Source organism: Nonomuraea sp. B19D2 (assembly GCF_040137845.1).
GTDB lineage: Bacteria > Actinomycetota > Actinomycetes > Streptosporangiales > Streptosporangiaceae > Nonomuraea.
Genome location: NZ_JBEFAK010000013.1, coordinates 1 through 57,098, shown reverse-complemented (window position 1 = coordinate 57,098; position 57,098 = coordinate 1). Strand labels below are relative to the sequence as shown.

Annotated in this window: 50 protein-coding genes and 1 pseudogene (1 of these 51 running past the window's edge); 27 read left to right on the top strand and 24 right to left on the bottom strand. The window is 70.0% G+C overall.

Translation table 11 applies throughout. The features are described 5' to 3' along the window. Positions 1–39, bottom strand: the 5' end (the start) of a protein-coding gene (locus ABN273_RS24160) for a FadR/GntR family transcriptional regulator (RefSeq protein WP_349451253.1). It extends 672 nt beyond the left edge of the window; the window shows 39 of its 711 coding nt (coding positions 1–39); its start codon is at positions 37–39; its stop codon lies beyond the left edge, outside the window. A gap of 83 nt (positions 40–122) precedes the next feature. Between ABN273_RS24160 and ABN273_RS24155 the strand changes: the two genes are divergently transcribed. From ABN273_RS24155 to ABN273_RS24115, 8 genes and pseudogenes are all read left to right on the top strand, one after another. Further along, a complete protein-coding gene (locus ABN273_RS24155) occupies positions 123–770 on the top strand; it encodes an aspartate/glutamate racemase family protein (protein ID WP_349451252.1) in 648 nt (215 codons plus the stop codon). Positions 771–775: 5 nt separating this feature from the next. Continuing rightward, positions 776–1,927: pseudogene (locus ABN273_RS59570) on the top strand (RuBisCO large subunit C-terminal-like domain-containing protein); the annotation flags it as partial. A gap of 136 nt (positions 1,928–2,063) precedes the next feature. Next, the gene (locus tag ABN273_RS24140; protein WP_349451249.1) at positions 2,064–3,428 is read left to right on the top strand and encodes a four-carbon acid sugar kinase family protein; all 1,365 of its coding nucleotides are present in this window, start codon (positions 2,064–2,066) and stop codon (positions 3,426–3,428) included. Between the two features lie 157 nt (positions 3,429–3,585). Continuing rightward, positions 3,586–4,338, top strand: a complete 753-nt coding sequence (locus tag ABN273_RS24135) for an SDR family NAD(P)-dependent oxidoreductase (RefSeq protein ID WP_349451247.1) — start codon at positions 3,586–3,588, stop codon at positions 4,336–4,338. A gap of 370 nt (positions 4,339–4,708) precedes the next feature. After that, positions 4,709–5,692: an ABC transporter permease gene (locus tag ABN273_RS24130; protein ID WP_349451245.1), complete on the top strand. Its 984-nt coding sequence runs from the start codon at positions 4,709–4,711 to the stop codon at positions 5,690–5,692. After that, positions 5,693–6,532 carry an ABC transporter permease gene (locus ABN273_RS24125; protein WP_349451244.1) on the top strand — a complete coding sequence of 280 codons (840 nt, stop codon included), beginning with the start codon at positions 5,693–5,695 and terminating at the stop codon, positions 6,530–6,532. Beyond that, complete coding sequence (locus tag ABN273_RS24120; protein WP_349451243.1) at positions 6,529–8,598, top strand: ABC transporter ATP-binding protein; 2,070 nt, start codon at positions 6,529–6,531, stop codon at positions 8,596–8,598. Before ABN273_RS24125 ends, ABN273_RS24120 begins: the two co-directional genes overlap by 4 nt. Continuing rightward, the gene (locus ABN273_RS24115; protein WP_349451242.1) at positions 8,595–10,301 is read left to right on the top strand and encodes an ABC transporter family substrate-binding protein; all 1,707 of its coding nucleotides are present in this window, start codon (positions 8,595–8,597) and stop codon (positions 10,299–10,301) included. Before ABN273_RS24120 ends, ABN273_RS24115 begins: the two co-directional genes overlap by 4 nt. Before the next feature lie 67 nt (positions 10,302–10,368). Here ABN273_RS24115 and ABN273_RS24110 read toward each other — a convergent pair whose 3' ends face one another. Both ABN273_RS24110 and ABN273_RS24105 read right to left on the bottom strand, forming a co-directional pair. Beyond that, complete coding sequence (locus tag ABN273_RS24110) at positions 10,369–10,794, bottom strand: peptidase inhibitor family I36 protein (protein ID WP_349451241.1); 426 nt, start codon at positions 10,792–10,794, stop codon at positions 10,369–10,371. Positions 10,795–10,871: 77 nt separating this feature from the next. Then, positions 10,872–12,977 carry a right-handed parallel beta-helix repeat-containing protein gene (locus tag ABN273_RS24105; protein ID WP_349451240.1) on the bottom strand — a complete coding sequence of 702 codons (2,106 nt, stop codon included), beginning with the start codon at positions 12,975–12,977 and terminating at the stop codon, positions 10,872–10,874. A gap of 342 nt (positions 12,978–13,319) precedes the next feature. Between ABN273_RS24105 and ABN273_RS24100 the strand changes: the two genes are divergently transcribed. Then, a complete protein-coding gene (locus ABN273_RS24100) occupies positions 13,320–14,378 on the top strand; it encodes a PQQ-dependent sugar dehydrogenase (RefSeq protein ID WP_349451239.1) in 1,059 nt (352 codons plus the stop codon). Between the two features lie 113 nt (positions 14,379–14,491). On the opposite strand, the gene ABN273_RS24095 is transcribed toward ABN273_RS24100, so the two are convergent. Next, on the bottom strand, positions 14,492–15,013 hold the full coding sequence (locus tag ABN273_RS24095) for a snapalysin family zinc-dependent metalloprotease (RefSeq protein WP_349451238.1): 522 nt from the start codon (positions 15,011–15,013) through the stop codon (positions 14,492–14,494). Between the two features lie 163 nt (positions 15,014–15,176). Between ABN273_RS24095 and ABN273_RS24090 the strand changes: the two genes are divergently transcribed. Further along, on the top strand, positions 15,177–17,039 hold the full coding sequence (locus tag ABN273_RS24090) for an ABC transporter ATP-binding protein (RefSeq protein WP_349451237.1): 1,863 nt from the start codon (positions 15,177–15,179) through the stop codon (positions 17,037–17,039). 118 nt (positions 17,040–17,157) lie between these two features. Here the strand turns inward: ABN273_RS24090 and ABN273_RS24085 are convergent, their stop codons facing one another. After that, the gene (locus tag ABN273_RS24085) at positions 17,158–18,447 is read right to left on the bottom strand and encodes a hypothetical protein (protein ID WP_349451236.1); all 1,290 of its coding nucleotides are present in this window, start codon (positions 18,445–18,447) and stop codon (positions 17,158–17,160) included. 6 nt (positions 18,448–18,453) lie between these two features. After that, positions 18,454–18,876, bottom strand: a complete 423-nt coding sequence (locus tag ABN273_RS24080) for a hypothetical protein (RefSeq protein WP_349451235.1) — start codon at positions 18,874–18,876, stop codon at positions 18,454–18,456. A gap of 1,112 nt (positions 18,877–19,988) precedes the next feature. On the opposite strand from ABN273_RS24080, the gene ABN273_RS24075 reads away from it, so the two are divergent. From ABN273_RS24075 to ABN273_RS24065, 3 genes are all read left to right on the top strand, one after another. Further along, on the top strand, positions 19,989–20,642 hold the full coding sequence (locus tag ABN273_RS24075; protein WP_349451234.1) for a hypothetical protein: 654 nt from the start codon (positions 19,989–19,991) through the stop codon (positions 20,640–20,642). Further along, positions 20,639–21,658 (top strand): RAD23 family protein, encoded by a 1,020-nt coding sequence (locus tag ABN273_RS24070; RefSeq protein WP_349451233.1) that lies wholly within the window; start codon positions 20,639–20,641, stop codon positions 21,656–21,658. Before ABN273_RS24075 ends, ABN273_RS24070 begins: the two co-directional genes overlap by 4 nt. 88 nt (positions 21,659–21,746) lie before the next feature. Continuing rightward, positions 21,747–22,295, top strand: a complete 549-nt coding sequence (locus tag ABN273_RS24065) for a hypothetical protein (RefSeq protein WP_349451232.1) — start codon at positions 21,747–21,749, stop codon at positions 22,293–22,295. On the opposite strand, the gene ABN273_RS24060 is transcribed toward ABN273_RS24065, so the two are convergent. The 3 genes from ABN273_RS24060 to ABN273_RS24050 form a co-directional block, all read right to left on the bottom strand. Continuing rightward, positions 22,249–22,962: a TetR/AcrR family transcriptional regulator gene (locus ABN273_RS24060; protein ID WP_349451231.1), complete on the bottom strand. Its 714-nt coding sequence runs from the start codon at positions 22,960–22,962 to the stop codon at positions 22,249–22,251. The two genes, ABN273_RS24065 and ABN273_RS24060, sit on opposite strands and share 47 nt — an antisense overlap. Positions 22,963–22,986: 24 nt before the next feature. Then, on the bottom strand, positions 22,987–23,385 hold the full coding sequence (locus ABN273_RS24055) for an STAS domain-containing protein (protein WP_349451230.1): 399 nt from the start codon (positions 23,383–23,385) through the stop codon (positions 22,987–22,989). A gap of 459 nt (positions 23,386–23,844) precedes the next feature. After that, on the bottom strand, positions 23,845–24,480 hold the full coding sequence (locus ABN273_RS24050; RefSeq protein WP_349451229.1) for a hypothetical protein: 636 nt from the start codon (positions 24,478–24,480) through the stop codon (positions 23,845–23,847). Positions 24,481–24,801: 321 nt separating this feature from the next. On the opposite strand from ABN273_RS24050, the gene ABN273_RS24045 reads away from it, so the two are divergent. Beyond that, a complete protein-coding gene (locus tag ABN273_RS24045; protein WP_349451228.1) occupies positions 24,802–25,464 on the top strand; it encodes a hypothetical protein in 663 nt (220 codons plus the stop codon). A gap of 204 nt (positions 25,465–25,668) precedes the next feature. On the opposite strand, the gene ABN273_RS24040 is transcribed toward ABN273_RS24045, so the two are convergent. Next, complete coding sequence (locus ABN273_RS24040; RefSeq protein ID WP_349451226.1) at positions 25,669–26,001, bottom strand: NIPSNAP family protein; 333 nt, start codon at positions 25,999–26,001, stop codon at positions 25,669–25,671. A 138-nt stretch (positions 26,002–26,139) separates the two neighbouring features. Beyond that, entirely contained in the window at positions 26,140–27,759 is a 1,620-nt protein-coding gene (locus ABN273_RS24035) for an AMP-binding protein (protein WP_349451225.1), read from the bottom strand. Between the two features lie 85 nt (positions 27,760–27,844). Between ABN273_RS24035 and ABN273_RS24030 the strand changes: the two genes are divergently transcribed. Further along, positions 27,845–28,711: a helix-turn-helix transcriptional regulator gene (locus ABN273_RS24030; RefSeq protein WP_349451224.1), complete on the top strand. Its 867-nt coding sequence runs from the start codon at positions 27,845–27,847 to the stop codon at positions 28,709–28,711. Positions 28,712–28,743: 32 nt separating this feature from the next. Here ABN273_RS24030 and ABN273_RS24025 read toward each other — a convergent pair whose 3' ends face one another. Both ABN273_RS24025 and ABN273_RS24020 read right to left on the bottom strand, forming a co-directional pair. Further along, a complete protein-coding gene (locus ABN273_RS24025) occupies positions 28,744–30,006 on the bottom strand; it encodes an ABC transporter substrate-binding protein (protein ID WP_349451223.1) in 1,263 nt (420 codons plus the stop codon). Positions 30,007–30,049: 43 nt separating this feature from the next. Beyond that, complete coding sequence (locus ABN273_RS24020) at positions 30,050–30,910, bottom strand: AraC family transcriptional regulator (RefSeq protein WP_349451222.1); 861 nt, start codon at positions 30,908–30,910, stop codon at positions 30,050–30,052. Between the two features lie 94 nt (positions 30,911–31,004). Here ABN273_RS24020 and ABN273_RS24015 point away from each other — a divergent pair, with 94 nt between their 5' ends. Then, positions 31,005–31,787: a phytanoyl-CoA dioxygenase family protein gene (locus ABN273_RS24015; RefSeq protein ID WP_349451221.1), complete on the top strand. Its 783-nt coding sequence runs from the start codon at positions 31,005–31,007 to the stop codon at positions 31,785–31,787. Between the two features lie 159 nt (positions 31,788–31,946). Next, positions 31,947–32,567 carry a TetR/AcrR family transcriptional regulator gene (locus ABN273_RS24010; RefSeq protein ID WP_349451220.1) on the top strand — a complete coding sequence of 207 codons (621 nt, stop codon included), beginning with the start codon at positions 31,947–31,949 and terminating at the stop codon, positions 32,565–32,567. A gap of 36 nt (positions 32,568–32,603) precedes the next feature. Here the strand turns inward: ABN273_RS24010 and ABN273_RS24005 are convergent, their stop codons facing one another. From ABN273_RS24005 to ABN273_RS23990, 4 genes are read right to left on the bottom strand one after another with little or no spacing between them, the layout of a single operon-like run. Further along, on the bottom strand, positions 32,604–35,168 hold the full coding sequence (locus tag ABN273_RS24005; RefSeq protein WP_349451219.1) for a family 78 glycoside hydrolase catalytic domain: 2,565 nt from the start codon (positions 35,166–35,168) through the stop codon (positions 32,604–32,606). A 7-nt stretch (positions 35,169–35,175) separates the two neighbouring features. Then, positions 35,176–36,003, bottom strand: a complete 828-nt coding sequence (locus tag ABN273_RS24000; protein ID WP_349451218.1) for a carbohydrate ABC transporter permease — start codon at positions 36,001–36,003, stop codon at positions 35,176–35,178. Beyond that, positions 36,000–36,887, bottom strand: a complete 888-nt coding sequence (locus ABN273_RS23995) for a carbohydrate ABC transporter permease (RefSeq protein ID WP_349451217.1) — start codon at positions 36,885–36,887, stop codon at positions 36,000–36,002. Before ABN273_RS23995 ends, ABN273_RS24000 begins: the two co-directional genes overlap by 4 nt. A 26-nt stretch (positions 36,888–36,913) precedes the next feature. Beyond that, positions 36,914–38,215: an ABC transporter substrate-binding protein gene (locus tag ABN273_RS23990; protein WP_349451216.1), complete on the bottom strand. Its 1,302-nt coding sequence runs from the start codon at positions 38,213–38,215 to the stop codon at positions 36,914–36,916. Between the two features lie 183 nt (positions 38,216–38,398). On the opposite strand from ABN273_RS23990, the gene ABN273_RS23985 reads away from it, so the two are divergent. After that, positions 38,399–39,487 (top strand): LacI family DNA-binding transcriptional regulator, encoded by a 1,089-nt coding sequence (locus ABN273_RS23985; protein WP_349451215.1) that lies wholly within the window; start codon positions 38,399–38,401, stop codon positions 39,485–39,487. Here the strand turns inward: ABN273_RS23985 and ABN273_RS23980 are convergent. The 5 genes from ABN273_RS23980 to ABN273_RS23960 all read right to left on the bottom strand — a co-directional run bounded on the left by ABN273_RS23980 (position 39,484) and on the right by ABN273_RS23960 (position 42,564). After that, entirely contained in the window at positions 39,484–39,843 is a 360-nt protein-coding gene (locus ABN273_RS23980) for a hypothetical protein (RefSeq protein ID WP_349451214.1), read from the bottom strand. The two genes, ABN273_RS23985 and ABN273_RS23980, sit on opposite strands and share 4 nt — an antisense overlap. A gap of 9 nt (positions 39,844–39,852) precedes the next feature. Further along, positions 39,853–40,758, bottom strand: a complete 906-nt coding sequence (locus ABN273_RS23975; protein ID WP_349451213.1) for a WXG100-like domain-containing protein — start codon at positions 40,756–40,758, stop codon at positions 39,853–39,855. Next, positions 40,755–41,129, bottom strand: coding sequence for a YbaB/EbfC family nucleoid-associated protein (locus tag ABN273_RS23970; protein WP_349451212.1), 375 nt, complete (start codon positions 41,127–41,129; stop codon positions 40,755–40,757). Before ABN273_RS23970 ends, ABN273_RS23975 begins: the two co-directional genes overlap by 4 nt. 120 nt (positions 41,130–41,249) lie before the next feature. Next, positions 41,250–41,456, bottom strand: a complete 207-nt coding sequence (locus ABN273_RS23965) for a LamG domain-containing protein (RefSeq protein ID WP_349451211.1) — start codon at positions 41,454–41,456, stop codon at positions 41,250–41,252. A 64-nt stretch (positions 41,457–41,520) separates the two neighbouring features. Continuing rightward, positions 41,521–42,564 carry a LacI family DNA-binding transcriptional regulator gene (locus ABN273_RS23960; protein WP_349451210.1) on the bottom strand — a complete coding sequence of 348 codons (1,044 nt, stop codon included), beginning with the start codon at positions 42,562–42,564 and terminating at the stop codon, positions 41,521–41,523. Between the two features lie 205 nt (positions 42,565–42,769). On the opposite strand from ABN273_RS23960, the gene ABN273_RS23955 reads away from it, so the two are divergent. The 5 genes from ABN273_RS23955 to ABN273_RS23935 all read left to right on the top strand — a co-directional run bounded on the left by ABN273_RS23955 (position 42,770) and on the right by ABN273_RS23935 (position 48,621). Further along, positions 42,770–44,050, top strand: coding sequence for an ABC transporter substrate-binding protein (locus tag ABN273_RS23955; protein WP_349451209.1), 1,281 nt, complete (start codon positions 42,770–42,772; stop codon positions 44,048–44,050). Continuing rightward, the gene (locus tag ABN273_RS23950; RefSeq protein ID WP_349451208.1) at positions 44,047–44,988 is read left to right on the top strand and encodes a carbohydrate ABC transporter permease; all 942 of its coding nucleotides are present in this window, start codon (positions 44,047–44,049) and stop codon (positions 44,986–44,988) included. The genes ABN273_RS23955 and ABN273_RS23950 overlap by 4 nt, the downstream gene beginning before the upstream one ends. Then, a complete protein-coding gene (locus tag ABN273_RS23945) occupies positions 44,985–45,806 on the top strand; it encodes a carbohydrate ABC transporter permease (RefSeq protein WP_349451207.1) in 822 nt (273 codons plus the stop codon). Before ABN273_RS23950 ends, ABN273_RS23945 begins: the two co-directional genes overlap by 4 nt. Before the next feature lie 27 nt (positions 45,807–45,833). Beyond that, positions 45,834–47,348 (top strand): glycoside hydrolase family 43 protein, encoded by a 1,515-nt coding sequence (locus ABN273_RS23940; RefSeq protein ID WP_349451434.1) that lies wholly within the window; start codon positions 45,834–45,836, stop codon positions 47,346–47,348. A 79-nt stretch (positions 47,349–47,427) separates the two neighbouring features. Beyond that, the gene (locus ABN273_RS23935; protein ID WP_349451206.1) at positions 47,428–48,621 is read left to right on the top strand and encodes a cytochrome P450; all 1,194 of its coding nucleotides are present in this window, start codon (positions 47,428–47,430) and stop codon (positions 48,619–48,621) included. A gap of 109 nt (positions 48,622–48,730) precedes the next feature. On the opposite strand, the gene ABN273_RS23930 is transcribed toward ABN273_RS23935, so the two are convergent. After that, positions 48,731–52,222: a protein kinase domain-containing protein gene (locus ABN273_RS23930; RefSeq protein ID WP_349451433.1), complete on the bottom strand. Its 3,492-nt coding sequence runs from the start codon at positions 52,220–52,222 to the stop codon at positions 48,731–48,733. Positions 52,223–52,399: 177 nt separating this feature from the next. On the opposite strand from ABN273_RS23930, the gene ABN273_RS23925 reads away from it, so the two are divergent. From ABN273_RS23925 to ABN273_RS23910, 4 genes are read left to right on the top strand one after another with little or no spacing between them, the layout of a single operon-like run. Beyond that, positions 52,400–53,677 carry a CoA transferase gene (locus ABN273_RS23925; RefSeq protein ID WP_349451205.1) on the top strand — a complete coding sequence of 426 codons (1,278 nt, stop codon included), beginning with the start codon at positions 52,400–52,402 and terminating at the stop codon, positions 53,675–53,677. A gap of 6 nt (positions 53,678–53,683) precedes the next feature. Then, positions 53,684–54,424 (top strand): 3-oxoacyl-ACP reductase FabG, encoded by a 741-nt coding sequence (fabG, locus tag ABN273_RS23920; RefSeq protein WP_349451204.1) that lies wholly within the window; start codon positions 53,684–53,686, stop codon positions 54,422–54,424. After that, positions 54,421–55,281, top strand: coding sequence for an HTD2 family dehydratase (locus tag ABN273_RS23915; RefSeq protein WP_349451202.1), 861 nt, complete (start codon positions 54,421–54,423; stop codon positions 55,279–55,281). Before fabG ends, ABN273_RS23915 begins: the two co-directional genes overlap by 4 nt. Next, the gene (locus tag ABN273_RS23910) at positions 55,274–56,845 is read left to right on the top strand and encodes an acyl-CoA dehydrogenase family protein (RefSeq protein WP_349451201.1); all 1,572 of its coding nucleotides are present in this window, start codon (positions 55,274–55,276) and stop codon (positions 56,843–56,845) included. Before ABN273_RS23915 ends, ABN273_RS23910 begins: the two co-directional genes overlap by 8 nt. 15 nt (positions 56,846–56,860) lie before the next feature. Here the strand turns inward: ABN273_RS23910 and ABN273_RS23905 are convergent. Continuing rightward, a partial coding sequence (locus ABN273_RS23905; protein WP_349451200.1) for an ABC transporter permease occupies positions 56,861–57,098 on the bottom strand: 238 nt, incomplete at its 5' end.

Sequence of the window (57,098 nt, the reverse complement as noted above, 5' to 3'; positions counted from 1 at the left end):
GACCTGGGCGTGCCTGTCCCGCTTGGGATCGATTGCCACGCTCTGGACGCTACCGCCGGCGCCGGATTTTGCATAGCATTTCATCCGATGAAGATGAGATTTCATCGGATGAAGTGAGGCCCATGACGAAGAGGCTAGGACTGATCCACACCTCCGCGACCCTGGTTGACGTGTTCGCCAAGCTGTGCACCGAGCACCTGCCGGGAGTCGAGACCTTCAACATCGTCGACGACAGCCTGATCAAGAACACCATCGCCGCCGGCCACCTCACCCCGCAGACCGCCCGGCGCGTCGCCGGCCACATCGCCTCCGCCGAGGCGGCCGGCGCCGACCACATCCTGGTGACCTGCTCCTCCATCGGCGCCGCCGTCGAGGCCGCCGAGCCGCTGACCGGCGTGCCGGTGACGCGGGTGGACCGCCCCATGGCGGACCGCGCCGTCGCGCTCGGCCCCAGGATCGGCGTGCTCGCCACCCTGTCCACCACCCTCGACCCCACCGCCGACCTGGTACGTCGTCGCGCGGCCGCCTTGAACAGGGACGTCGTGCTGACGGCCAGGTTGTGCGAGGGCGCATTCGAGGCCCTCATGGGCGGGGACGCCGCCACGCACGACGCGCGGGTGGCCGAGGCGCTGGCCGCGCTGGGCGGCGAGGTGGACGTGATCGTGCTGGCCCAGGCGTCGATGGCCCGCGTGGCCGGCACGGTCGAGGCCCCGGTCCCGATCCTGGCCAGCCCGCCGCTCGCCATGGAGCACCTGGCGGCGGTGCTGTGAGCGAAATGATCGTGGCGACGTACCGCGTGCTCACGCGCCTGCCGCTGGAGCAGGCCGTGAGCGCGATCGCGGGGGAGCAGAGCACCGGCACCTTCGTCAGCGTGCGCGGCGAGACCGACGAGCTGCGCGCCCGCCACAGTGCCGTGGTGCAGTCCATCACGGAGATCCCGCTCCCCGTCTCCGAGCCTCTGCCCGGGGCGATCGGCGACGGGCCCTTGACGGCGGGCCTGGTCAAGATCGGCTTCCCGCTGGAGAACACGGGACCCTCGCTCACGAACCTGCTGCCCGTGGTCGCGGGCAACCTCTACGAGCTGCGCGAGCTGGCCGGGCTCAAGCTGGTCGACCTGGAGCTGCCCGCGGCCTTCGGCGCGTCGTACCTGCCTGCGCGGTTCGCCGTCTCGGGCACCCGGCGGCTGGTGGGACGCCCCTCCGGGGTGCTGATCGGGACCATCGTCAAGCCCAACGTCGGGCTGCGCCCCGCCGACTACGTGGACCTGGTACGCGAGCTGGGCCTGGCCGGGGTCGACTTCATCAAGGACGACGAGGTGAACGCCGACTGCCCGCCCGCCCCGCTCCCCCAGCGGATACGCGCGGTCACGGCCGCCCTCGACGAGGTGGAGCGGCGGACCGGGCGGCGGCCGATGTACGCGTTCAACATCAGCGATGAGCCCGACCGCATGCTGCGCAACCACGACATGGTGGTGGCGGCCGGCGGGACCTGCGTGATGGTCAACCTGAACGTCGTCGGCTTCCCGGCCGTCGCGATGCTGCGCAGGCACGCCAGGCTGCCGATCCACGCGCACGTCACCGGCGTCGGGGCGCTGGCCCGGCATCCGGGGCTCGGGATCGGGCACGTCGCGTACCAGAAGCTGGCCCGCCTGACCGGCATCGACCACCTGCACTGCGGCGGCTTCCACAGCAAGTTCTACGTCACGGACGACGAAGTGGCGGCCACGGTCGCGGCGGTCCGCGAGCCGCTGCTCGGCGGCTTCCCCTGCCTCCCCGTCCTGTCGTCCGCCCAGTGGGCCGGCACCGCGCCCGTCACCCTGGAACGCGCCGGGACCACCGACCTGCTGGTGCTGGCCGGGGGCGGGGTGCTCGGCCACCCGGACGGGCCGGCGGCGGGGATCGCCAGCATCCGGCAGGCGTGGGCGGCCGCCGAGGCGGGCGTCCCGCTGGACGAGGTGGACGAGCCGGAGCTGCGGGCGGCGCTGAAGCATTTCGGCGGGGTGATCCGGAAATGGCGCCGGGCGGGGCTCACGCGCGGCTGCTCCGGCGCGGGGCGGTGCGGCTGTGACGCTGTTCGCCTTCGTCGCGGACGACTTCACGGGGGCGACCGACGCGTTGTGGCAGTTCAGGCGGTTCGGGTTGACCGGCTCGCTGGTCACCGACGTGGCGCACCTGCACGACGCGGACGACGTCATCGGCCTCGCCACCACCGCCCGGGCGTCCGCGGACCCGGTTTCGGTGGTGTTGCCCGCGCTCAAGGCCATGGCGGCGCTGGAGCCGCTGGTCATCCAGTACAAGGTCTGCTCGACGTTCGACTCCTCGCCCGCGCACGGGAGCATCGGCGCGGTCATCGCGGCCCTCCACCGCGAGGGGCTGGCCCGGGGCCCGGTGCCGGTGCTCGCCGCGCAGCCCGAGCTGGGGCGCTACACGTGGTTCTGCAACCACTTCGTACGGACGAGCGACGAGGTCCACCGGCTCGACCGCTACCCGCCGATGCGCGACCACCCGGTCACGCCCGCGTCGGAGGCCGACCTCCGGTTACGCCTGGCCGAGCAGGGCGCGGGACGCGTCGGCTGGCTGCCCGCGCCCGCGCCGCCCTTCCCATCGCCGCCACCCCCCTCGCCATCACCGCCCTCGCCCTCACCTCCCTCGCCATCACCGCCGTCGCCGTCGGAGGAGGCGTGCCGGGCGCTTGGCGAGGAGTCGGCCTTCGTCGCGGACGCGCTCACCGAGGACCACGTCCGAGCGCTCGGCCGCCTCCTGCTCGCAGACGCCGGCGGCCGCGCCCCGCTGTACTGCGTCGGGTCCGGCGGCCTGAGCTACGCCCTCGCCTCAGCCAGGAGCACCACGAACCCGGGACTGGCCGGCGCCCTGGGACCGGCCGCGCCGGTGCTGGTCGTATCGGGCAGCCGCTCCCCGATCACCGCCCGCCAGATCGACGCGGCCGAGCGGGCGGGGTGGCGGGTGCTCGACGCATCAGGCGGCCTTCGACGCACAACCCGCGGCGGGGTCGTGAATGCGATCTCCGACGGGCCGCCGAGCGCGACCACGGGCTCGTTCGCGGACCTCTTCGCCCAGGTGGCGGAGAGCCTGGGCGAGGGCCGGCACACGATCGTCCAGTCGACACGCGGCCCGGCTCGTGACCCCGCGGCCGTCGGAGACCTCCTCGGCCGGATCGCCTCGGCAACCGTCCGGGCGGGGCTGGTCCGGCGCCTGGTTGTCGCGGGCGGCGACACCTCGGGCCAGGTCGTGGCCGCCCTCGGCGCGCGCTCGCTGGACGTGGTCGCCTCCCTCGCGGTGGGCGGCCCGGTGTGCGTGCTGTCCGCCGACGACCCCGCGTGCGACGGGCTCGAAGTGGCACTGAAGGGCGGGCAGGTGGGCGGAGAGGACTACTTCCTCCGCGCCGCCGCGGGAACGTCGTCGTGCTGACTGCTCCCGGCGTACGACTTCCGGAGTACGGTCGGCGACCCCGGCGCACTCCGGCGGACGCAATCAGAAACACCCCTCGCGCCTGACGCCCTGGACCCCTCGCTCAGGGCAACGTGGACTCCACGGGACGGCCGCGATTCGAGAGGGAGTGGAAGTCATGATGTATCCGGACCTGCAGGGCAAGGTAGCGCTGGTCACCGGCGGCTCCGGGGGGATCGGGCGAGAGACCGCCCGGGTGCTGGCCCAGCAGGGGATGCGGGTCGTGGTCAACGGGCGCGACCCCGTGGCCATCGAGGCGGCCGTGAAGGAGATCGGCGGCGCGGCGATCGGCGTGGCCGCCGACACCACCGACTTCGCCGCCGTCGAGGCGATGCGCGAGGAGGTCGAGCGGCGGCTCGGGCCCGTGGAGGTGCTGGCGATCTTCGCAGGCGGCGGGACCGGGATGCCCCGGCCCATCGACCAGACGAGCGAGGAGGACTGGCACGCCACCGTGAACGCCAACCTCACCTCGACGTTCCTCGCCGTCAAGAGCTTCCTGCCCCGCATGAGAGAGCGGCGGAGCGGGTCGGTCATCACGATGTCCTCGCTGGCGGCCCGTACGCCGACTCCCGCGTCGGTGGCGTACACGGCGGCCAAGGCCGGAGTCATCGCGCTGACCCGGCAGTTGGCGCACGAGCTCGGGCCCGTCGGCATCAGGGTCAACGCGGTCGCCCCTTCGACGATCATGACGGAGCGGCTGGAGGAGCGGATGCCGTGGGAGTTCAAGGAGCGGCTGCTGGCCGAGCACCCGCTCGGGCGGCTCGGCACCCCGCTCGACGTGGCGAACGTGACCGCGTTCCTCGCCTCCGACGTGTCGTCCTGGCTTACCGGGCTTACGATCGACGTCGCGGGCGGCAAGTGGATGCCCTAGCGGTCCGTGCTGTCCGAACTCACTTGACGATCAGACGGACGTGAAGTGGATCACTTTCCGCGACCGTCAATAAATGTCCGGATTCTGTGACACTGGCCCTCTGGCATGCGCCGTAAAAGATGTCGAAATAGGGGGCGTTTCTGCAGGTCAGGGTGGTTCTGGTAAGGCGGCCGACCGACCCTCGCCGGCTATTGTGAGTGACCTGACCGTTATGTCCAGCGGTTTCTGCCTGTTACATTTTTGCTTATATTCTGCGCGTTGATCGCCATCTCGAGGTGCTTGTGGTTTTTGCAGCACGAGATGGGTTTTCGTTGCGGGGACACCTCTCCGGATGGAAGCACGTGTCCCCGGTCAGCGCGAACGGAGAGTAATGGGCAAGTACCTGCTCCGCAGGTTGGCTATAAATGTGATCTTGGTCGCCATAGCGGCAAGTCTCACGTACATGCTTGCCGCGACCACCATGAGCCCGCGTGCCGCGTACCAGGGCCGCCAACCTCCGGTCCCCGAGGCCGTCATCGACGCCACGCTCGACGCCTACAACCTGAACGACAAGACCCCTGTGCTGGTCCGTTACGGCACCTGGGCGAAGGGCGTGCTCACCGGGGACCTCGGCAAGACGTGGAACGGCGGCTCGGTGAACGATGAGATGGGCCGGCGCATCTTCGTCAGCCTTCGGCTGCTGATCATCGGTACGATCGTCGGCTTCGCCGTCGGTGTGTTACTGGGCGCGGTCTCCGCGGTGAAGCAATACAGCTTCACCGACCGGGCGATCGGTGTCAGCTCCTTCGTGATCCTGGCGATCCCGGTGTTCCTGCTGGCCACGTTGCTCGCCATAGCCGCGATCAGCCTCAACAGAGGACTGGGGTTCACCCTGATCGAGTACACCGGTGAGTACAACCCCCAGCTGTCGGGCTGGGACCAGTTCGTCAACCGGCTGAACCACCTGATCCTGCCGACCATCTCGCTCAGCCTCGGCGTGTCGGGAGCGGCCTTCTACAGCCGCATCCAGCGCAACATGATGCTCGACGTGCTCGGCCAGGACTTCGTCCGCACCGCGATCGCCAAGGGCCTGCGACGCAGGACCGCGCTCTACAAGCACGCGTTGCGCACCGCGTTGATCCCGGCGTCCACCTACTTCGCCTTCAACTTCGGCACGCTGCTCACCGGGGCCATCTTCACCGAGAAGATCTTCTCCTGGCATGGCATGGGCGCCTGGCTGATCGACGCGATCAACCAGAACGACGTCAACTCCGTCGCCGCGGTGACCTTGTTCTCCGCCGTTTGCGTGCTGTTCGCGGCTTTCCTGTCGGACGTGATGGTGGCGATCCTCGATCCACGGGTGCGGGTGAGCTAAGTGCGTTCCAAAGTTGTCCTGCGGCGCCTGCTCCGCAACAAGCAGTTCCGCTATGGCGGCATCACCCTGATCCTGCTGGTGCTGCTGGCCTACGTCGGCCCCTTCATCGGCCCGTACGACTGGACCGAGAAGGACTTCATGGCCTTCATGTCGCCGCCCGGCGGCGACCACTGGTGGGGCACCACCTCCATCGGCGCGGACATGTACGCGGTCACGCTCCGCGGCATGCAGAAGTCCCTCGTCATCGGATTGCTGGTCGCACTCATCGCCACCGGCCTCGCCGCCGTGGTGGGGGCGTTCGCCGGATATTTCGGCGGCTGGCTGGACAGGGTCCTCATGTGGGGTGTCGATCTCCTCCTCGTGCTCCCCAGCTTCCTGATCCTCGCGATCGTCTCGCCGCGGCTGAAAGGCGCCAGCTGGATCTGGTTCGTGGCGCTGCTCGCCGCGTTCGCCTGGATGATCACCTCCAGGGTGGTGCGGAGCATGACGGTCTCGCTGCGCGAGCGGGAGTACGTCCTGGCGGCCGTCTACATGGGCATCCCGCGCTGGAAGATCATCGTCCGCCACATCGTGCCGAACCTGGCCTCCCTGCTGATCATCGACGCGACGATCAACGTCAGCGGCGCGGTCATCGGCGAGGCGGCGCTGTCCTTCTTCGGCTTCGGCATCCAACCGCCGGACGTCTCCCTCGGCACGCTGATCGCCGAGGGCTCCCGCAACGCCACCGGCTACCCGTGGCTGTTCGCCTTCCCCGCCGGGTTGCTGCTGCTCCTGGTGCTGAGCATCAACCTGCTCGGCGACGGCCTGCGTGACGCACTCGACCCGGGGAGCAACTCGTGAGCATCTTGGAGGTCAGCGACCTCACCGTCACCTTCCCCGGCGGCGTCCAGGCCGTGCGCGGGGTGTCGTACGAGGTCGAGCGCGGCGAGGTGCTCGGCATCGTCGGCGAGTCCGGTTCCGGCAAGTCCGTCACCTCGCTGGCCATCATGGGCCTGCTGCCGAAGGGCGCCCAGGTCAGCGGCTCGGTCAAGCTGTACGGCCGCGAGTTGCTCGGCATGGACGAGGACGAGCTGGTCAAGGTACGCGGCAAGGCCATCAGCATGATCTTCCAGGATCCGCTGTCGGCGTTCACGCCCGTCTACACCATCGGCGACCAGATCGCCGAGGCCGTGCGCGTCCACCAGAAGATGGGCAAGGACAAGGCCGCCAAGCGGGCCGTGGAACTGCTCGACCTGGTCGGCATCCCGAACCCGGGCCTGCGGGCCAAGGCGTTCCCGCACGAGTTCTCCGGCGGGATGCGCCAGCGCGCGATGATCGCCATGGCCGTCGCCAACGATCCCGACCTGCTGATCTGCGACGAGCCGACCACCGCGCTCGACGTGACCATCCAGGCGCAGGTGCTGGAGGTGCTCAAGACCGCGCAGCGGGAGACCGGCGCCGGGATCGTGATGATCACCCATGATCTGGGCGTCATCGCGGGCATGGCCGACCGGGTGCTGGTGATGTACGCGGGCCGTCCGGTGGAGCAGGGCTCGGTGGACGACATCTACTACCGCCCGCGGATGCCGTACACCATGGGGCTGCTCGCCTCGATCCCCAGGATCGACGGCGAGGAGGGGCCGCTGGTGCCGATCGAGGGCAACCCGCCCTCGCCGTCGGCGCTGCCGCCCGGGTGCCCGTTCGCGCCGCGCTGCCCGATGAAGGTGGACATGTGCGACGACGAGGAGCCGCCGCTGACGCCGTTCGGCGACGGCCGCCACGTGGCGTGCATCCGCTCGCACGAGATCGAGCACAAGGGTCTGACCGGCACTGATGTGTTCCCTGTGCCGGTCATCCCGCCGAGCGACGTGCTGCGCGTGCCGCGCGCCGAGCGCGCCACCGTGCTCGAGCTCGACGACCTGATCAAGCACTACCCGCTGATGAAGGGCGCGGTCTTCAAGCGCCGCGTCGGCACCGTGTACGCGGTCGACGGCATCAGCTTCGACGTCGCCGAGGGCGAGACGCTGGCCCTGGTGGGCGAGTCCGGCTGTGGCAAGACCACCACGCTGCAGCAGATCATGCAGCTGGTGCCGCCGCAGGGCGGGCGGGTCGTCGTGCTCGGCAAGGACAGCGCCAAGCTGGACAAGGCCATGCGCCGGTCGCTCCGCCGCGACCTGCAGATCGTCTTCCAGGACCCCATGGCCGCGCTCGACCCGCGCATGCCGATCGGCGACATCATCGCCGAGCCGCTGCGCGCGCACGGCAAGAAGGACGTGCGGGCCAGGGTGGCCGAGCTGCTGGAGCTGGTGGGGCTCTCGCCCGAGCACGCCGAGCGCTACCCGCAGCAGTTCTCCGGCGGGCAGCGCCAGCGCATCGGCATCGCCCGCGCGCTCGCACTGGAGCCGAAACTGCTCGTGCTGGACGAGCCGGTCTCGGCGCTGGACGTCTCCATCCAGGCAGGCGTGATCAACCTGCTGGAGGAGCTGAAGAACAGCCTCGGGCTGTCGTACCTGTTCGTGGCCCACGACCTGGCCGTGGTCAGGCACCTGGCCGACCGGGTGGCCGTGATGTACCTCGGCAAGATCGCCGAGATCGGCACGGTCGAGAACGTCTACGACCATCCAGCCCACCCCTACACGCAGGCGCTGTTGTCGGCGATCCCGCTGCCGGACCCCGAAATGGAGCGAACCCGGAAGCGGATCCTGCTCGAAGGCGACCTGCCCAGCCCGGCCGACCCGCCATCGGGTTGCCGGTTCCGTACGCGCTGCCCCAAGTTCGCCCGGCTCAGCGAGGCGGAGCGGCGGCGGTGTGTGGACGAAGAGCCCCGGGTGACGCGGCTCGCGAACGCCGTGGACCACGGCGCGGCCTGCCACTACGCGGAGGAGATCGAGGTCATCACGGCCTCGGACGATCAGGAGGAAATGTGAAGGTTCGTTACCGGGCAGCCGCGGGACTCGCGGTCCTGGCCATGGCCGTCGCGGCCTGCGGCGGTGGCGGCGGGAGCAAGCAGCCCAGCGCCGAGCAGTCCCAGCAGGCGCAGCAGCAGATGGCGGCGACCCCGGCCATCAGCATCAACCCGGTCGAATACGACAAGGTCAAGGACGGCGGCACCCTGACGCTGGCGATCGGCCAGTGGCCGAGCCAGTGGAACGGCAACCACGTGGACGGCAACCAGGCCGACACGGCGGACATGCTCGACCCGATCCTGCCGCAGTTGATGGTGTCCGACGAGAAGGCCAACCTCGTCCCGAACCCGGACTTCGTGACCGACGTCAAGAACGAGATGTCGTCGGGCAAGCAGGTCGTGACCTTCACGCTCAACGACAAGGCCCAGTGGTCGGACGGCACGCCGATCACCTGGAAGGACATCGAGGCCGCGTGGAAGATCAACAACGGTAAGGACAAGAAGTACAAGCCGCCGTCCTCGGACGGCTATGACAAGATCGAGTCGGTTGCCAAGGGCGACTCGGACAAGGTCGCCGTCGTCACCTTCAGCAAGCCGTACGGGGAGTGGCTGGACTTGTTCTCCCGATCCCCGCACCTCTACCCCGCCGAGCACATGGTGGACCCGGAGAAGTACGAGAAGGACTACCTGCAGAAGATCCCCGTCACCGCGGGTCCCTTCAAGGTGGAGTCGATCAACGAGGGCACCAAGACGCTCACCCTCGTGCGTGACGACAAGTGGTGGGGCAAGAAGGCCAAGCTCGACAAGCTCATCTTCCGTACGATCGAGTCGCCCGCCGCGGAGCTGAACGCGTTCGCCAACGGCGAGCTCGACGCCGCGAGCATCCTGGCGGGCAACCCGGCCGACCTCAAGCGGGCCAAGGAAGTCCCCAACGCGGACATCCGCAAGTCGCTCAGCCCGAACTGGCGGCACATCACCGTCAACAACCAGAGCGCGTTCCTGAAGGACAAGTCGGTCCGGCAGGCCATCGCCTACGGGATCAACCGTGAGGCGATCACGCAGGCCGACCTGAAGGACATGGACTGGCCGATCCAGACGCTCGGCAACCACGTCTTCATGAACAACCACAAGGCCTACGTCGACAACTCCGGCGACATCGGCAAGTACAACCCCGAGAAGGCCAAGCAGCTCCTCGACGCGGCCGGCTGGAAGCAGGAGGGCGAGGTCCGCAAGAAGGACGGCAAGGAGCTCGCGCTGAACTTCGTCATCCCGACGGACACGCCCACCGCGAAGACGGAGGGTGAGCTCACCCAGGCCATGCTCAAGGAGGTCGGGGTCAAGGTCACGATCCGCCCGGTCCCCCTGGAGAAGTTCTTCACCGACTACATCATCAAGGGCGACTTCGACCTGGTGCCGTTCACGTGGATCGGCGAGCCGCTGCCGGTCGGCAGCCTGGCGCAGATCTACAAGACCGGCTCGGAGAGCAACTTCCCCAAGAGCAACGACCCCGCCCTCGACCAGGCCATCCAGGCCGCGGTGGACGAGGCGGACCAGGCCAAGTCCTTCGAGAAGGCCAACGCCGCGGACAAGCTGATCTGGGATCTGGTGCACACCATCCCGCTGTACCAGCGGCCCGAGATCTGGGCGACGAAGAAGACGCTCGCCAACTTCGGCGCGCGCGGCTACAAGTTCTACGACTGGGCGTCGGTCGGCTTCACCGGCTGATCCTCGTCTGAACAGGAACCCCCGGCCGGGACTGACTCCGGCCGGGGGTTCCCCTTGTCCAAGGTGATCAGCCGTGCGAGTCGGCCTGGGCCTTGACGGTCACCCCATCCTCAGGAGGGAAGCACGACGGGCCGTTCGGGCCGTCGAAGCGGACGGAGTTGAAGAAGTCGCGGAACGGCGTGTAGAAGTTGCCCTTCCCGCCGGGGGTGGTCAGGGCCGAGCAGCCGCCGTAGTTGGCTTCCGAGTAGAGGTGGATGTACGAGCTCGTCCGGTTCCAGTCGGACTTGGCGCGGTCGGCCATGTTCAGGGCGGCGAGATCCGCGGTGTCGCTCTGGATCTGGACGATGTCGCCCGTGCCGTCGAGGCCGGAGAACAGGCAGTAGTAGCCGGCGGGGCAGCGGTCATAGCCGTCGGCCGCCTGGGCGGGCAGTGCCGTCAGCGCGAGAGCGGCGGCGGCGACCGGTAAAGCCAGCAGGTGAAGCTTCTTGCCCAAGACTCCTCCATTGGTGAAACTTTCCTTCTGGCAAGATACAGTGCGGGATCTTGTCAGGAAAGAGGGAGTTCATCGGGTCAGAGGCGGGCACCCACGTCGGCGCCGTTCTTCGGGCGGAGGAAGGTGGAGGAGGGAATGCCGCCGTCCGGGCGGCGGGGGCCGGTGAGAGTCGACGGGTCGGTGCTGACCAGCGCGCCGTCGTCCCAGGTCCCGCCGAGGTCCCAGGAGTTGCCGCTGCCGGAGGAGGACGAGCCCAGGTCGGCCGGCTTGGCGTTGGCGGCGGCGAGGTTGCGGGTCAGGGTGGCGTCGGCGTCGGCGAAGTCGAACCCGGTGCCGCCGTTGCGCCAGGCCGTGTTGCGGCCGAGCGACAGGGCGCCGGGGTTGGCGTTGTCGATGAACCCGCCCACCGCGTTGCGGAAGGCCATGCTGTTGGTGACGACGTGCGCGGCCGGCCGGTCCTCGTCCCCGCCGCCCAGCTTGAAGCCGTTGCCGTCGCCGGTGTAGTCGGGCAGGTTCCAGCGGTTGAAGCCGTTGCCGTACGCGACGCTGCCCTCGATGCGGATTGGTGACAGGAACTCCCACGCGTCGAACCCGTCGTCGGAGTTGTTCCACAGGCGGGCGCCGCGCACGACGTTGCCGGTGCCGCTGCCTTCCTTGATGGCCAGGCCGTCGGCGCTCTCGCCGTTCTTGCGCGGGTCGCGGTTGCCGTAGCTGTCCAGGTTGAGTATGAGGTTGTTGCTGGAGGCGGCCTGGATGTGCAGGCCGGTCTCGTAGTTGTCCCGGGTGACGAGCCGGTCGAAGACGTTGTTGCCGCAGTCCCTGCAGAAGATCCCGTACGGGCCGTTGGCGATCTCCAGCCCGGCGATCCGCCAGTAGGAGGCCTCCACGTGGATGACGCCGCGCTGCGCGTTGGGGATGCTGCCGCCCACCGGGGCCGGCGTGTTGGGCAGGGCCTCGCCGTCGAGCAGCACCCGCTCCCTGTTGTACGCGGCGAGCGTGATGGGGGCGGCGGCGGTGCCGCTCTTGGTGATCTGCAGGTTCGACGTGAGCGCGTACGTGCCGCCGCGGACCGAGATCACCGTGCCGGGCTGTGCGAGGTCGATGGCCCGCTGGATGGTGGCGAGCGGGCGGTCGAGGGTGCCGGGGTTCGCGTCGTTCCCGCCGGGGGCGACGAAGAGCTGGGTGGCCGCGGCCGTCGCCGCCATTGGGGTGATCTTGCCGTGGCCCGCGCCCGCCCGGACCGCCGACGGGACGCCCTGCGGCAGGTCGACCGTGTAGCTGTAGTAGGTCCTCGGCTCGACGACCGTTCCGGCGGTCTCCGGGGTGCCGGAGTTCACGAAGACGTTGTTGCGCTGCACGGCCCGGCCGGGGCCGCTGTCGCCGTACCCGCTTGCCGAGTAGAGCGGGTGTGGCACGTTCTCGAAGTAGTTGCCCTCGACCACGGCCCCCGCGTTCTGCGTGGAGGCCACCCCGTACAGCTCGTTGCCCAGGAAGTAGTTGTTGTAGACGTGCACCGGCTCCCCGAAGCGGATGCGCGGGTGGCGCTGGCGGCTGTGGTCGAAGAAGTTGTGGTGGATGCTCACCTTGAGGTGCCCGACGTCCGTGCCCGAGGCGCCGTCGGAGTGGCTGATCAGCATGGATTTGTCGGAGTGGTCGAAGTGGTTCCACGAGACGGTGACGTAGTCGGCGCCCCTGACGATGTCCACCGAGCCGTCCACCGCGCCGGAGAACGTGTTGTGGTCGATCCAGATGTGGTGGGAGTTCTGCCCGATGTTGACGGCGTCGTCTTCGGCGTTCGTGAAGCGGAGGTTGCGCACGATCACGTTGTACGACCGGTAGAAGTCCAGGCCCCCGCCGGTGATGTGCCCCGTGGCGCCGACGCCGACGATGGTCTTGTTGGGGCGCACCCCCTGCTTGCTGGTGATCGGGATCGTGCCCGAGACCTGGATGACCAGGGGCTCGAGGCTGTCGATGTACTCGAGGAACTGCTCGGCGTTCGTCGCGGTGACGGTCCTGCCGCCGGCGCCGCCGGTGGTGCCGTTCTGGCCGAGGGCGTTGACGGCCGCGAACCCGACCGGTCCGTCAGCGGCCTGCGCGGGCGCGGCGCCGGTTGACGGTACGGCCAACGCGGCCGCCACGAGGACGGCCGCCCAGCCCGGGGCGCGTAATGAGGTGAAGGGCATGATGCTCTCCGTCTGCCAGGTGCCTCCATGGGATAGTCGGAAAGCGCTTTCCTCAGCGTATTATCGGCACTGCCGCGCAGGCGGTAAAGCCGCGATGAAAGTTTCACGCCGCCCCCGTTCTGCCCGCGGGCGCGCCTGAAACTTTCACCCGGTTTCGCCCGGCGCAGGACACGCCTCCGGGTGCGGGGGAGTGCGCCGCCACCTTGGAGCCTGTCCGGGGCGAGCGCGTCGGCGGACCGTTTCCGGGGGCCTCGTGGCGCCCTTGCCCGCGAAGACCGGCTGGCTACACCTGAGGATGACGGGTACGTACAGAGATCTCGACAATCCGTCAAGGAGCTAGCCATGCGCGTACGTGCCGCATTATGTTCCCTTTTAGCCGCCGCGGGGCTCGTCCTGGTCGCGCCCTCCCCGGCCACCGCCATCGGCGGCTTCGACTACTCCCGGGCGCAGGTGGCCGTGACGAACCTGCAGGTGCCGTGGGGGCTGGCGTTCCTGCCGGACGGCAGCGCGCTGGTCTCGGAGCGCAACACCGCCCGGATCCTGCAGGTGCGCCCAGGCCAGTCGCCCACGCAGGTGGCCACCGTCAACGGGGTGTCCGCCTCGGGGGAGGGCGGGCTGCTCGGCATCGCCGTCTCGCCGACGTACGCCCAGGACCAGTGGGTGTACGCGTACTTCAGCAGCAGCTCCGACAACCGGCTCGTGCGCCTGCGGCTGAGCGCCCCGCAGACCCAGACCGTCCTGCTCTCCGGCGTGCCCCGGTCCTCCATCCACAACGGCGGGCGCATCGCGTTCGGTCCCGACGGCCTGCTGTACGTGGCCACCGGGGACGCGGCCAACACCGCCAACGCCCAGAACCTCAACACCCCTGCCGGGAAGATCCTGCGCATCAGGCCAGACGGCAGCATCCCGCCGGGTAACCCGTTCGGCAACTCGCGGGTCTACAGCTACGGGCACCGCAACGTGCAGGGACTGGCCTGGGACGCGCAGGGCAGGCTCTTCGCCGCCGAGTTGGGGCAGAACGCCAGGGACGAGGTCAACCTGATCGTGGCGGGCGGCAACTACGGCTGGCCCACCTGCGAGGGCGTCTGCGGCAATCCGTCGTTCCGCGATCCCGTCGTCACCTGGTCGACGGCCGAGGCGTCGCCGAGCGGGCTGGCGTACGCGAACAACACGCTCTTCGTCGCCGCGCTACGCGGGACGCGGCTGTGGACGGTGCCCGTGACGAGCAGTGGCGGGGCGGGGACGCCGGTCGCCGAGCTGCGGGGCACGTACGGGCGGCTGCGCGCGGCGGCGGTCGGGCCCGACGGCTGGCTCTGGGTGACGACCAGCAACCGGGACGGCCGCGGCAGCCCGGTGGCCACGGACGACCGCATCGTCCGCATCCCGCCCACCGGCTCCTGACGGTTCGCCGAAGGCGGCGGCGTCCGGGCGGGCCGGACGCCGCCGCCCGGCCGGGTCGGCGGTCCGCGAGGAGCCGGTGCTCACCGGATCGGCGGTCCGCGGTGCTTACCGGGTCAGCGGTCCACGAGGAGCTGGCCGAACTCCACCTGCGGCGTGCCTCCGGCGAAGTTGCGGTCCACCTCGGCCCGCTCGGCGGCGTTCGGGTTCGCGTTGGCGCAGCTCACCGGCGCGCTCGAGCCCGACATCAGGTCGGAGCAGAGCCCGGTGCGCCGGTCCGGGAGGCCCAGGATGTGGCCGATCTCGTGGGTGGCGATGCGGAGCCGGTTGTAGCCCTGGGCGGTGGCCTGCCTGCCCATCCAGATCGTGCCGCGGCCCAGGCTGGTGGGCAGTGCCCGCGGCCAGCCGTTGTCGGCGTAGACCACGAGGTCGGCGGGCGTCCCCTGGACGAGCCGGACATTGGTGACACTCGAGTTCCAGATCTGGGCCGCCTGGTTCACCACGGTCACGAACTCCGCCGCCCTGCTGGGGTCGTACCTAACCACCCTGACCAGGGACGCGGCCTGTGCGGGCGCGGTGACCAGCAGGAACGTGAGGTTGAGTAAGAGGGAGAGCGTGAGACGAAGGGGTCTTGGCACGGGGGCCTCCTCGGGGGAGTAGGGGGTGCCGTCACGGTATTCGCACCCTTCGCCCCGGGAGAGCTATCAGATTGCCCCTATCGCGGTGATATGACCCTCCGCGCTGGGCAGCCCCGTTTAATCGAGATGACAAACTGTCAGTTCCCGGCCGCATACTCAGAGCATGCCGGATGAGCCACTCGAACTCGGCGAGATCGCCACCCCCAAATGGAACGCTCACAACGACAAGATGGCGGAGGTCGGCTTCCTGACCATCGCCAGGCGGCTCCCCTCACTCGTGGACCAGGCGCTGCGCATGGCGTGGGGCGCGAGCCCGCGCGACACGCTCGCCACGATCAGTCTCAACCTCCTCGGCGGCGTCTTCACGGCCTTCGGCCTGCTGGCGACGACCGGCGTGCTCACCGCCCTCTTCAGCGAGGGCCCCACCCCCGACCGGGTGATGGCCGCGCTGCCCAGCCTCGTCCTCGTCGGCGGCGCGGCCGTGCTGCGCACGACCGTTCAGGCGGGCGCCGGCTGGGCGGAGTCGCGCCTCACCCCGCAGATCACCCGGTTGACCGAGGAGCGGCTGTACGGCCTGACCAGCCGGGTGGAGCTGGTGGCCTACGACGACCCGGAGTTCCACGACGCCCTGGAACGCGCCAGAGGCCGGGGCGTGGCCGTGGCCGACTGGGTGGTGTCCTCGGCCGTCGACGTGGTCACGGCGGCGGTCGGCATCGTGGCCGCGGCCGGGGTGCTCGGCGTGCTCCACCCGGTGCTGCTGCCGCTGCTGCTGCTCGCCGTCCTGCCCGACGCGTGGGCGGCGGTCCGCAGCGCGCGCATGCGTTACTCCACCATGTACGGCCTGATCCCGGCCCGCCGCCGCAAGTGGATCATCGCGGAGCTGCTGGCGGAGCGGGAGTCCGCGGCCGAGGTGCGCTCGTTCACCATGCGCGGGTTCCTGCTGCGCATGTACGACGCGGTGGCCAAGGCCGAGCAGGAGGTCATGCTCCGCCTGGCCCGCCGCCAGACCTTCGCCCGGCTGATCGGCGAGGCGCTGGGCGGCCTCGGCACCGCGCTGGTCTACGTCGCCCTGGGCGTGCTGCTGGCCCTGGCCGCCATCCCGCTGGCGGTGGCGGGCACGGCGGTCCTGGCCATCCGATCGGGCCAGAGCTCGCTCAGCAGCTTCCTGTACGCCACCAACCGTCTCTACGAGCAGGGCCTGTACTTCACCGACTTCCTGGAGTTCTGCGCCGACGCCGAACGCCGCCTGACCACCCCCCGCCCGGCCCCGGTCCCCGAGGGCTTCGACCGCATCGTCGCCTCCGACGTGACCTTCACCTACCCGGGAGCCGACGAACCCGCCCTGCGAAACGTCTCCATCGAGATCAAACGCGGAGAGGTCATCGCCTTCGTCGGCGAGAACGGCTCCGGCAAGACCACCCTCTCCAAGATCCTCGCCGGTCTGTACGAACCGGACTCCGGCACGGTCTGCTGGGACTCCACCGACCTGAGCCAGGTCGACCCCGAAGAGCTCCGCCTGCGCACCGCCGTCATCGCCCAGGATCACACCCGCTGGCCGCTGACCGCCCGCTACAACATCACCATGGGCACCGACAAAGGCCCGGACGCCCTGGACGCGGCCGCCGCCGTGGCCGGCGCCGACGAGGTCATCGCCGGCCTCCCGCACCGCTACCGCACCCTGCTGGACCGCCGTTTCAAGGACGGCCACGAGCTGTCCGGCGGCCAATGGCAGCGCATCGCCGTGGCCCGCGGCTTCCACCGCGACGCCGACCTGCTCATCTGCGACGAACCCACCGCCGCTCTCGATGCCCGCGCCGAACACGCCCTCTTCGAACGCATCCGCCACCACTCCGACGGCCGCACCGTCCTGCTCATCACCCACCGCCTGGCCAGCGTCCGCTACGCCGACCGCATCTACGTCCTCGACCACGGCAAGGTCACCGAGCAGGGCGACCATGCCACCCTGATGTCCCTCGACGGCCTCTACGCCGAGCTCTACACCCTCCAAGCCACCGCCTACCGCTGACCCGCCACCCCTTGGGCTCCGGCCCGGCTCTCGCACACAGGGGCGCCGGGCTTCGGCCTGCCTGACCGGCCAGAGAGGAGTCCAACAGCCAAGCTGCAGTTCCTCCTCCTAAAGGCAATCAGCCGATTCTGTCGTTGACCACACCGTCCCTATCGCCGCCCCAGACGTCGTCGTCCTCGTGGAGCCAGGTGCCGGATTCGCGCTCTTGCTCCTCCTGGCCGCTCGCACCGCCCATCCCGCTCATTGGCATGGCGGGTGTGCCCATCCCGTTCGTGGTGGTGGCCCGAATACCGTTGATCGTCGCCGGGGCTCCCGATCCGATGCCAATGCTGGTACCGGGACTGCTCGGGTCAGTGGCCAGGGAGTGGTTCGGGCTCTTGGGGGTGGAGTGGATCGGGGTGCTGTCCGAGTCGATCGAGCGCTGGAAGTCTGCCAGCTTGGTATGCAGGTTAGCGGGCCGGTCCAAGGCACTTGTGGGGTCGTAAGGGCTGCGGGTGGGGTCGCTAGGCGATGGGTCGTTGCCGTTCGCGTTCGTGATGCCCGGGGCGGCGTCGGACGATGGGATGTCCGACTCTTGGCCGATGTCCGCCCTGTTCCGGTCCTCGGGATCACTTGGAAAATGGGGGCGCTCGCCATGCGGTGCGGAAGAGTCCGCGCCAGCAGGAAGTACAGGGCTGCCGCCCGAGGGGTCGGCGTAGGTGGGGTTTATATAGGAGGAGGATCGGTCGGCGGTTCGGGCGGACGGCCTCTCGTCGAACCTGTAGTCGACCGTTTCGGGCTTCTGATGCGGTGCTACCGGATAGATGATGGCGGGCAGTTCCATCTCCACCTTCATGGGAAGGGTGCGGTAGATCGCCTCGAGGTCCCTGCTGAACGCTTCCAGTTGCAGTCCTCCCAGCTTGTCGAAGAGAGCGGGGGCGGTAAAATCCACGCTACGCGTGCCCGGCTGCAGGACTCCGTTGAAGATGGCGTGGCCGTGACCATCGCCCTCGAGGCCTAAACTCGAGGTTTCGCGCTTCGCCTCCCAAAGTTCGCCGTCGAGGCACTCCTGGTATTGGCGTACCACTCCGGCTAGGGTTTCGAGCGGGCGGCCCATCGCCAGCAGCTTGTCAGAGAGTTCGCCGAGCGCTACGTAAAGACTTCTCAGGGCCCGCTGTGCCGTTACGGAGGCCTTGCCCTCCCAGACCTTGGCGAGAACCTCGGCTTCCTGCCCGAGCGCCCATTGGGCGTTGGCGACGACCGAACACGCGTCCACGTAAGAGGCTCCGGCATCCTGAATCTCCTTGACGCTGATGCCCTTGATGAAGTCCTTGACCTCCGCCATGCTGCGGTCGTCGTTATCGATTGTCCAATCTCCACCGCGGGAGGGCTTGAGCCAGTGTGTCTTCTTGTTGGTCTTCTCGGTCATGGGTAGCTACGCTCCGCCCGTGTTCGCGTCGCTGACGTTCTTGTATTTGCCCACGCCGGCGTCAAGCAGCGCAATCGCGGTATCGAAGGTCTTCTGGACCTCCTGGTAGGTCGTGGTGAACTCCTGGTGGCAGGTCTCCAGCATCTTGGCGAAGGTGCGACCGCCCTCCCACCGGGGAACGCTCTGCAACTGGGTCCTCAGCTCGTCGAGCGCGGTGTACGTGGTCAGATCCTCGATGGAACCCTGGCCGGTGGCCAAGCTGCTCCCCTTGGCACTGCCGCCTTCGCCGATGAAGCGCCCCAGCGCTTCTCTCAGCGCTTTAGCACATTCCTTGATCACCTTTTCGTTGTAGGTGACGCCATCTCGTTCCGCCTCCAGACCAGGCCAATTGTCTTCTAGGGCCTTGCATGGTATCGATTCTGGCGCCATGCCCACACTCCTAAATGGTCCTTGAGTTGTCGATTGCGGATATTGACCCATAACGCAGTAATTAATGGGCACTCGCTAAATATCCACCTCGGTGCCCCTGATGCAATCGCGACCCCAAGGCCTGCACCTCCCCCGTACGGGGGGGTGGGTGCTTCCGCCAGGGGAAGGAGTATGCTGCGGCGGCGCTTCCGAGGCGGACTTCGCGCCTTGTCCGATTAAGTCGCCGAGAGCGTTCGACAAAGTCGAACTAGCAGGTAGCCTGGTGCGGCTAAAAAACCGTTCATCCGCACATTCTGCGCGAGATCATATTCGGAGGAATTCGTACTGAGGCCCCGATCGGCCGCGGCGCTCCGGCGGGGAAGTGTAATAGGCCGCCGCAAGCACTGCCTCGGCGGTAGTCGCCCCCCGTCATCGCGTCTTCCATCGGTACGCGCCGGCTGTCCGCCTGTGATCCTGTGCAGCCGTACGCGCCCGCGTTCGCCGGCGCGGAGTCGACCGCTTGCAAGGCGATGACGGAGGCCGGCGAGAGCAAGACCGACAGAGATTTGCGAACATCAAACTCCTCGCTTTCGGCTTCCTCAAAGATCCGCAGAAGATCGGATCGGGCGAGTATCGGCCTGGCGACAGGCTGCCGCACACCCCACAGCGCCAGACACGACGATACAGCATTATGGAGCGCGTGCTCTGCTATTATGGACATGTCTTGCCCTCGGGTTCGTGATCTCGCCGCTACCAGCTCAACGGAATCGAAGCAGCAGCAGGGTTCAGCGTGATCATTCGAAGTCGCCCCCCTCGGAGAAACAGCCCAAGGGCACCAATTCCTTCGTGAGGCCGACACCTCCTCAGCCTCTTGGATCGCGACTCTCCGTAGCTGCCGCCGAAACCCATTACCTGAGCGATTGCTCACGCAAGACTGACAGGACTCCTGCGCACCGATCCCGGATTCCCGTGTTTCCGCAGCAACCAGTGCTCACCCAGTCGCGGACCCTGCATTGGGCTCCGGCTCGGCCCTCGCACACAGGGGCGCCGGGCCGAGCGGCGGGCGTCGGGGTGTGATTTGAGCAGGGGGATACTCAAGACCCTTGCGGATCGCGCGCCTAGCGTCGTGAAGCATGAAGACCAGGACGCTTGCGGTGGCACTCGCCGCGTGCCTCGCCATCGGGGCGTGCGGGAGCGGAGCCTTCGAGGGGCTGGACGCGGGGGACGGGCCTGACGACACCTCGACCCGGGCGGGGGACCACACCACCCGGCCGAAGCAGGATCCTCCGGCGGGCAAGCAGCGGACAAAGTACGGCTTCACCCTCCCCATCGGGAACACCTCGGTGGATGTCAACGAGGGGCAGGTGTACGACGCGCTGGCGGAGGGGGACTGCCCCGGTGCTCAGACGGCGCTCGACCAGACCAAGGGAAACTTCAGGAGCGCGACCACCGTGCCGCTCTTCCAGGCCGGGGTGTATCTGTGCCGGAAGGATGTGGCCTCGGCCAAGTCCGAGTACGCGGGGCTGGTGTGGGAGGGGTCGGACGTCTGGTTCATCTGTGAGCTGCGTCGGGCGGTGGGGAGCGTCGTCCAGCAGAAGCCGAAGTCGGCCTTCGGCGGCTGCCCGCCGGTCGAGCCGCTGCCTTCGAGCCCGGATGACAGTCCGGATCCCGCCGAATCGCCTGATCCGGGGCAGACTCCGGATCCCGCCGAGACTCCGGAGACGGGCTCCGGTACTGGCACGGCCACGGCCACGGACACGGCCACGGACACGGGATCGGGTTCGTGACGAGCGAGCCCACCGTCGAGATGCGCAGGAAGCCTGCCGAGGCTGAGCCCCCACCCGCCGACCCCGTCGAGGTGGCCGCGCCCTCACCCGCCGACGCCGTCAGGGCGGCCGCGCGCCCGCCCGACCACCCCGTCAGGGTGGCCGAGCCCTCGCCCGACGACCTCATGGAGGCGGCCGAGCCCGACGGGCCCGCCGGTCATCCGGTGCTCCGGTGGGCGCTGGCCACGCTGGCCAACGTCACCGTCATGACCGCGCTGCTGGTGTACTTCGGCTGGCAGCGCAGCCACGTGCAGGCGTTTGAGCTGGGCATCGACGAGAGCATCCTCGACATGTCGACCAAGGACTACGTGCTGCGGAGCGTAGGCCCGGTGCTGTACCTCCTGATGATCATTGGCGTTGCCGGGCTGCTCTGGCTGCAGGCCGACCGCGTGCTCGCTCCGCGCGCGAGGACGGACGGCACCGGTGACCGCCTGGTCAAATACACCCTCCGCGCCCTGTCCCTGGCCTGGCTGGTGCTGCCCCTCGCGATGTGGGCGCTGGGCTTCGTCCTGAGGACGGCCTCGTTCCTGGCCTTCCCGTTCAGCATCGGCGCCGGTGCCCTGCTCACCCTGTACGGAACGCACCTCCGCACACTGCTACCCGGCGCGTCCCCGCGCGACGGCATGTCGCTGCTGTACACGTTCACCTCGATCGTCGTGTGCGTGTCGCTGTTCTACGGCGCCACCAACCTGGCCGTCCACCAGGGTGTCTCCTTGGCGCAGAACCTCATCGTCACCGAGCTCACGAAGGTGACCGTCTACAGCACCGAGCGCCTGTACCTGGGGGCAGGCAAGGAGTCCGCCCTGCCCGCCTCGACCGGCAAGGCCGCCTACAAGTACCGGTACGGCAACCTCCGCCTGCTCGCGCACGCCGGCGGCCGCTACTTCCTGATCGCGGACGACTGGCGGCGCGACAAGGGCGTGGTGGTCATGCTCGCCGAGGCGAGCACGATCCGCCTCGAGTTGGGAGGCCCTTGAACTAAGTTCAAATAATACTTGCACAATGTACGAGTCTTTCCTAGGGTCGTACTTGAACATTGTTCAAGTGACTACCTGAGAGGCTCACATGCCGGCCCCCGTTCTCATCGCATCCACGCTGCAGTACGCGCTCGCCGCGACGTTCCTCGTCATCCCCGTCATCGTCCACACCCACGGAGAGTGGGCGCAGCGCGCGGCCGAGGCGGTCGTGACCCGGCAGGGGCTGCCTGCCGGCGTTCTCGCCCAGCACCGGATCAAGTTCGCCGAGAGCGTCGTGGAGCTGCTGTTCCCGGTCTCCATCGCCGCCGCCCTCGCCGCGCTGGCCTCGCTCGGCCTGGCGGGAAGCGGGGTCGGCCGGATCCTGTCGTGGATCGCGGCGGCACTCATGCTGACCGGCGGCGCGTTCGTCACCGGCAGCCAGGTCTTCGCCGCCCGCTACGTCGAAGCGGCGTTCAAGAGGTCCGGCGACCCGGCGGTGCGGGAGCTCGACGGGGGAGCGATGGTACGGGCGGCGCAGGAGGCGTTCCCCGCCGTGTTGCGCCCGCTGATCGTGGTGCGCTTCGTGCTCGCGACGGCGGGCTCCCTCGCCGTCATCGTCCTGCTGGTGACTCCGGCTGCGAGCGGTCATTTCCATTAGCCAGCCGCGCCTCGAGACCGTCGAGGATGGCCCCCAGCCCGAACTCGAACGTGGCCTCGTCCGGTAGGGAAGGCGCCGCCTCGACCGACGGTGTGCTGCGGGCCCGCAACCGGGGATAGCGCTGGGCGATCTCGCCGATGCGCGCGATGGTCTCGCGCAGCTCCTGCTCCTCGTCGGCCCCCGCCCGGCGAAGGCGCGCCCGCCACGCCAGCTCGGCCGCCTCGCCCTGGGCGGCGCCGATCACGAACATGAGCACGGTCGCGGCCGCCTGGTCCGCGTCCGGCCCGCTGAACCCGGCGGCCTCGTAGACGGCCAGGCACCGGTCGTCGTACCTGGCCTTGTTCGGGCCGTGGATGAGGTGGGTGCTCATGGCCGTGACCATCCAGAAGTGGCGGCCGAGCATGTCGTGCGCCCCGGAAGCCAGCGCCGCCGCGGCCGCCCGCCAGCCGACCTCGTCGAGGTCGGGCAGCTCGATCTCGTCCCAGACGTGGTCGGCCGCCAGCACGACCAGGTCGTCCTTGCTCTTGACGTGCCAGTACATCGCCGTGGCCGCCGCCCCCAGCTGGGCTCCCAGCCGCCGCATGTTAAGCCCGCCCACGCCCTCGGCGTCCAGCACCGCGACGGCGGCCCGGACGATCTGTTTCTGGGTAAGGGTGTCGCGCGGCATGAGCCCCAACTTTATCGCCAGACCTCACACCGCGTCTTCGCCCCGGCCCGCGGGGCTGAGCGATTCGGGGACCGGGCTGCTCAGTGCCGCGAGCACGGCCTGCTCCACCGTGGCGTGCACGTGCAGAACGGTGTGCGCCTGCGCGATCTCCATGATCCTCGCGAGCTTCGGATGGGGCGCGGCCAGACGCAGGCTGCCGCTGTGCTGGCGGGCGAAGGCATGGGTGTTGAGCAGGACCCGAAGGCCCGCGCTACCCATGAACTGAGCCTCGCTGAGATCGATCACCACATGCTCGCCCGGCAGCCGCCGGCTGCGCCGGATGTAGCGATCGAGCTGCCCGGCGGTGGTGGCGTCGACCTCGCCGGCCACCGAGATCACACTCACGCCAGGCAACCTCTGGGTGACGAACGACAGATCCCGCATGCGATGCCCACCGATCGGAATTCGGGAGACGGTGCACAGTTGTGGCTTGCCCGTATCGCACCATATCTGGGCGTCCGCCTTTCGCCTAGATACTGCCGCTTACCGAGTGTCCGCAGAAAGCCTCGGCCTTCAGGACTCCGTTGCCTAATTCAGTTCACGCGGTCAGCTCCGGTGGGGAAGAAGGCGCGCCGAATTGGGCAAAGCATCCTTCAGGCCGGGGATGAATGCGGCCCCCTTTGGAGGGTGGCCCGCCGCAGACGGGCCCGGCATCTGTGAAGCCCGCGCTACGGGGCGACCGTCCTCGTAGCGGCCATCAACGAGTGGCTGTGACCAGCACTTTCCCAAAAGACTCTAGATGTGGACGGTCATCGTCGTGGCAACGCCGCGACCTCCCGGATGTCGACGGACTCCGCGTCCGGCACGGTGACAAAGTAATACGTCACGGCCCACGCCACGCGATCACTCGGCCGGTGAAGACAAGTCACATGAGTACCGCTCCCTGCCGAAGCCGCTGATCTCCACGTGCATCGCCCGAAGCTCGCGTATCGCGGCCGGAAGATCGCAGTCCTCGGGATAGGCGATGGCGTCCTCCCAGTGAAAATAGATCTGGTCCGACCGGGTCCAGGCCAGAAGGTCGACGATCCGCGTGAACGCCGACGGGGCATACGGCGGGACCGGATCCTCATCGTCGCCCTCGAGGTATGCCGTGGCACGCAGCTTCCGCCGTGCCAGCAGTTGCAGCCAGGCCGCCGCCGCGTAGGCTGACTGGGACACGAGGTGCCGCTCCGGGTCCTGGTCCTCGGAATAGCACAGACCCACCTCGGTCAACTGCTCGTACACCGCGTCGACGTCGACCGGCTCTCCTGCGGCAGCCTTGCGTAAGTCACGCACCGCGTCCGGGGTCGACAGGACGGGGTCGTCGCTCAGCTCCTCGTCCTCTCGCTCGACGCGGTTGAGCAAGGGGGCCATCAGGCCATATAGGCAGGCCAACCGTTCCCGAGGGTCAAGCCTTTCGGCGAGCTCGTCGATGATTGCCAGCCATTCGTCGTACGTCGTATCCGTCATGCACGCATGGGTACCACGCGGCACTGACATCCGGCGCACGGCGGGCTTGATGCTCTACAGCAACAACGGCCTCAGCCGTGCCCACTGGTCGCTGGTCAGATCACCACGCACCACACCGCGTGATCATTCACGACGAAGATCGACTTTCGATACACGCCCTTGTACGGCACCGCACGAGGTGGCGCAGGACCGCAGTTCCACCCGCCCAACCGGCCCGCGATCCGCGCGAATAACCTGCGCGTAGCCACGCCGGCCAACCCACTCATCGCTGACCGTCCACATGACGATCCTGGGCCGGAGTACTCTACCGCTGATCTAGCACATAGTGGCGATGCCAGGGCGGGGGCGGCGATGAGCGCCGAAGACCGGATCGAACGGGCCAAGACGCTCTATGAACGTGCGGTGTTCAGCGGCGACGCCAGCGTGCTGACCGACGCCGAACGGGGCCTGGACGCGGTGGAGGCCGATGCCGCGTTGGCCCGTGGGCGGATCCTGCATGCGCGGTTTCTCAACGAGCGCGCTAGCGCCGGCTCGTCACCCGTCGAGGACCCGGCCGAACTGCTGTTGTTTGAGCGCGCGATCGAGCTGTACCGGGCGCTGGGCGACGCCCGCGGCGAGGCCGAGGCGTTGTTCTGGATCGGCTGCTTACATCAGGTCATCCGGCGTGACAACGAGACTGCGGTTCCGGAACTGGAGCAGTCCTGCCAGCTGGCGGCGCAGGTCGGCGACAAGCTGACCCAGTCCGAGGCTCTGCGGCACTTGGGCATCGCGGCACACATGGCCGGTCGGCTGGATGAAGCGCGCGAGCGGCTGGAGGAGTCGTCGCGGCTGCGCCGGGAGGTCGGGGCCATGCCGGGCGTGGCCGCCAACATGGTCGGGCTGGCCTACATCGCCGCCGCCCAGGACCGCCGGGCGGACGCGCTCGCGACACTCGACGAGGCGCACGCCATCGCACAGGCGCATGGTGCCCATGCCATCGTGCGGCAAATCGAGCAGGCGAGAACGGAGATCTAGTGCCTCATCAGGCAACGTCCGCCCTGTTGAGAGTGTGGGCAGACGGTCTGGTACTGGTTCGGTGGGGGCTACTGGCCGAATGGAGGAGGGTACGGAAGGCCACCGACACGCGTCGGCCGCGTGGGGCACGGCCGGTGGTTCCGGGATCGCTCTGGTTCGCCGACGCCCCTGAGTTTCCGGCATTGGGGCTTGGGCGACCTGCATTCAGCGGCGCAGCGCCCGTACCGCCTCCTCGCTCGCTTCGATCACGATGGTGTGGTAGCTGTCGATGCGCGAGACGATCGCCTCCCGTGGCCCCTGCTGCCACTCCGCGCTGGCATAGAACGCTTCCTCCTGCGCCCGGTGGGCCTCCAGCGACGCGAAGGCGCGGATCAGGTACGCCTCCTCGTGGCCGTCCTCATCGACCAAGGACGCACCACAGTCGACCACGTCGATGTCATGCCGCCGCAGTAGCGGCACCGACTGCTCGCGCATAACCCGCACGAACTCCGCCCGGGTCCCAGGCTTGAGGCGGTAGGTGCGGATTTCCAGAACCACTGGGCAACTCCTCAACTGTGTGGACGAAGGCACGCTACCGTCCATCCCTGACATCCTCTGACAGTGATGGACCATCTATGCCGCTCGAAGTGAGTCGAAGTAAGTCGAAGGCGCCGCGGGCCGGACCGCCCGCGTATCTCATGAGCGGCCGAGGATGCCGGCGGCGCGTTCGCGCATCTCCACCTTGCGGATCTTGCCCGTGACGGTCATCGGGAACGCGTCCACCACGTGGACGTACCGGGGGATCTTGTAGTGGGCGAGCCGGCCCGCGCAGAACTCCCTGACCCGCTCGGCCGTCAGCGGCTCGGCGCCCGGCCGCATGACGATCCAGGCCATGAGCTCCTCCCCGTACTTCTCGTCGGGCACCCCGATCACCTGGACGTCGCTGATGTCCGGGTGGCCGTACAGGAACTCCTCGATCTCGCGCGGGTAGAGGTTCTCGCCGCCGCGGATGACCATGTCCTTGATGCGGCCCACGATGTTGACATAGCCGTCGGCGTCCATGGTGGCCAGGTCGCCGGTGCGCATCCAGCGGGCGGCGTCGATCGCCTCGGCGGTGGCGTCCGGCTGGCCCCAGTAGCCGAGCATGACCGAGTAGCCGCGGGTGCACAGCTCGCCCGGCTCGCCGCGGGGGACGGCCAGCCGGGTCTCCGGGTCGACGACCTTGACCTCGATGTGCGGCATGGCCCGGCCGACGGTCTCGGTGCGGCGGGCCAGGCCGTCGTCCCTGCGGGTCATCGTGGACACCGGCGAGGTCTCGGTCATGCCGTAGCAGATGGCGACCTCGGCCATGTTCATCTCGCCGACGACGCGCTTCATGACCTCGACGGGGCACGGGGAGCCCGCCATGATGCCCGTTCTGAGGGTCGAAAGGTTGAAATTTCCGGACTCGGCGGAGAGTGCGGCGAGCTCGGCGATGAACATCGTCGGCACCCCGTACAGAGACGTGCACCGCTCCTCCTGCACGGCGCGCAGCGTCGCCTCCGGGTCGAAGCCCGGCGACGGCAACACGACGCACGAACCGTGCGAGGTCGCGCCGAGGCTGCCCATGACCATCCCGAAGCAGTGATAAAGCGGCACCGGCAGGCACACCCGGTCGGCCTCCGTGTAGCCGAGCAGCTCGCCCACGAAGTAGCCGTTGTTGAGGATGTTGTGGTGGGACAGCGTGGCGCCCTTGGGGAAGCCGGTGGTGCCCGACGTGTACTGGATGTTGATCGGGTCGTCGAACGTCAGCCGCGCCGCCCGTTCCCGCAACGCGGCCGGATCGCCGCGCCTGCCGCTCTCGACCAGTTCGTCCCACCCGGCCGAACCGATGAAGACGGCGTCCTCGAACCCGATCTCGCCGATCATCGCCCGGTAGTCGCTGGTCTTGTGCGCGACCGCGCTGATCAGCAGCCGCATGCCGGACTGCGTCACGACGTAGGCCAGCTCGTGGGCCCGGTACGCGGGATTGACGTTGACCAGGATCGCGCCGATCTTGGCGGTGGCGTACTGGACGAGCACCCACTCCGCGCAGTTCGGCGCCCAGATGCCCACCCGGTCGCCCTTGGCGATGCCGCGGGCCAGCAGGCCGAGCGCCACCTCGTTCACGGCGGCGTCCAGCTCCGCGTAGGTCCAGCGGCGCCCGGCCGCCACGTCCACCAGCGCCTCGCGCTCGCCGAACCGCGCCACGGTGCGCTCGAAGTTCTCCCCGATCGTCTCGCCCAGCAGGGGGACCTCGGACACGCCCGAGGCGTACGAGAGCAGTGCGTCAGCCATGCCCGGAGGATTCCCCGATTTACGGCTCCCCGCCACCCCCGTTCGGGGGTGGCTCTCGGCGGCGGGCCTGGTTCATGCTGGTGCCATGGCCGCACTGCACGCGCCCGCCGACCGTGAACGCGAGACGTTCCAGACCGCCGTGGGCAGGCTGCGGCGGGCCACCGGGCTGCCCGTCGCGTTCGGCGGGGTGGTGGGAGGGCGCTCTCAAGGCGTCACGCTGACGGAGTTCAGCGGCACCTTGACCGGCGCGCTGCGCGGCCTCGTCGTCAGCGCGGGCAACGGGCTCGGCGGCCGGGTGATCACCACGGCCAGGCCCGGCGCCGTCGACGACTACACCGCCGACCCGCGCATCAGCCACGAGTACGACAAACCCGTCAACCTCGAGGGGCTGCGGGCCATCGCGGCCGTGCCGGTCACCGTGGACGGCACGGTGTCGGGCGTCCTGTACGGCGGGATCCGCGAGCCGCTGTCGATCAGCGACCGCGTGATGGACGCCATGACCCAGGTCGCCCAGCGGGTGAGCTTCGAGATGACCGTACGGCGCGAGGTGGAGCGCCGGCTGGCCGAGATGGAGACGGCGGCGATCACCCGCGCCGCCCGCGAGTCGCCGACCGCCGGCGAGTGGGAGGCGGTCCGCCAGGCACACGCCGAGCTCAGGGCCATCACGCAGGATGTCGCCGACGCCGCGATCCGGGCCCGGCTCCAGGACGTCTGCGACCGGCTGGCCGGCTCGAACGGCCGGGCCCCGGACCAGGCGAGCCCGTTGTCGCCGCGCGAACTCGACGTCCTCGCCCTGGTCGCCGTGGGCTGCGGCAACGCGGAGATCGCGGTCCGGCTCGGGATCCGGCCGGAGACGGTCAAGAGCTATCTGCGCAACGCCATGCGCAAGCTGGGCACCCACACCCGCATGGAGACCGTCGTCGCGGCCCGCCGCCGCGGCTTCCTGCCCTGACCGGCCGCTGATCACTCCGGCTGGCGGGCGGCTCAGTTCCCCTGCGGGTGGGTGCTCCAGTACTCGTCGGCGGCGGCCTGGATGTCCGTGAGGACCTTCTGGTACGTGTCCGGCTTGACGACGAAGGCGCCGAACCCGTCGAGCGCGGCGGTGAGCACCGGCGGCGGCGTGGCCTCGAAGTAGCGGTTGACCAGCCGATATTCCCCGCTCCCCGCCGCCTTGCTGACCTCGGCGATGGCCTGGTCGGCGATGGCCACCTTCGGGTTGGCCGAGACGTCGCCCCTGGCAGTGGCCCACTTCTCCTGCGCGGCCGAGCCGACCCACCACTTGAGGTACTTCATGCTGGCGTCGAGGTCGGGCGCCTTGGCCAGCGAGCAGAGCGGGCCGCTCTCGAAGATCATCGAAGTCTTGGGCAGGGCCGGGTTGACGTTCGGGATGACGAAGAAGCCGTAGTCGGTGCCCGCCTTCAGGTCGCGCTGCGTCATGCTCGTGTTGAACCACGTGCCGAACGACACCATCGCCGCCTTGCCGGTCTTGAGCACGTCACCCGGGTCGGTCTTGTCGCCCGGGTTGTTGAAGTAACCGGCGTCGATCATCGACTTCCACCGCTTCATGACCTCGACCACGCCGGGATCGGTGTATTTCGCCTGGCCGGTCGAGAGGCGGTCGTAGAGGTCGGGGTCGGTGCCGGCGAGCAGCTGCTCGAACCAGACGAAGGAGAACAGCACCGACGTGTGGTAGAACGCGGTCACGCCGTTCTTCTTCAGCGTGTCGGCGACCTTGATCAGCTCGTCCCACGTGGCCGGGGGCTGGAGCCGGTACTTGTCGAAGATCGACTTGTTGTAGAACATGCCCCAGTACGCCGCGTTCAGCGGCACGCAGTACTGCTTGCCGCCCACCGTGTAGTACTTGGCCAGGTCCGCCGAGAGGTCGCCGTTCTTGATCGCCTCCTGCCAGATCGGGGTCGTCTCCGCCACCTGCTTCTGGGCGACGATCTCCGCCAGCCGGCCGCCCGTCGTCCAGGTGAACAGGTCGGGCTTCACGTCCGTGCGGAAGGACGCCTTGATGAACGCCTGGTACGTCGGCTCGTCGGTGTAGCCCACCGGCTTCATCGACAGGCCGATCTGCTGCTTGGACAGGCTGCCCATCTCCCCGAAGTACTTGCTCCAGGCGCCCTTGTCGTTGTAGAGCTTCAGCTCTGTCTTGCCGGCGGCCTGCTTCGGCGCGGATCCGCCGGAGGAGCAGGCGGCGAGGGCGAGGCAGACGGCGGCGGCGATACCAAGTGACCGGATCATGCCCGGCCTCCTCTTCGATCTTGGAGGGGGATAGGTCATCTAATCACTTGATATCTTGGGTGTCCATAGGTACGACCGCCCTCCGCGTAACCTCCCGGTAACGTCGGGGCGCCATGCCGTACCTCTCCTGGAAGAGCCTGCCGAAGTACGACTGGCCGGAGAAACCGCAGCGCTGGGCGATCCGGCCGATGCCCTCCGTCGTCGTGGACAGCAGCAGGGCGGCGTGCTCCAGCCGGCGCCCGGCCACGAACGCGATCGGCGTGCACCCGTAGTGCCTGCGCATCGAGCGGGCCAGGTGTCCCGGGCTGACCGCGGCCATCGCCAGCAGTTTCGGCAGGCCCTCGCGCAGGTTCTCCTCCCGGCTCATCGCGGCGCAGGCCGACACCAGCCAGCCGGGCCGCGGGTCCACGGCCGTGCCGTCGGCGCCCTCCAGCAGGGGGACGACCGCCGTCCACAGCCCGACCAGGTCGAGGACGCGGGGCACGCCGGAATAGGCGCCCAGCACGCGGCCGAACTCCGCCGCCACCGGCCCGCCGAGATCGGTCCGCGCCGACAGCGGGAGCTCCCGGCGGTCCCAGTCCGCCGGGCCCGCCAGCCCGGCCAGGTCGGCGAAGGCACGCCAGCGCTCGCTCGGGAAGGCGATGTTGACGAAGCTCATGCCGTCGTTCGAGGCGAACTCGTGGCGGTCATGGGGGCGGACCAGGACCACATCACCCGCGCGCAGCGGCAGCTCCGCCTCGCCGACTCTCTGCGTGCCCGCGCCCGCGGTCACGAAGACGAGCTCGTGGAAGTCGGCGTGACTGTGCGGCTCGGGCCGGTCCCTGCGGCTGCCGGTCACGGGGACCAGGGCCGCGTGGTACGGCAGGCCGGCCGCGAACTCGACCCAGCGCAGGACGGTCGGCATGTCAGGAAATTAATACTTATGGAGCGGCGAATACTAGTAACTCGCGGCCCGAAGACCGAAGAATCCGATCGACGCCCACCCTTTCAAGGAGCACATGGTGATCACGGAAGTCGACCGGACCCTCCAGGACTACGACCGCGACGGCTACACGATCTTCCGCGACGTCCTCGACCGGGACCTGATCGGCGAGGCGAGCGACCACGTCGCCTGGCTCCAGGCCAAGCACCCCGACCGGCTCGGCGAGGACCTGGCCACCGAGCTGGTCGCCGGCGACCCCTTCTGGGTGCGGCTGGTCAGCGACGCCCGGCTGCTCGACATCGCCGAGCTCTTCGTCGGCCCCGACATAGCGCTGTTCGCCTCGCACTACATCAGCAAGCCGCCCTTCTCCGGCAAGCCGGTCCTGTGGCATCAGGACGGCGCGTACTGGCCGCTGGAGCCGATGCGCGTCGTCACGCTCTGGCTGGCCGTGGACGAGGCCACGCCGGAGAACGGCTGCATGCGCGTGATCCCCGGCTCCCACCAGCAGGACCTGCACGAGCTGCGGCAGCGCGACGACATCGACAACGTGCTCGGTTCGGAGAGCGCGGTGAGCGTGGACGAGTCGCAGGCCGTGGACCTCGTCCTCGCGCCCGGCGACGTCGAGGTCCACCACCCCAACATCCTGCACGCCTCCAACGCCAACACCTCGCCGCGCCGCCGCTGCGGCCTGACCATCCGTTACATCCCGACCTCGACCCGGATCACGAGCGAGCAGCAGCCGTTCGTCTCCGCGCTGCTCCTGCGCGGGCAGCCGGGCGTCAACGTGTACCAGCCGTTCCCGGCGTACGTGGAGGGCGAGCACATGCCGTTCGCCGGCTCCGCGAAGTGGGCTCAGTAAGGGCTACTCGACCGGCACGGGCGCGCGGTACGCGATGTACCCGTCCGGCATGGTGAGCCCCGGACACCGGCTCCAGCTCTGGCTGGCCGTCTCCCTCGGCGACCTTGTGCCGCCCGGCCGCTCTTGACGGATGAAATGAACGAACTTTAAATTCCCTCCATGGGCCGCATCGCAGGCGTCACCGCAGCTGAGACACGCGAACGGTTGCTGCAGGCGGCCGCCGAGGTGTTCGCCGAGCGAGGGTATGACGGCACCCGCGTGGCCGACATCGCCGCGGCGGCCGGCGTCAGCAACGGCGCGCTGTACGCGCACTTCAGCTCCAAGGCCGACCTGCTCGTGTCCGCGCTGAAGGCGCACGGGCGGCGGATGCTGGCCGACCTGCTGGCCTCCGACCCTGACCGGTCGGTCACGGAGCTGCTCCTTGTCATGGGCCGCTGGTTGCCGCGCCGCGAAGGGGCTCCCAGTCACCTGATCGTCGAGGCGCTGGTCGCGGCCCGCCGTGACCAGGACGTCGCCCGCCCGATGCGGGACTACCTGGGCGAGCGCGCCGACTGGTTCGCCGACCTGGTGCGCGCGGCCCAGAACGGATGCGAGCTGGACCCCGCGCTCTCCCCGGACGCGCTGGCCCACTTCTGCCTGCTGCTGTCCATGGGCAGCGCGCTCGTCCCGCCGAACCTGCACGCGGTGGACGACGAGGAGTGGTCGGCGCTGCTCACCCGCGTCGTGGCCGCCCTCGCCCCACCGACGACACCGCACACAGAAGCGGAGCATCCGGGGTGAATGCGGCAGGCCCGCCGGCCGGCCCGACGCCGGTGCTCACATCAGGGTGGTGAAGGTGTGGGTGCCGGAGCCCACCTCCCGCGGGGCCGCTCCGGGCAGGTCCACCTCGGCGACCGTGCCCGGCGGCACGGTCGCGGTGACCGTGAGCGTCGTGCGGCTCCTGGACCAGGCGACCGACGCCGGGCCGTACGGGGTGTCGAGCCGGGCCGAGGCGTGGGTCAGGTCCCCGCCCGGCCGGGGCGCGATGCGCAGGCGGCGGTAGCCGGGGGCGGCCGGGGCGAGGCCGGCCACGGTGCGGTGCAGCCAGTCGGCCACCGCTCCCAGCGCGTAGTGGTTGAAGGAGGTCATCTCGCCGGGGTTGACCGAGCCGTCGGGCAGCAGGCTGTCCCAGCGCTCCCAGATGGTGGTGGCGCCCATCGTCACCGGGTACAGCCAGGACGGGCAGTTGCGCTGGAGCAGCAGCGCGTACGCCGTGTCGTACGCGCCGACTGAGCAGAGCGCGTCGCAGATGAGCGGGGTGCCGACGAAACCGGTGCCGATGCGGTGGTCGTCCCACGCGACCAGCTCGGCCAGGCGCCGCCCGGCCCGCTCCCGCTGCGCCGGCCCGTCCAGCAGGTCGAACGTCAGGGCCAGGGCGTAGGCGGTCTGGGTGTCGCAGGCCAGCCGTCCCGACGGCGTGACGAACTCGCGGCGGAACGCCTCGCGCACCGCCCCCGCCAGCACGGCGTAGTGCTCGGCGTCGGAGGAGTGCCCCAGCAGGGCCGCCGCCTCGGCCAGGATCCCGGCGGTCCAGGCGTGGTAGGCGGTGGCGACGAGCGCGTGGTCGGTACGGGCCTTGCCCGGGTTGTCCGGCGGCGCGGCCGGGTCCAGCCAGTCGCCGAACTGGAAGCCCTCGTCCCACAGGTGGTCGTCGCCGGTCAGCCCGGCCACCTGGTCCACCCACGCCTTCATGCTCGGGTACTGCTGCCGGAGCAGGCCGAGGTCGCCGAAGCGCTGGTAGAGCGTCCACGGCACGAGCACCGCGGCATCGCCCCAGGCCGCGGCGGGAGCGGTGCCGAACACCAGCTCCACCCACGGCACGTAGTGCGGCACGGTGCCCTGCTCGGCCTGGTCGGCGGCGAGGTCGGCCAGCCAGGACGACAGCGGGCCCGCGCAGTCGTACAGGAAGGCGGCGGCCGGGGCGAAGACCTGGATGTCGCCGGTCCAGCCGAGCCGCTCGTCGCGCTGGGGGCAGTCGGTGGGCAGGTCGACGTAGTTGCCGCGCATGCTCCACCGGACGTTGTCGTGCAGGCGGTTCAGTGCCGGGTCGGAGCAGCGGAAGTCGCCGGTGGGCCGCATGTCGGTGTGGCAGACCACGGCCTGGACGTCGGCCGGGTCCAGCTCGCCCGGCCAGCCGTCGACCTGGGCGTAGCGGAAGCCGTGCACGGTGAAGCTCGGCTCCCACTCCTCGGGCGCGTCGTCGCCGCGCAGCGTGTACTGGTCGAGCGCGGCCGCAGCGCGCAGCGGCCGCAGGGCGAGCGCGCCGCCCTCCAGGACCTCGGCGTGCCGGAGCGTGACGGTGTGCCCGGCCGGGCCCTGGACGCGGATGCGCAGGCGGCCGGCGATGTTCTGGCCGAAGTCGAGGATCGTCTCCCCGTCCGGCCCGGTCAGCACCTTCACCGGGGCGAGCGTCTCCACCCGGCGGACCGGCGGGCCGGTCGGCGCGACGAGCAGGGCCGGGTCGTGCGGCAGCGCGTCGGCGGGCAGCCAGCCCGCGTCGTCGAAGCCGGGCTCCGACCAGCCGGACGGCAGCAGCCGGGCGTCGTACTTCTCGCCGTCGTACAGGCCGGCCGCGGTGACGGGGCCGCTCGCGCAGCGCCAGCTCCCGTCCGTGACGACCACGTCGGTCGTGCCGTCCTCGTAGGCGATCTCGAGCTGGGCGACGAGCGCGGTGCGGTCGCCGTAGACGGCGTTCTTGCCGCCCGCGAAGCCGACACGTCCCCGGTACCAGCCGTCGGCGAGGGTGGCGCCGATCGTGTTGGCGCCCTCGGCCAGGAGCTCGGTGACGTCGTGCGTACGGTAGCGCAGGCGGTGGCCGTAGCTGGTCCAGCCGGGGGCCAGCACGTCGTCGCCCACGACCCGGCCGTTGATCTCCGTCTCGTGGATGCCGTGGGCGGTGACGTACAGACGGGCCCGCTGGATCGGGCGGCGGACGGTGAAGTCGCGGCGCAGCAGCAGCGCGGGGCCGTCGGGCACGCCCAGCAGCTCCAGCGGCGGCCCGGCCGCGCCCGCCTGCCAGTCGGCCTGGTCCAGCAGGCCGGCCTCCGCCCACGACCAGGGGCTCCAGTCGCTGGCCGAGCCGTCGCGGCCGTGCACGCGTACCCGGGCGGCCCGGCGCTCGCGCGAGCTCAGCTCGCCGCCCGGCCAGGGGACGAGCACCGACTCCGCCGACTCGACCCGGCCGGTGGCCGTGCCGTCGCTGAGCTCGATCTCGTACGCCTGCTGCTCCCAGCCGGGGATGGCGGTGGTGACGGTCCAGGACAGGCGCGGAGCGCTTTCGCCGATGCCGAGGGGGTCGCGGTGGTGTTCGAAGGCGGGCGCTTCGACATGCACGAGGGTCACGGGTCTCCTAGCCCTTGATGGCGCCGGCGGTCATCCCGGCGACGATCTTGCGGTTGAAGAAAATGAACAGCAGCAGCGGTGGGATCGTGATGAGCACGATGTCCATGAACAGCAGGTTCCACTGGGTGTTGTACTGGCTCTGGAAGTTGTAGAGGGTGACCTGCACGGTGGCGTTCTCGTCGCCGGGGGTGAAGTAGAGCGGGTTGACGAAGTCGTTGAAGATGGCCACCGAGCTGGTCAGGATCACGGTGATGGTGACCGGCCGCAGGAGCGGGAAGATCACCCGGAAGAACAGCGAGAGGCCGGTGCAGCCGTCGATCTGGGCGGCCTCGTCCAGTTCGCGCGGGATGGCCGCGATGAACGCGCGGAACAGCAGCACCGCGTACGCCAGGTTGAAGGCCACCTCGATGAGGATCAGCCCGGGGAGGGTCTTGAACAGGCCGAGGGCCTGCAGGAGCCAGATGGTGGGCACGATCGCGGGCGGGATGATCAGCCCGGACAGCACCAGGAAGTTGGCCACCGAGCCGAGCCGGCCCGCGCGGCGCTGCAGCACGAACGCGGCCATCGCGGCGAAGACGACGATCAAGGCGACGGACGCCACGGTCAGGACCGTGCTGTTGACGTAGGCGCGCAGCAGCACGTAGTCGCGGGCCTCGATCACCTCGGTGAGGTTCTGGACGATCGGCCAGCTGGTGGGCCAGGCGAAGTCCAGGTCGGTGGCCTGGGTCTGGTCCTTGACCGCGGTGAGCAGCATGAGGGCGAACGGGACGAGGAAGATCACGGCGGCCACGGCCAGGGCGATGGCCTCGGCGCCGAGCCTGCGCAGGGCGGTCACGCAGCCACCTGCCTTTTGCCGAGGAAGTAGTTGAGCGGGACGACGACGGCGGTGACGACGACGAACAGCAGCACGTTGCCCGCGGTGGACAGGCCGAAGAAGCCGGCCTGGTACTGCTTGTAGATGATCGAGGCGATGGTGTCGCTGGTGAAGCCGGGTCCGCCGCGGGTCATCGTCCAGATCAGGTCGAAGGAGCGCAGGCCGCCGATGAACGACAGGATGATCACCGAGTAGGTGGCGGGCCAGCTCAGCGGGAGCGTGACGTGGCGGAAGCGGTGCCAGGCGCCCCCGCCGTCCACCGCGACGGCCTGGTAGTAGTCGCGGGGGATGGACAGGATGCCGGCGATGTAGATGACGGTGGCTATGCCGACGCCCTTCCAGACGTCGACCAGCGCGACCGAGAGCAGGGCCGTGTTCGCGTCCCCGAGCCAGTCGGGGCCGTCGATGCCGACCAGGGCCAGGGCCTTGTTGACCAGCCCGGTGTCGGGCCGCAGCAGCGCGCTGAAGGTGATGCCGACCGCGACCGTGGAGACCAGGACGGGGAAGAACACCACCGAGCGCAGGAAGCCGCGTAGCCGCAGCTTCGAGGTGAGCAGCACCCCGAGCAGCAGCCCGAGCACGACCTTCAGGCCGCTGGTGACGACGGCGTAGAAGAGGGTGTTGGCGAAGCCGATGCGCAGGTTCTGCTCGGCCAGGAAGTCGCGGAAGTTGTCCAGGCCGACGAACGTGCTGTCGAACAGGGTCCAGCGGGTGAGCGCGAAGTAGCAGGCCATCACCGTCGGCACCAGGAAGATGACGAGGTAGACGACGGCGGCCGGCAGGTACAGCGCGTACGGGTAGGCGGACTTGCGCCTGGCCGGGCGGGTGAGCTCCTGCTCGGGCATGACGTGAGGTCTGGCCGCCTGCTTGGTCACCACCCCGCGAGCCCCAACTGCTTGGCCTGCTTCGCCACGTCCTTGTCGTACTGGGCGGCGCCCTCGGCGGGCGGCGTCAGCCCGGAGCCGACCGCGACGGTGATCTGCTCCAGCGACGGGCCCTTGACGGGGGAGACGAACTCCAGCGCCGGCGCCGTCGCGCTCTTGTCGATGTACGTCTGCAGGTCCTTGGCGGCCTGGATGGCGTTGTCGGGCAGTTCGGCGCCGGTGATCCGGTACGGCCCGGACGGCTGCACGACCTTGCTCACCGCATCGGCCGCCGCCGGCGAGGCGACGAAGGCCAGGAACTTCTTGGCCGCCTCGAGGTTCTTGGTGGTCTTGGGGATGTAGACGCCGCCCGGCTCCCAGAGCGTCGCGCCGTTCTTGCCCGGGTTGGTGCCCGGGATCCCGAAGAAGCCGACGTCAGTGGCGGCCTGCGGCATCGAGGCCACCAGCGGCGGCAACTGGGCGCTGAGCATCGGATAGTGTGCGCCCTTGCCCTCCACCAGCATTTTCATGCCCTGATCGGCGGTGGCCGAGCCGAAGCCCTCGTTGAGGTAGCCGCCGGCCTTCACATCGGCCAGGTGCTGGAACCCGGCCGCCGCGGCCGGGGTGGTGGCGAACTTGGCCTTGCCCGCGGTGTAGTCGGCGGCGAAGTTTGGCACGGCGGCCTGGACGTTGTAGAAGTCGCCCAGCACGAACAGCTGCGAGGTCCAGGTGTCCTTGAACGTCGAGATCACCGGCGCGATCCCCGCCGCCTTGATCTTCGCGTTGTTGGCCATGAACTCGTCCCAGGTCTTGGGCACCTGCAGACCGAGCTTCTCGTAGACCTTGCGGTTGTAGAGGATGCCGCCGCCCATGGCGGTGCCGAAGGGCACACCGAACGCATGGCCGCCCTGGGTCACCACTGGCAGGAAGTCCTTCTGAACGTTCTCCAGCACCGGGTCGCCGGTGAGGTCGACCAGGGTCTGGGACGGGTTGAGCGCCTGGAGCAGCGACCCGGAGTTGTACAGGAACACATCCGACATGTCGCCTGTCGAGAGCTTGGTCTTGACGATGTTGTCGCCCTCGCTGCCCGCCGGTCGCGTCTCGGTCTCGATCTTGATCTTGGGGTTGGCCTGCATGAACGCGTCCGTCATCGCCTTGGCCGAGTCGACGGCTCCCTGTCCGTTGTCGATGAGGAACTTCAGGGTGACCGTGCCGTCGGCGGCCGGCGCGGAGCCCGAGCCGCAGGAGGTCAGGGCAGTCATCGTGAGAACGGCCAGGGCCGCTCCCAGCATGCGCTGAGAGGTCTTCACAACGCCCCTCCGGGTCCGTTGAATCGTTTTAACGTCCCCCGTTGCGAGTTAACGTAAGCGTTACTTGCCAGGGCGTCAAGGCTTGATTTGAGGAACGGTCCCCAATCGTGATCCACGTGGAGCCCCACGCTGGCGATCGTCGGATGTTAATGATGGGTATCGTTACCCATCGCGGTCGCGGGCTTGAGCTCGTACAATCAGGTCCGCGTCTATTCGAACGAGGTGCGGCGGATGGTCACGCGCGACGGGCGGCGGCGGGTGACGATCAGTGATGTGGCCAGCCACGCCCAGGTCTCCACGACCGCGGTGTCGAAGGTTCTGCGCAACGCCTACGGCGTCAGCGAGGCGATGCGCGCCAAGGTGCAGGCGGCCATCGACGAGCTCGGCTACCGCCCGCACGCCGCGGCCCGGGCGATGCGGGGGCGCACGTTCACCATCGGCGTGGTCCTGCCGCACATCAGAAACCCGTTCTTCGCCGACATTCTCGACGGTCTCAACGAGCAGATCGCGGGCGCCGGCTACCAGGCCATCATCGTCCAGGGCGGCAGCATGGACCCCGACTCCGAGGGCCGCGCGATCAACGCCCTGGTGGACCGGCAGGTGGACGGCATCCTCATCGTCGCCCCGGTCCTCGCCAGGTCCCGGCTCGAGGAGATGGCCAGGAGCACGCCCACCGTCGTGCTCGGCCGCCACGACCGCTCGGCGGTCTACGACTCCGTGCTCGACGACGACGAGGTGGGCGCCGAGCTCGCCGTCGAGCACCTGATCTCGCTCGGCCACCGCCGCATCGCGCACATCTCGCAGAAGGACAGCGGCCCCGCCCGGTCCGTCGTGTGGCTGCACACCATCAGGGCCAGGACGTACGAACGGGTGATGGCCGAGCACGGCCTGGCCGAGCACATCGCCGTCGTCGCCACCTCCTACACCGAGGAGGGCGGCTACCAGGCAGCGCGCGAGCTGCTGGCCCGCGAGCCCCGACCCACCGCCGTCTTCGCCGGATCCGACCAGGCCGCCTTCGGCGCGCTCGCGGCCATCCACGAGGCCGGGCTGGCCGTGCCCGGCGACGTCTCAGTGGCCGGCTACGACAACGCCCGCGTGACCGCGCTCGCGCACATCTCGCTGACGAGCGTGGACCAGGACGGGGCCATCATGGGCAGGACAGCCGGGCGGCTGCTGCTCGAGCGCATCAGCGAGGGGCGCACGTCCGCGGTCCGCTTCTCCGTCACCCCCACCCTGGTCACCCGCCGCTCCACCGCCCCGCCGCGCGGTTAGTCCGCTCCCCAGATCGGCCGGTCGGGATCGGGAGGGGGAAGCTTCGACAGCATGACGGACACCAGGTTCCAGTCGGTGACGCTGACGTTGCCCTCCATGAGGAGCAGGCGTATGGCGATGACCTGGTGGGCGTGGAGGAGCACGTCCATGCCCTCCATGATCTGGCCGGTGACCGCCTCGTACCCAGAGCCGCCGCCCTCGCCCTTGTAGAAGGCCACCCCCTCCTTGGTGCCGCCCCAGAAGTCCCCGATGGCCTCCAGTTCCTTGCCGGCCTCCTCGATGAACCTGCCGAGCTCGCTCTTCTCGATTTCGAACGATTCCGCCGCCGAGTGGAACACCGGCTTATGAATCTCCATGTCGTCCTCTCAGCCCGCGGGTTTGTGCGCCATGGTCAAATACAGCAGCACTCTGCCGAGGGTCTGCTTCCAGGTGGGAACGAGGTCCCAGCCCGTCTCTCCGTTCATGGCGTCGTACGAGGGGCCGTAGCCGATCGACCCGCCGGCCATCCGGCCGATGAAGTACTGGACGTCCTTGTTGCTGCTGACCGCCCTGGCCACCGGCATGGCGGCGTCGAACGCGCCGTAGAAGGCCACCGAGGCGGCGAACTCCTTCACCGCCTGTATCGCGTTCTCCTTGAGCGAGCCCGGGTCCTCGCCCCGCCCCGCCTTGACGGCGGCCACCACCGACACGTCTCCGACAGCGAAGAAGAGGCTGCCGATCGAGTACTCCGTCAGCTTGCTCAGCACGATCTTGGCGATGGCGTGCTCCAGCAGCTTCGACAGCAGGCCCGCCTGGGCCCGCCGCATGAGGAACTCGGTGATCTTGTACGCCGCCGCGGCCTGCCACGGGAAGGTGGTGATGAAGATGAAGCTGGCGAAGTTCGCCCAGGCGAGCGTCCAGTACGCGTGCCGCGCCGTGTCGATCACGTCGGCGAACTCCGCGCAGGCCACGCTGTTCTGGCGGCAGCGCCGGGCCAGCTTGGCGGCGTACCCGTCGTCCGGATCCTGGGGGTAGAGCCCGGCGGTGACGGCCGACTTGTACTCTTCCACCCCGCCGCCGTGGTTTTTCCGCCAGACCGACGCGGCGGCCGGGAACGTCCTGTCCGGGCTCTGCTCGATGCGCTCCGCCAAGCGGGCCCAGACCACGCTGGCCTGGCGCGCCTTGGCCGGGTCGCCCTCCGGGTAGTCGACGGCGAGCATCTTGAACACGAAGCCCGCGATGCCGAGGGCGCCGAAGCCGTAGATGCTGGCGCGGCCGGGATTGATCCTCAACGCCCGCGAGCCTCCCGTGCGCGGTCGTCGTCCCCGTCGTCGAAGAGCGTGCCGGCGATGAACGGGCCCAGCACGTCGCCCGCCCCCCGCTCGGCGTCGCGGGCCGCCGCGGCGGCGGCCTCGAGGATCGCCGCGGCCAGCTCGGTGGAGCCGAGCCGCATGGCGCGCGGATCGATGGTGAGCCCGGCGAGCGCTCCGGCCTGCGTCACCTCGGCCACCACACGGCCCTCGGCGGCCTCGCCCCGGCCTCTGACCGCTCCGATCTCCTCGCTCAGCCGCTCGAGCGCCGCCATATCCTGCCGATAGCCTTCAAGCAGGCGGCTGAGCTCCGGGTCGCCGGCGGCGTTGAAAGGATCGCCCGGTGGTGTCATTCCGCTCTCCTGACTAATCGGATGATTTTAGAATACCGATTAACAGGCGGGAAATACCGGATATTCCTGGCATGTTGGGCCTCGAGGGAGGCGGTCCCCGGGGACCCGCCTCCCTTGGGGTCAGCGTTCGGTGAGGCGGATGAAGGTGACGGAGTGGCCCTCCCTGGAGACGACCTGGTAGAGCGGCTCCACGGTGGCGTTGCCGACGAAGTCGTTGAGCTTCTGTCCGTCCTGCCAGGTGGTGATCCTGCGCCCGGTCACCTGGATCTTGATCTGGTAGTCGCGGCCGGTCTCGACCGTGGTGGCCGAGGAGGCGATCTGCGTCACGTTAGGCAGCCGCCCTGCGACTGTCAACCTCCGATACGTACGGCAATAATCCAGAAAGTTTCGGTCAGTGCGCAGGAGGGGCGGTGCTGCCCCGGATGATCAGCTCGGTGCCCAGCTCGACCCGGCTCTGCGACAGCGGCTCGCCCTGCGCGAGCTTCATGAGCATGCCGGTGGCCGCGGCGGCCATCTCGGTGAGCGGCTGGCGGACCGTGGTCAGCGGCGGGTTCATCCACTCCATCGGGGGCAGGTCGTCGAAGCCGACGACGCTGAGATCGTGAGGGATGCGCAGGCCCAGCTCGTGGGCGGCGCGGTAGACGCCGGTGGCCTGCCCGTCGTTGCAGGCGAAGATCGCGGTCGGCGGGTCGGGCAGGCGCAGCAGCCGGTGGGCCTGGGCCCGGCCGCCCTCGATGAGGAAGTCGCCCGAGCCGATGAGCTCGGGGTCGGCGGACACCCCGGCCAGGTCGAGCGCGGTGCGGTAGCCGTCCAGCCGGGCCCGGCTGGGCAGGGCCCAGTCGGGGCCGGTGATGACGGCGATGCGGCGGTGGCCGAGGTCGAGCAGGTGGCGCGTGGCCGACAGGCCGCCGCTCCAGTTCCCCGCGCCGACCGAGGGGAACCGCGGCCCCGGGTCGCCGGACGGGTCGAGCAGGACGATGGGGATGTCGCGGGTGACGAGCTGCTCGCGCTGGTCGTCGGTCAGCCCGAAGAACACCCCGATCACCCCCGTCGGGCGGCGGCTCAGCACGCCGTCGATCCAGCCGTGACCCGCCGGTTCGCGGTCCGGCCTGTCGGAGATCACCACGGCCAGGTTGTGCCGGCGCGCGACCTGGTCGACACCCTTGACGATCTCGATCGGGTAGTCGCCGTCCAGCGCGTGGAACACCACCTCCACCAGGGGTGCCGGGCTGACGCGCCGCCGCTGCCTGCGGTAGCCGTGCCGGCGGATGAGGCCCTCGACGAGGGCGCGGGTCTCGGGGGCGACCTCGGAGCGGCCGTTGACCACCTTGGAGACGGTCGCGGTGGACACGCCGGCCAGCTCGGCCAGCTGGGTGATGGTCAGCGGCCGGCCGGGCACGGCGTCGGCGTCGAACGGCTCCTCGGTCGCGGTCATGGGGCGCAGTCTAACCCGATTGATTTCGGTGATCTTACGGCCGTGTTCTTGACGGGTTTCGTAATGCGTGCTTAGAGTCCCCGATTAACAATCGGGCCTGAAACCGAAAGTTTCAGGCAAACCTGCTGTGGACACCCCCTCGAAGGAGACTCGTCGGCGCCCGCCACCGCGCTCCGCTCCTCACCCCCACCGGAAGAGAACAACCGTGAAGTTCCGTATCGCAACCCCTGCCGCGCTCCTCGCGGCCATCGCCCTGACCGCCACCGCCTGCGGAGGCGGCTCCGGCAGCACCCCGTCGCAGCCGTCGGGCGACGGCAAGTCGTTCGAGTTCTGGTCGTTCTCCGGGATCAACCAGAAGGCCTCGGTCGACGAGTACCAGAAGGCCAACCCGGGCGTGCAGGTGAAGCTCACCGAGGTGGGCGGCTCGACCGAGACGGCGCAGGCGCTGACGACGGCGCTGGCCGGTGGCAAGGTGCCCGACCTGGTGCTCATCCAGGGCGACGACCTGCCGAAGTTCGTGCAGCAGCCGCAGAACTTCTACGATCTGCGGCAGCTCGGCGCGGACAAGATGAAGGGCGACTACCTCGACTGGGTCATGAGCCAGAGCACCGCCAAGGACGGCACGATCATCGGCATCCCGACCGACGTGGGCGGCATGGCCGTCGCGTACCGGACGGACCTGTTCAAGGAGGCCGGGCTGCCGACCGACCGGGAGGAGGTCGGCAAGCTCTGGCCCACGTGGGACGCGTTCATCGAGACCGGCAAGAAGTACGTCGCCAAGACCGGCAAGGCGTTCATCGACAACGCCGAGACCAGCGTGTTCTACCAGGCGGTCAACCAGGGTCCGCAGAAGTACTACGACCCCTCGGGCAACGTCGTCTACAGCACCAGCCCGCAGGTCAAGACGGCCTTCGACCTGTCGCTCAAGGCCGTGCAGGCCGGGATCACCGCCAAGCAGACCTCGTTCACCGAGGGCTGGAGCGCGGGCATGGGCAAGGGGCAGTTCGCGGTGATCTCCGCGCCGTCGTGGCTGCTGGGCCAGATCCGCAGGAACGCCCCCGACACCAAGGGCAAGTGGGACATCGCCAAGATCCCCGGCGGAGCCGGCAACTGGGGCGGCAGCTACCTGGCCATCCCCAAGGGCGCCAAGAACGCCAAGGCCGCCTGGGACTACATCAGCAAGATGCAGTCGCCGCAGGGCCAGCTCGCGCACTTCGTGGACTCCGGCTCACTGCCCACGACCCCGTCGGTCTACCAGGACCCCAAGCTCACCGGGAAGAAGGACGAGTTCTTCTCCGACGCGCCGATCGGGAAGATCTACACCGAGTCGCTGCTCGGCCTCAAGCCGTTCTACATCGGCCCGGACAGCGCGGCCATCGGCCAGGAGTTCCTGAACGCCATCACCAGCGTCGAGCAGGGCAAGGGTGACCCCGCCAAGGCCTGGGACACGGCGCTGGCCAACATCAAGACGGCGATCGGCAAGTGACCGCGACACTCGAAAGGGTCGCGGGGACGCCCGCCCTCGCGACCCGGGTGCGGCAGAGCATGGGGGAGCGCATCGCCCCCTACGCCTACATCGCGCCGTTCTTCCTGATCTTCGCGGTGTTCGGGCTCGTCCCCCTGCTGTTCACGTTCTACGTGGCGCTGTTCGACTGGAACCCCATCGGCGAGCACGTCTTCGTCGGTTTCGACAACTTCACCCGCCTGTTCGGGGATGCCCGGTTCTCGAACGCCCTGTGGAACACCATCAGCATCTGGCTGCTGTCCACCGTGCCGCAGCTGGTGCTCGCGCTGGGCGTGGCGCACCTGCTCAACCACGCCCGGCTGCGGCTGGCGGTGTTCTTCCGGATGTCGATGCTGGTGCCGTACATCACCTCGGTGGCGGCCACCGCGATCGTCTTCGCCCAGATGTTCGACCGTGACTACGGCCTGCTCAACTGGCTGCTGGGCTTCGCAGGCATCGGGCCGATCGACTTCAAGCAGACGGTGTGGGGCAGCCACCTGCTGATCGCCGTCATGGTGACGTGGCGCTGGTTCGGCTACACGACGCTGCTCTACCTGGCCTCGTTGCAGGCGATCCCGCGGGCGATCTACGAGGCGGCGGCGGTGGACGGCGCGGGCGGGTGGAAGCAGTTCCGCCACATCTCCCTGCCGTCGCTGCGCCCGGTCATCGTCTTCACGATCGTGACCTCGACGATCGGCGGCCTGCAGATCTTCACCGAGCCGCTGCTGATGTCCCGCTCCGCGACCTGCGGGGCGGTCCGGCAGTGCCAGACGCTCACGATGTTCCTGTACGAGCAGGCTTTCGGCCAGTTCCAGTTCGGCTACGGCGCCGCCATCGGCGTGGCGCTGTTCGTCCTGATCATCGCGGTCGGCGCGCTCAACTACGTCCTGTCCACTCGCATCCGCCCGGGGAAGTCATGAACGATCGGATCCGCTGGTGGACCTACCTGCTGATCGGCCTGGCCACGCTCGCCTGCATCTTCCCGCTGTACTGGATGTTCGTGGTGGCCACCACCGACTCGGCGACCGCCACCCAGCTGCCGCCCGAGATCGTGCCAGGCGGCAACTTCTTCGAGCTGGCGGGGCTGGTGTTCTCGACCGTGCCGTTCGTGCGCTCGATCATCAACAGCCTGATCGTGGCCGGGACGATCGGCGTCGGGCACGCGATCCTCTGCTCGCTGGCCGGCTTCGCCTTCGCCAAGCTGCGCTTCCCGGGCCGGAACGTGCTGTTCCTGATCGTGGTGCTGACCATGACCGTGCCGACGCAGCTCGCGGTCATCCCGCAGTACATGATCATCTCCTCGCTGAACTGGGTGGACACGCTCCAGGCACTCATCGTCCCGGGTCTGGCCAGCGCGTTCGGCATCTTCTGGATGCGCCAGCACCTGTCCTCGACGATCAGCGACGAGATCCTGCAGGCCGCCCGCATCGACGGGGCGAACACCTGGCAGATCTACTGGCGCATCGCGTTCCCGCTGGTGCGGCCGGCCGCCTTCGTGCTCGGATTGCTCGGCTTCGTCAGCTCGTGGAACGACTTCCTGTGGCCGTTCATCGTGCTGAAGTCGCCCGAGATGTACACCGCGCAGATCGCCATCAAGGCGCTGCAGAACAGCTTGGACGTCGACCTCGGCCTGGCCATGTCCGGCTCGTTCCTGGCCACGCTGCCGCTGCTGGTGCTGTTCGTCTTCGTCGGCCGCCGCATGGTGGCCGGCATCATGGACGGCGCCTTCAAGGGCTGAACTCTCCGGAAAGGCCGCAACGTGCAGATGTACGACAACCCGGTCGTGCCCGGGTTCCACCCGGACCCCAGCGTGTGCCGGGTCGGCGAGGACTACTACCTCGTCTGCTCCAGCTTCGAGTACGTCCCCGGCGTCCCGATCTTCCACAGCCGGGACCTCGTGCACTGGCGCCAGATAGGCAATGTGCTCGACCGGCCCTCGCAGCTGAACCTGTCGGCGGACGTGCCCGCCTCGGGTGGCGTCTTCGCGCCGACGATCCGCCACCACGACGGCCGCTTCCACCTGATCACCACCAATGTGGGAGCGGGCGGCCACTTCGTCGTCACCGCCGAACGCCCCGAAGGCCCCTGGTCCGACCCCGTCTGGATCGACCTGCCCGGCGTCGACCCCGACCTGGCCTGGGACGAGGACGGCTCGTGCTGGTGCACCACCTCGGGCAACCAGGTGGCGCGCATCGACCCGGCCACCGGCAAGGTGCTGGAGGGGCCGTACCCGATCTGGTCGGGCACCGGCGGGAAATATCCGGAGGCGCCGCACCTCTACCAGGTGGACGGCTGGTGGTACCTGCTCATGTCCGAGGGCGGCACCGAGCGCTGCCACGCCGTGTCGATCGCCCGCGCCCGCTCGCCGCGCGGACCCTTCGAGCCCGGGCCGGTCAATCCCATCCTGACGCACCGCGGCACCGACCGGCCGATCCAGAGCACCGGCCACGCCGACCTCGTGCAGGCCGCCGACGGCACCTGGTGGATGGTCCTGCTCGGCACCCGCCCGCGCGGCTACACGCCGGAGTACCAGGTCCTCGGGCGGGAGACCTTCCTCGTCCCCGTGCGGTGGGAGGACGGCTGGCCCGTCGTGGGTCCGGTCGAGGAACGCCACCCCGCGCCCGCCGCCTGGCATCCCCTGCCGGCGGAGCCGTACCGCGACGACTTCGACGCCGGCGCGCTCGCGCCGTACTGGATCTCGCCGCGCAGCCGCCCCGACGGGTCCTGGTCGCTGGGCGAGCGGCCCGGCTGGCTGACCCTGCACGCCACCGGCCCGACCCTCGACCGCCCCGGCCACACCTTCGTGGGGCGCCGCCAGCAGCACCACGACTGCCGCGTCGCCGCCCGCCTCGATCCCGGAGCCGGCCCCGGAACTGGCACGGCCGGGCTGTCCGTGCGCCTGGACGAGGCCCACCACTACGACCTGGAGGTGAGCGAGGGCCGGGCGCGGGTGATCGCGCGCATCGGCCCGGTGCGCCAGTGCGTGGCCGAGCAGCCGGTCCCGCCTGGACCGCTCACCCTCACCCTCGACATCCGCACCCGCGACGTCCTGCCGCCCTCCGTCATCGAGCCGGCGGGCGAACAGACGGGCGAGCCGACGGGCGTCGGCGGCAGGGGGCCGGACACCATCGCCTTCTCCGCCGGCGGCGTCGTGCTGGCCTCGCTGGACGGCCGGTACCTGTCCACGGAGGTGGCGACCGGCTTCACGGGGCGGGTGATCGGCATGTACGTCACGGAGGGGAGTGCGGCCTTCGACTGGTTCGACTACCAGGGGAATTAAGGAGCTTGCCTTATTTGGGTGATCTTCTTAGGGTTGGCGGTGACTCGTCAACGACATTGGGGGCGCCATGTCTGAAACCATGCCCGATTACCCCTTCCCCCGGGCGACCGCTCTGGAGCCGCCGCAGGAGTGGGCCGAGTTGCAGGAGCGCTGTCCCGTGGCCCACGTACGGCTGCCCAGCGGCGACTCCGCCCAGCTGATGACCCGCTACGACGACGTCCGCTCAGTGCTCGCGGACACGCGTTTCCAGCGCGGCGGCGAGGGCGCCGCGCGGGTGTCCACGACGGAGGACGGCGGGATCTTCTCCCGTAACAGCACCACGAGATTGAGGGAGGGCGAGGACCACCTGCGCTGGCGGCGGCTGCTCAGCAAGTCCTTCACCATCCGCAAGATGGAGGCGTGGCGGCCCCGGGTGCAGCGGATGGCCGATGAGCTCGTGGACGACATGGTCAAGTCCGGCTCGCCGGCCAACCTGTCGGTCCAGCTGGGCCTGCCGCTGCCGGTGCGGGTCATCTGCGCCCTGGTCGGCGCCCCCAGCCAGGACCAGGACAAGTTCGCGCACTGGTCGCAGGTCATGCTGACGCTGACGCGCTACACGCAGGAGGAGGTGCTGAAGACGTACGAGGAGTTCGGCGCGTACGTCTCCGCCCTGGTTGAGGAGAAGCGGGCGGACCCCGGCGACGACCTGCTCAGCGAGCTGACCCAGATCTCCGACAGCGAGGACGGCAGGCTCAGCCACGAGGAGCTGATCACCACGGTGATGGCGCTGCTGCTGGCCGGGCACGAGACCACGTCCAACATGATCGCGATCATGGCGGCGATGCTGCTGTCGGAGCCGGAGCGCTACCAGGCGGTCATCGACGACCCCGGGCTCATCCCGGGCACCGTCGAGGAGGTCCTGCGGCTGGACACCACGCTCAGCGTGATCGGCTTCCCCCGCGTCGCCACCGAGGACAGCGAGTTCAGCGGCACCGTCGTGCCCGCGGGCGGCACCGTGATCCCGTGCCGGCCCGCGGCCAACCGGGACCCGCGCAAGTTCGACGACCCGGAACGGTTCGACCCGCGCCGCGAGAACGCCGGCCAGCACCTGGGCTTCGGCGCCGGCCCGCACTACTGCCTCGGCCAGCCGCTGGCCCGCCTGGAGCTGCAGGTGGTGCTCGGCACGCTCACCCGCCGGCTGCCCACCCTGCGCCTGCGCGACAGCGCCGGCGAACTGCGCCTGCGCACCGGGCTGCTGTCGGGCGGGCTCCAGGACGTCTGGGTCGCCTGGTGAGCTCGTGATGCCGGTGCAGGCCTCCGCCCGGCCAGAGCGGTACGGCTGGCCCTCGACCACGTCGGCCACGCGATCTTCGGCGTGTGACCCTTCGCCGTCGCCTCATGTCTCAGGGGCAGACCCTCCGGTATGGCACTCCCGTGATGTAATGCCCCCATTCGGCCGTGGTGAGCGGGCTCCCGGCCCGTGCGCACACGGCTGCCGCCACCTTGTCAGGTGCTACAGGTTGCTCGCGTACCGCACCCGTGCCGTCGAGGATCAGCACGCTCGACCCGTCGGCTGAGAACGTCAGCCCCGTGAGCCCCTCCAGGTTCCCGTCCCGCAACATGCCCAGGCTCGTCCCGGCCGTGAGGTCGAAGAGCTGCACCCGCCCGCCCTGCGTGCCGATCGCGATCACGTCCTCGCGCGGCGATCTGGCGGCCACGTCGCCGCCGTTGAGCTCGCCCCGCGCGACCGGCCCGACCGGGCGCCGGGTGGCGGCGTCGTACACGGTCACCCGGCCGCGCGTGTCGGCGATCGCCACCGACCTGCTGTCGCGGGTGAACACGACGTCCGTCACGGTCGTGCCCCGCCCGGTCCCTCCGAACGGGGATCCGAGACTCTTGCCGGACGCGGAGTCGAAGAGCCGTTGAGCGTCGGCCGCCACCGCCAGCGTCCGGCCGTCGGGGGAGAACTCCACGTCGCGCACCCCCTCCACGCCCGCCTTCCACACCAGACGGCGGCTCCTCCAGTCCCACACCGTCACCGCACCCCGCTCGGACGCGGCGGCGAGCCTCGTGCCGTCGGGGTTGAAGGCCAGGAACTGTGGGGCGGCGGGCTGCGCGTACTTCCACGTCGCCACCGCCCGCCGCGTGGCCACGTCGAGCACGGTGATGCTCTCGCTCCCGCCCACGGCGGCCAGCCGACCGTCGCCGCTGAAGGCCGCGCCCTCGATCCCGTCGCTGTCCGGCCTCTTCAGCACGGCCCCGCCGAGCGCGCGCCGCGGATCGCCCAGCAGCACTGTGGTGAGGTCCTCGCCCGCCAGGAGCTGCCGCGCGCCGGGGCCGAGCCTGGCCCACGCCCACGACACCGCCGTCTTCGGCGCGCGGGTCGCCAGGTCGCTGAGGTCCACCGTGAAGACGCGGTCCTCGTTCAGGTAACGCAGCGTCCCGCCGTCGAAGGCGGCCTGCGGGAACGGCGCGGTGTCGAACTCGGAGCCGCTGGTCAGGGGCAGCGTCGTGAGGTGCTCGCCGTCGCCGCGCCACACCTGGATGCCCGTCCAGGTCATGGAGGCGAGCAGGTGCCCGTCATGGCTGAAGATCACCTCGCCGCGGTTCCAGACATTGGGACCGTCCTGTCCGAGCGCGCCGCTGCGGCCGTCGGCCAGCGAGGTCTCCTGCAGGCCTCTGCGCAGCGGCTCCAGCAGCGAACGCCCGTCAGGAGAGACCGCGACCGGCCGCCCACACGTGGCACAGCGGTCCGCGTACGGGCGCATGCCTGTCACGGCGAGCCCGGGTAGGCTGAGCCGTTCGACCCGCCCCCCGCTTTCGGCGTAGACGGCATCACCGGACGGCGTCATGGGGCCGAGCCCCTTCGCGGTCCTGATCCGGCGTCCGGTCTTCAGGTCCCACAGATGGTAGACGCCGTCGATGAGGAACACCGGGTACCTGTCGACTGTCCCGTACCGCACGTTGACCGGCACGTCCTGGCCGGCCCGGTGTGCCCAGGAGCCGATCACCTGGCCGGTGCGCAGGTTCCACACGCGAGCCTGCCGCTCGGTGGCCACCAGCACCTCGCGGCCGCTGGGCGAGAGCGCGGCGGCCAGCACCCCCTCGCCTGCCAGGCCCAGCTTGGCGATCCCGCCCGCCCGCCTGCCGGTGCGCACGTCCCAGAGCCGCACGGCGTCGTCGCTCACGCTCGCCAGCGTCCGCCCGTCCCGGCCCAGCACCCGCACGACGTCGCCGGAGGCGGCGGGGTCCTTGAACATCGCCACCTCGCGCTGCGCCAGCGCGGCCGTCAGCGCCGCGCGCGTCTGCGGCGTCCCGTGCAGGCGCCAGGCCGCCACGCTGAGCAGCATCGCCGCGCGCGGGTCGCTCTGCCGCAAGGTGTCCGCGAGCTGCGCCAGCCGCGCCGCCTCGGCCTGGTCGCGCTGCGCCGCGATCCGGCCGGCCCGCTCGTCGGCCAGCCTGCCCTGCTGCACGGCCAGGCCGGCGGCGACCAGCGCGATCACCAGCAGGCCGGCCAGACTGACCGCGAGCAGGCGGTTGCGCCTGGCCCGGCGCCTGGTCAGCGCCGCGCTGGCCGCCAGGAAGTCCCGCTCGGCCGGTGACAGCGTGATGTTCCGGCGCGCGGTGGCCGCCCACTGCAACGCGTTCTCCAGACTGATGCCCTGGAGCAGGGCGCCGTCCCTGCGCCCGGCCCGCTCCCACCGCCTCGCCCCGGCGAGGATCTCCTTGTGCACGGGCAGGCCGTCCCTGTTGGCCTCCACCCACCGCCGGAACCTGGGCCAGGCGTGCGGCAGCGCGGGACGCAGCAGCCAGACCGCCTCCTCCTCGCGGCCCAGCAGGTACCCGAACACCTGCAGGATCCGGGTGATCGACGCCACGTCGGGCAGTGCCCTGCCCTCCACCAGCTCGGACACGGAGGCCCGGCGGACCGACAGGCGGCCCTGCTCGTCCACGGTGACCAGCCGCAGGAAGACCTCCGCCGCCAGCTCCTGCTCCTCGGTGCTGAGCAGCCCGTACGCGTCCTCGGCCAGCGTCCCCAGCGCCGGGTCGTCGGCGGCCACGCCGATGTGCGCGGCCTCCCTGCCGCCCTGGGCGAGCAGCTGCTCGGTCTCGGCCCGCGCGTCGCCGCTGACGAGGGAGAGCAGGAGCTGCCGGGCGGTCGGCCGCTCCAGCGGCTCCTTGGCCAGGGCGGCGGCCACCAGCACGCGCAGCGAGGCCGGCAGGACGCTCAGATCTGGATTGTCGGACAGCACCCGGTGCATCACCCCGCCGAGGCTCTCGGCGTGGAACGGGTCCTCGCCGGTGGCCGCGTACAGCACGATCCCGCCCCACGCGAACACGTCGGCCGGCATCCCGGCCCGGTGCCCGCCGAACACCTCGGGCGCCATGTACGTGGGCGTGCCCGTGACCAGGCCGGTCGCGGTCAGTGACATCTCCGCGGTCCTGGCGACGCCGAAGTCGATCACGCGCGGGCCGTCGGGGCCGAGCAGGACATTGTCCGGTTTCATGTCGCGGTGGATCACTTCGGCGTCGTGGATCGCGGTCAGCGCCGTCGCCACGGCCGTCGCGAGCCGGTGCAGGTCCCCGCCGGTGAAGCGCCGCCCGCCGGCGACGGCCCGGCGCAGGCTGGGGCCTTCGACGTACTCGCTGACGATGTACGGCCTGGGCCCGTCCAGACGCGCCTCGATCACCGGCGCCGTGCAGAACTCCGCGACCCGCTGCGCCGCGGCCGCCTCTCTGGCCAGCTGGGACGCCTGGTCCCCGTGCAGCACCTTGACGGCCACGCGCCTGCCGTCCTCGGCGTACGCCTCGTACACCACGCCCTGACCGCCCGCCCCCAGCCGCCCGGCCAGCCAGTAGCCGCCGAGCCGCTGGGGGTCCCCGTCGATCAACATGTCCACGGCCTATTGGATGCAGGCTGCTCCCCGAAGGTTCTGGCACTCATGGCGGACGGCCTGGCCTGAGTCCCGGGTACGGGTGGATCATGGCGTTCATCCGACCACGCCAGGAGACCCGAAAGTGGAAGCGTTCAGTGAAGGGCTCGCCGCCGTCGGCGGCGAGGGTGCGGGCCGATGACGGACAGCCCCGCTCCGCCCCGCTCGCGGCCGCTGCGCGGCATGCGCGTCATCGAGATCTCGACGTACGTGGCCACCCCGTTGAGCGGGATGACGCTGGCGCAGCTGGGCGCCGACGTGATCCGGATCGAGCCGATCGGCGGCGCCCCCGACCGCACCCGCCGGCCACTGGCCGAGAGCGGGACGAGCCTGTACTGGTCGGGGCTCAACAAGGGCAAACGCGCCATCGAGGTGGACCTGTCGTCCGGGCAGGGCCGCCGGCTCGTCGCCGACCTGGTCGTCAGCGGCGGGCGGCGCGGCGGGATCGTGGTCAGCAACTCGGAGCGGCACCCGGAGCTGTCCTTCGGGGCGTTGCGCGAGCGCCGCCCCGACGTGATCCACGTGCTGCTCACCGGCCGCAGGAACGGCGAGACCGCGGTGGACTACACCGTCCAGGCGGCCACCGGCTTCCCCCAGCTGACCGGCCCGGAGGAGGCGGCGCAGCCGGTGAACAACGTGGTGCCCGCCTGGGACCTGGCCGCCGGACTCTACCTGGCGGTCGGGCTGCTGGCCGCGGAGCGGCACCGCCTGCTGACGGGCGAGGGGCAGCAGGTGCGGGTGGCGCTGGAGGACGTCGCCCTGGCGACCGCCGGAAACCTCGGCTACCTCGCCGAGGCGCAGCTGAGCGGCATTCCGCGCGAGCGCTGCGGCAACTACGTCTACGGCACGTTCGGCCGCGACTTCACCACTGCCGACGGCGGGCGGCTGATGGTCGTGGCGCTCACCGCCCGGCACTGGCGGGACCTCCTCGCCGCGACCGGCCTCACCGATGTGGTCTCCGCGTTGGCCGCCGCGCTCGGGGTGGACTTCGGCGATGAGGCGGAGCGCTACCGGCACCGCAAGCTGCTCGGCGACCTGCTCGCGGGCTGGTTCGGGACGCGTACCCGCGCCGAGGCCGAGTCGGCCCTGCGCGCCACCCGCGTGCTGTGGTCGGCGTACCGGAGCTTCACCGAGCTGGCCGCCCTGCTGCCCGGGAACCCGCTGATGGGCAAGGTCACGCAGCCCGGGGTCGGCGAGCACTGGGCGCCCGGATCGCCCGTGGTGATGGACGGCGAGCAGGCGCTGCCCGAGGCGTCGCCGCTGGTCGGCGAGCACACCGGCGAGGTGCTCCGGGCCGAGCTGGGGCTGTCCGCCGCGCAGCTCGCGACGCTGAGCGAGGACGGCGTCATCCGGGACGCGGGCGGGCATCAACCCGATCGCGCGGAACACCGTGCAGAGACGAACGAGAGAAGCTGATCATTCATGACGCTACTGGCCGGCAAGACCGCGGTCGTCACCGGCGGCGCCCAGGGCATCGGCCTGGCCATCGCGGAGGTCTTCGTCAAGGAAGGCGCGAAGGTCGTACTCGGCGACCTGAACCTGGACGCCGCGGAGGCGGCGGCCAAGGAGCTCGGTGGCCCCGCGACGGCCCGGGCGGTGCGCTGCGACGTCACGAGTGCCTCCGACGTGGACGCCCTGATCGCGACCGCTCTGGAGGCCTTCGGCTCGCTGGACGTCATGGTCAACAACGCCGGGATCACCCGCGACGCGACGATGCGGACGATGACCGAGGAGCAGTTCGACCAGGTCGTCGACGTACACCTCAAGGGCACCTGGAACGGCACGCGCAAGGCGGCCGCGATCATGCGTGAGCAGAAGAGCGGCGCGGTCGTGAACATCTCCTCGCTGTCGGGGAAGGTCGGCATGGTGGGCCAGACCAACTACTCCGCCGCCAAGGCCGGGATCGTCGGACTGTCCAAGGCCGCCGCCAAGGAGCTGGCGCACCACGGCGTGCGGGTCAACGTCATCCAGCCGGGCCTGATCCGTACGGCCATGACCGAGGCGATGCCCCAGAAGGCGTGGGACGAGAAGATGGCGGAGATCCCGATGCGGCGCGCAGGCGAGGCGCACGAGGTCGCCAGCGTCGCGCTGTTCCTGGCCTCCGGCCTGTCCTCCTACATGACGGGCACGGTGCTGGAAGTGACCGGCGGACGGTTCATGTGAGCTGGGAACCGCACACCGTCACCACGACGGAGACGCTCGCCCCCCATCCCGTCGCGGCGCTGTCGGCCCTGTTCGACGACGGCGCGCCCGCGGCCGGCCCTGGAGACGCCCTGCCGCCGCTGTGGCACTGGCTCGCGCTGGCCCGCTGGCCGCTCTCGTCCGCGCTCGGCGTGGACGGCCATCCGGCGCGCGGGTCGTTCCTGCCTCCGGTGGAGCTGCCGCGGCGGATGTTCGCGGGCGGCGAGGTCATCTTCCACGCCCCGCTCACGGTGGGGAGCACGGTACGCCGCGAATCGTACGTCGAGTCGGTCGCGGAGAAGCGGGGGCGGTCCGGCAAGCTGGTCGTCGTGGTCGTCGCCACCACCCTGTACGACGAGAGCGGCCGGCTCGCGATCGAGGAGCGGCAGGACCTCCTCTACCGCGACTCCGGAGCCGTCTCGCCCGCGGCGGAGCCGGCCGTCCTTGACCCGGCCGGCGCACCCCTGACCCGGGCCGGGGAGTGGGCCTGGAATCTCGCCACTGACCCGACGCTGTTGATGCGGTTCAGCGCGGCGACGTGCAACCCGCACCGCATCCACTACGACTGGCCGTACGCCACCCGCGTCGAGGGCTATCCCGGCCTGGTGGTGCACGGGCCGCTGATGACGCTCGCCCTGGCGGAGGTGCTGCGCCTGGAGGGGCATGCCGGCCGGGTCCGGCGCATGCGCCACAGGAACCGCCGGCCCCTGTTCTGCGGCCGGCCCGCGCTGCTGCGGCGCATCGAGGACGCCGGGCGGCTCACCCTGGGCGTGTTCGGCCCGGATCCCGAGCCCCACAGCACCTTGAGGATCGAGCACGAAGGGACCGGCCATGGGTGACGCGGCCTCCCGGGCGCGGGCCGTCGTCGACGTGCTGCGCTCCGTCGTCGCCGGGGCGGCGGCGCGCATCGCGCCGGCCGGCCGGGACATTGATCGGGACCTTGACCGGGACCAGGCCGTCGCGTACGACGTGGCGTCGATCTCGTCGGCGGTCGCCGCGGCCGGCGAGCTCATCGAGCACGACGCGGACCTGGCGCTGCTGTACGCCGCCGACGTCGCCGCGGACCTGGCCGGCCGGATGACCGGCAGGGAGTCCCAGTGGGGCGTGGCCAGGACGGCACTCGACGGCATCGAGGCGGACCTCGCCGCCGGACGCGACCCGGCCTTCCTGGAACGCGTGGCCGAGCGGGTCATGGCCACCCGCGAGGCGGGGCCGTGTCACCTGTCCGACGAGCTGCGGCTGGTCCGCTCCGCCTTCCGCGAGTTCGCCGAGGACCGGGTGGCCCCGGTCGCGGACCGGATCCACCGCGACGACGAGGACATCCCGGCCGGCATCATCGACGGGCTCGCGGACATGGGCTGCTTCGGGCTGTCCATCCCGGCCGCGTACGGCGGCGGCGCCGAAGGCGGCGAGCTGCTCAGCATGGTCGTGGTCACCGAGGAGCTGTCCCGCGCCTCGCTCGGCGCCGCCGGCTCGCTCATCACCCGCCCCGAGATCATCGCCACTGCGATCGCCCGGGGCGGCACCGAGGAGCAGAAGCGGCGCTGGTTGCCGTTGATCGCCTCGGGGGAGCGGCTCTGCGCGGTCGCGGTGACCGAGCCCGACCACGGCTCCGACGTCGCCGAGATCACCACCAGCGCGGTCAGGGACGGCGGCGAATGGGTGCTGGACGGCGTCAAGACCTGGTGCACCTTCGCCGGTCGCGCGCACTACCTCCTGGTCCTGGCCCGCACCGATCCGTCCGGTCACCGGGGCCTGTCGCTCTTCGTGGTCGAGAAGCCGTCCTTCACCGGTCACGAATGGCGACTCACCCAGGAGGGCGGCGGAGCCGTCGAGGGGCGGGCGATCCGTACGCTCGGCTACCGGGGCATGCACTCGTTCGAGGTCCGCTTCGACCGCTGGCGCGTCCCGGCGGCCGGCCTGATCGGCCTGGACGAGGGCCTCGGCCGCGGGTTCTACCTGCAGATGCGGGCGTTCGCCAACGCGCGGCTGCAGACCGCCGCCCGGGCCGTCGGGGTCATGCAGGCGGCGTTCGAGCTCGCCGTCGACTACGCGCGGCAGCGGCCGGTCTTCGGCCGCCCGCTCGCCGGCTACCAGCTGACCCGCGCCAAGATCGCCAGGATGGCCGCGTGGATCGCCGCGTGCCGTGCCTTCGCGTACGCGGCGGCCCGCGCCGTGGCGGCCGGCGACGGCCAGCTGGAGGCCGCGCAGGTGAAGCAGCTCGCCTGCCGGGCGGCCGAATGGGTCACCAGGGAGGCGCAGCAGCTGCACGGCGGCTACGGGTACGCGGAGGAGTACAGCATCTCGCGGCTGTTCGTCGACGCCCGGGTGCTGTCCATCTTCGAGGGCGCCGACGAGGTGCTCGCCCTGCGCGTCATCGCCCGCCGGCTGGCGAAGCCCTGAACCGCCGCCGCGCCGTCAGGTGCTCAGCGCCACGGTCGGGGGGACGCGGGCCGCGCGGAGCGCCGGATAGATGCCGGCCAGCGCGCCGATCACCACCGTGATGCCCAACCCGCCGCCCAGCGCCCACAGCGGGACCACCGTCGGCAGCCCGTTGAGCTGGGCATAGACGAACGTGGCCAGCGCCCCGAGCAGCACCCCCGCCCCGCCGCCGAAGGCCGACAGCAGCAGCGCCTCGACCAGGAACTGGTTGCGC

What these genes read in the sequence shown, in the direction of transcription:
- ABN273_RS23980 (WP_349451214.1), bottom strand. Translation starts at nt 39,843, where the DNA reads ATGGAGATTCATAAGCCGGTGTTCCACTCGGCGGCGGAATCGTTCGAA.
- ABN273_RS24065 (WP_349451232.1), top strand. Translation starts at nt 21,747, where the DNA reads ATGCCGGCCCCCGTTCTCATCGCATCCACGCTGCAGTACGCGCTCGCC.
- ABN273_RS24080 (WP_349451235.1), bottom strand. Translation starts at nt 18,876, where the DNA reads ATGGCGCCAGAATCGATACCATGCAAGGCCCTAGAAGACAATTGGCCT.
- ABN273_RS23995 (WP_349451217.1), bottom strand. Translation starts at nt 36,887, where the DNA reads ATGCCCGAGCAGGAGCTCACCCGCCCGGCCAGGCGCAAGTCCGCCTAC.
- ABN273_RS24060 (WP_349451231.1), bottom strand. Translation starts at nt 22,962, where the DNA reads ATGCCGCGCGACACCCTTACCCAGAAACAGATCGTCCGGGCCGCCGTC.
- ABN273_RS24055 (WP_349451230.1), bottom strand. Translation starts at nt 23,385, where the DNA reads ATGCGGGATCTGTCGTTCGTCACCCAGAGGTTGCCTGGCGTGAGTGTG.
- ABN273_RS24155 (WP_349451252.1), top strand. Translation starts at nt 123, where the DNA reads ATGACGAAGAGGCTAGGACTGATCCACACCTCCGCGACCCTGGTTGAC.
- fabG (WP_349451204.1), top strand. Translation starts at nt 53,684, where the DNA reads ATGACGCTACTGGCCGGCAAGACCGCGGTCGTCACCGGCGGCGCCCAG.
- ABN273_RS23925 (WP_349451205.1), top strand. Translation starts at nt 52,400, where the DNA reads ATGACGGACAGCCCCGCTCCGCCCCGCTCGCGGCCGCTGCGCGGCATG.
- ABN273_RS24100 (WP_349451239.1), top strand. Translation starts at nt 13,320, where the DNA reads ATGCGCGTACGTGCCGCATTATGTTCCCTTTTAGCCGCCGCGGGGCTC.
- ABN273_RS23930 (WP_349451433.1), bottom strand. Translation starts at nt 52,222, where the DNA reads ATGTTGATCGACGGGGACCCCCAGCGGCTCGGCGGCTACTGGCTGGCC.
- ABN273_RS24045 (WP_349451228.1), top strand. Translation starts at nt 24,802, where the DNA reads ATGAGCGCCGAAGACCGGATCGAACGGGCCAAGACGCTCTATGAACGT.
- ABN273_RS24010 (WP_349451220.1), top strand. Translation starts at nt 31,947, where the DNA reads ATGGGCCGCATCGCAGGCGTCACCGCAGCTGAGACACGCGAACGGTTG.
- ABN273_RS24135 (WP_349451247.1), top strand. Translation starts at nt 3,586, where the DNA reads ATGATGTATCCGGACCTGCAGGGCAAGGTAGCGCTGGTCACCGGCGGC.
- ABN273_RS23960 (WP_349451210.1), bottom strand. Translation starts at nt 42,564, where the DNA reads ATGACCGCGACCGAGGAGCCGTTCGACGCCGACGCCGTGCCCGGCCGG.
- ABN273_RS24130 (WP_349451245.1), top strand. Translation starts at nt 4,709, where the DNA reads ATGGGCAAGTACCTGCTCCGCAGGTTGGCTATAAATGTGATCTTGGTC.
- ABN273_RS24050 (WP_349451229.1), bottom strand. Translation starts at nt 24,480, where the DNA reads ATGTCAGTGCCGCGTGGTACCCATGCGTGCATGACGGATACGACGTAC.
- ABN273_RS24015 (WP_349451221.1), top strand. Translation starts at nt 31,005, where the DNA reads ATGGTGATCACGGAAGTCGACCGGACCCTCCAGGACTACGACCGCGAC.
- ABN273_RS24105 (WP_349451240.1), bottom strand. Translation starts at nt 12,977, where the DNA reads ATGCCCTTCACCTCATTACGCGCCCCGGGCTGGGCGGCCGTCCTCGTG.
- ABN273_RS24035 (WP_349451225.1), bottom strand. Translation starts at nt 27,759, where the DNA reads ATGGCTGACGCACTGCTCTCGTACGCCTCGGGCGTGTCCGAGGTCCCC.
- ABN273_RS23935 (WP_349451206.1), top strand. Translation starts at nt 47,428, where the DNA reads ATGCCCGATTACCCCTTCCCCCGGGCGACCGCTCTGGAGCCGCCGCAG.
- ABN273_RS24025 (WP_349451223.1), bottom strand. Translation starts at nt 30,006, where the DNA reads ATGATCCGGTCACTTGGTATCGCCGCCGCCGTCTGCCTCGCCCTCGCC.
- ABN273_RS24085 (WP_349451236.1), bottom strand. Translation starts at nt 18,447, where the DNA reads ATGACCGAGAAGACCAACAAGAAGACACACTGGCTCAAGCCCTCCCGC.
- ABN273_RS24020 (WP_349451222.1), bottom strand. Translation starts at nt 30,910, where the DNA reads ATGCCGACCGTCCTGCGCTGGGTCGAGTTCGCGGCCGGCCTGCCGTAC.
- ABN273_RS23970 (WP_349451212.1), bottom strand. Translation starts at nt 41,129, where the DNA reads ATGACACCACCGGGCGATCCTTTCAACGCCGCCGGCGACCCGGAGCTC.
- ABN273_RS24090 (WP_349451237.1), top strand. Translation starts at nt 15,177, where the DNA reads ATGCCGGATGAGCCACTCGAACTCGGCGAGATCGCCACCCCCAAATGG.
- ABN273_RS23945 (WP_349451207.1), top strand. Translation starts at nt 44,985, where the DNA reads ATGAACGATCGGATCCGCTGGTGGACCTACCTGCTGATCGGCCTGGCC.
- ABN273_RS23910 (WP_349451201.1), top strand. Translation starts at nt 55,274, where the DNA reads ATGGGTGACGCGGCCTCCCGGGCGCGGGCCGTCGTCGACGTGCTGCGC.
- ABN273_RS24030 (WP_349451224.1), top strand. Translation starts at nt 27,845, where the DNA reads ATGGCCGCACTGCACGCGCCCGCCGACCGTGAACGCGAGACGTTCCAG.
- ABN273_RS23940 (WP_349451434.1), top strand. Translation starts at nt 45,834, where the DNA reads ATGTACGACAACCCGGTCGTGCCCGGGTTCCACCCGGACCCCAGCGTG.
- ABN273_RS24075 (WP_349451234.1), top strand. Translation starts at nt 19,989, where the DNA reads ATGAAGACCAGGACGCTTGCGGTGGCACTCGCCGCGTGCCTCGCCATC.